At 64.0% G+C, this 57,337-nt stretch carries 48 protein-coding genes, 2 rRNA genes and 4 pseudogenes (2 of these 54 cut by a window edge); 27 read left to right on the top strand and 27 right to left on the bottom strand.

The features are described from left to right. A protein-coding gene (locus CSV86_RS06710) for a substrate-binding domain-containing protein (RefSeq protein WP_009401024.1) crosses the window boundary here: on the top strand, window positions 1–681 show its 3' portion. Its footprint begins 609 nt before the window's first position; the window shows 681 of its 1,290 coding nt (coding positions 610–1,290); its start codon lies beyond the left edge, outside the window; it ends in the stop codon at window positions 679–681. A gap of 151 nt (window positions 682–832) precedes the next feature. Further along, window positions 833–1,828 (top strand): TerC family protein, encoded by a 996-nt coding sequence (locus CSV86_RS06705; protein ID WP_009401025.1) that lies wholly within the window; start codon window positions 833–835, stop codon window positions 1,826–1,828. A 104-nt stretch (window positions 1,829–1,932) separates the two neighbouring features. Here the strand turns inward: CSV86_RS06705 and CSV86_RS06700 are convergent, their stop codons facing one another. Further along, on the bottom strand, window positions 1,933–3,162 hold the full coding sequence (locus CSV86_RS06700) for an acyl-CoA dehydrogenase (RefSeq protein ID WP_009401026.1): 1,230 nt from the start codon (window positions 3,160–3,162) through the stop codon (window positions 1,933–1,935). A gap of 138 nt (window positions 3,163–3,300) precedes the next feature. Between CSV86_RS06700 and CSV86_RS06695 the strand changes: the two genes are divergently transcribed. Continuing rightward, window positions 3,301–4,227 carry a LysR family transcriptional regulator gene (locus CSV86_RS06695; protein WP_009401027.1) on the top strand — a complete coding sequence of 309 codons (927 nt, stop codon included), beginning with the start codon at window positions 3,301–3,303 and terminating at the stop codon, window positions 4,225–4,227. Window positions 4,228–4,418: 191 nt separating this feature from the next. Here the strand turns inward: CSV86_RS06695 and CSV86_RS06690 are convergent, their stop codons facing one another. Together CSV86_RS06690 and CSV86_RS06685 are read right to left on the bottom strand one after the other, a co-directional pair. After that, window positions 4,419–5,075, bottom strand: coding sequence for a CoA transferase subunit B (locus CSV86_RS06690; protein WP_009401028.1), 657 nt, complete (start codon window positions 5,073–5,075; stop codon window positions 4,419–4,421). 32 nt (window positions 5,076–5,107) lie between these two features. Further along, window positions 5,108–5,806, bottom strand: a complete 699-nt coding sequence (locus CSV86_RS06685) for a CoA transferase subunit A (RefSeq protein WP_009401029.1) — start codon at window positions 5,804–5,806, stop codon at window positions 5,108–5,110. Window positions 5,807–5,913: 107 nt separating this feature from the next. Between CSV86_RS06685 and CSV86_RS06680 the strand changes: the two genes are divergently transcribed. Beyond that, entirely contained in the window at window positions 5,914–6,822 is a 909-nt protein-coding gene (locus CSV86_RS06680) for a LysR family transcriptional regulator (RefSeq protein WP_009401030.1), read from the top strand. 93 nt (window positions 6,823–6,915) lie between these two features. Then, a complete protein-coding gene (locus tag CSV86_RS06675; RefSeq protein WP_009401031.1) occupies window positions 6,916–7,737 on the top strand; it encodes an aldo/keto reductase in 822 nt (273 codons plus the stop codon). Window positions 7,738–7,740: 3 nt separating this feature from the next. Here CSV86_RS06675 and CSV86_RS06670 read toward each other — a convergent pair whose 3' ends face one another. The 4 genes from CSV86_RS06670 to lexA are packed head-to-tail and all read right to left on the bottom strand — an operon-like array spanning window position 7,741 to window position 13,477. Then, on the bottom strand, window positions 7,741–10,839 hold the full coding sequence (locus CSV86_RS06670) for an error-prone DNA polymerase (RefSeq protein WP_311985792.1): 3,099 nt from the start codon (window positions 10,837–10,839) through the stop codon (window positions 7,741–7,743). Beyond that, the gene (locus CSV86_RS06665) at window positions 10,815–12,233 is read right to left on the bottom strand and encodes a Y-family DNA polymerase (RefSeq protein ID WP_009401033.1); all 1,419 of its coding nucleotides are present in this window, start codon (window positions 12,231–12,233) and stop codon (window positions 10,815–10,817) included. Before CSV86_RS06665 ends, CSV86_RS06670 begins: the two co-directional genes overlap by 25 nt. Before the next feature lie 6 nt (window positions 12,234–12,239). Next, entirely contained in the window at window positions 12,240–12,860 is a 621-nt protein-coding gene (imuA, locus tag CSV86_RS06660; protein WP_009401035.1) for a translesion DNA synthesis-associated protein ImuA, read from the bottom strand. Further along, window positions 12,860–13,477 (bottom strand): transcriptional repressor LexA, encoded by a 618-nt coding sequence (gene lexA / locus CSV86_RS06655; RefSeq protein ID WP_009401036.1) that lies wholly within the window; start codon window positions 13,475–13,477, stop codon window positions 12,860–12,862. The genes imuA and lexA overlap by 1 nt, the downstream gene beginning before the upstream one ends. An 81-nt stretch (window positions 13,478–13,558) precedes the next feature. Here lexA and CSV86_RS06650 point away from each other — a divergent pair, with 81 nt between their 5' ends. The 3 genes from CSV86_RS06650 (at window position 13,559) to CSV86_RS06640 (ending at window position 15,725) form a co-directional block, all read left to right on the top strand. Beyond that, window positions 13,559–14,218 carry an HAD family hydrolase gene (locus CSV86_RS06650; RefSeq protein ID WP_009401037.1) on the top strand — a complete coding sequence of 220 codons (660 nt, stop codon included), beginning with the start codon at window positions 13,559–13,561 and terminating at the stop codon, window positions 14,216–14,218. Window positions 14,219–14,398: 180 nt separating this feature from the next. Beyond that, a complete protein-coding gene (locus tag CSV86_RS06645; protein WP_009401038.1) occupies window positions 14,399–14,803 on the top strand; it encodes a MerR family transcriptional regulator in 405 nt (134 codons plus the stop codon). Between the two features lie 22 nt (window positions 14,804–14,825). Further along, the gene (locus CSV86_RS06640; protein WP_009401039.1) at window positions 14,826–15,725 is read left to right on the top strand and encodes a hydroxymethylglutaryl-CoA lyase; all 900 of its coding nucleotides are present in this window, start codon (window positions 14,826–14,828) and stop codon (window positions 15,723–15,725) included. A gap of 552 nt (window positions 15,726–16,277) precedes the next feature. On the opposite strand, the gene CSV86_RS06635 is transcribed toward CSV86_RS06640, so the two are convergent. Then, entirely contained in the window at window positions 16,278–16,823 is a 546-nt protein-coding gene (locus CSV86_RS06635) for an MgtC/SapB family protein (protein WP_009401040.1), read from the bottom strand. Between the two features lie 140 nt (window positions 16,824–16,963). Here CSV86_RS06635 and CSV86_RS06630 point away from each other — a divergent pair, with 140 nt between their 5' ends. From CSV86_RS06630 to CSV86_RS06590, 9 genes and pseudogenes are all read left to right on the top strand, one after another. After that, complete coding sequence (locus tag CSV86_RS06630; protein WP_009401041.1) at window positions 16,964–17,203, top strand: DUF3203 family protein; 240 nt, start codon at window positions 16,964–16,966, stop codon at window positions 17,201–17,203. Between the two features lie 121 nt (window positions 17,204–17,324). Further along, window positions 17,325–18,734 carry a cytochrome c oxidase accessory protein CcoG gene (gene ccoG, locus CSV86_RS06625; protein ID WP_009401042.1) on the top strand — a complete coding sequence of 470 codons (1,410 nt, stop codon included), beginning with the start codon at window positions 17,325–17,327 and terminating at the stop codon, window positions 18,732–18,734. Window positions 18,735–18,773: 39 nt separating this feature from the next. Next, on the top strand, window positions 18,774–20,183 hold the full coding sequence (gene mapR / locus CSV86_RS06620; RefSeq protein ID WP_009401043.1) for a GntR family transcriptional regulator MpaR: 1,410 nt from the start codon (window positions 18,774–18,776) through the stop codon (window positions 20,181–20,183). A gap of 56 nt (window positions 20,184–20,239) precedes the next feature. Beyond that, window positions 20,240–22,306 carry a hybrid sensor histidine kinase/response regulator gene (locus tag CSV86_RS06615; protein WP_009401044.1) on the top strand — a complete coding sequence of 689 codons (2,067 nt, stop codon included), beginning with the start codon at window positions 20,240–20,242 and terminating at the stop codon, window positions 22,304–22,306. 235 nt (window positions 22,307–22,541) lie between these two features. After that, the gene (locus CSV86_RS06610; protein ID WP_009401045.1) at window positions 22,542–24,245 is read left to right on the top strand and encodes a copper resistance system multicopper oxidase; all 1,704 of its coding nucleotides are present in this window, start codon (window positions 22,542–22,544) and stop codon (window positions 24,243–24,245) included. Continuing rightward, complete coding sequence (locus tag CSV86_RS06605) at window positions 24,238–25,176, top strand: copper resistance protein B (protein ID WP_009401046.1); 939 nt, start codon at window positions 24,238–24,240, stop codon at window positions 25,174–25,176. The genes CSV86_RS06610 and CSV86_RS06605 overlap by 8 nt, the downstream gene beginning before the upstream one ends. A 138-nt stretch (window positions 25,177–25,314) precedes the next feature. After that, window positions 25,315–25,742 (top strand): annotated as a pseudogene (locus CSV86_RS06600) (DUF411 domain-containing protein). A gap of 143 nt (window positions 25,743–25,885) precedes the next feature. Next, on the top strand, window positions 25,886–27,673 hold the full coding sequence (locus tag CSV86_RS06595) for a monovalent cation:proton antiporter-2 (CPA2) family protein (RefSeq protein WP_009401048.1): 1,788 nt from the start codon (window positions 25,886–25,888) through the stop codon (window positions 27,671–27,673). Between the two features lie 154 nt (window positions 27,674–27,827). Further along, window positions 27,828–28,739: a LysR substrate-binding domain-containing protein gene (locus CSV86_RS06590; RefSeq protein ID WP_009401051.1), complete on the top strand. Its 912-nt coding sequence runs from the start codon at window positions 27,828–27,830 to the stop codon at window positions 28,737–28,739. Window positions 28,740–28,796: 57 nt separating this feature from the next. Here CSV86_RS06590 and CSV86_RS06585 read toward each other — a convergent pair whose 3' ends face one another. Next, entirely contained in the window at window positions 28,797–29,615 is an 819-nt protein-coding gene (locus tag CSV86_RS06585) for an alpha/beta fold hydrolase (protein WP_009401052.1), read from the bottom strand. A 58-nt stretch (window positions 29,616–29,673) separates the two neighbouring features. Then, entirely contained in the window at window positions 29,674–30,240 is a 567-nt protein-coding gene (locus CSV86_RS06580) for an antibiotic biosynthesis monooxygenase (protein WP_009401054.1), read from the bottom strand. 199 nt (window positions 30,241–30,439) lie between these two features. Between CSV86_RS06580 and CSV86_RS06575 the strand changes: the two genes are divergently transcribed. Then, a complete protein-coding gene (locus CSV86_RS06575) occupies window positions 30,440–30,874 on the top strand; it encodes a YqaA family protein (RefSeq protein ID WP_009401055.1) in 435 nt (144 codons plus the stop codon). Here the strand turns inward: CSV86_RS06575 and CSV86_RS06570 are convergent. The 7 genes and pseudogenes from CSV86_RS06570 to CSV86_RS06540 form a co-directional block, all read right to left on the bottom strand. Further along, window positions 30,849–31,453 (bottom strand): annotated as a pseudogene (locus CSV86_RS06570) (DinB family protein). The gene CSV86_RS06575 and the pseudogene CSV86_RS06570 overlap by 26 nt on opposite strands. 11 nt (window positions 31,454–31,464) lie before the next feature. Further along, entirely contained in the window at window positions 31,465–32,586 is a 1,122-nt protein-coding gene (gene zapE, locus CSV86_RS06565) for a cell division protein ZapE (protein ID WP_170394479.1), read from the bottom strand. 154 nt (window positions 32,587–32,740) lie between these two features. Continuing rightward, window positions 32,741–33,889 (bottom strand): PQQ-dependent sugar dehydrogenase, encoded by a 1,149-nt coding sequence (locus CSV86_RS06560; RefSeq protein ID WP_009401058.1) that lies wholly within the window; start codon window positions 33,887–33,889, stop codon window positions 32,741–32,743. Between the two features lie 25 nt (window positions 33,890–33,914). Further along, on the bottom strand, window positions 33,915–34,196 hold the full coding sequence (locus CSV86_RS06555) for a hypothetical protein (protein WP_051032708.1): 282 nt from the start codon (window positions 34,194–34,196) through the stop codon (window positions 33,915–33,917). Window positions 34,197–34,361: 165 nt separating this feature from the next. After that, window positions 34,362–36,755, bottom strand: coding sequence for a TonB-dependent receptor (locus CSV86_RS06550; protein ID WP_376699750.1), 2,394 nt, complete (start codon window positions 36,753–36,755; stop codon window positions 34,362–34,364). A gap of 164 nt (window positions 36,756–36,919) precedes the next feature. After that, on the bottom strand, window positions 36,920–37,798 hold the full coding sequence (locus CSV86_RS06545; RefSeq protein ID WP_009401061.1) for a FecR domain-containing protein: 879 nt from the start codon (window positions 37,796–37,798) through the stop codon (window positions 36,920–36,922). 7 nt (window positions 37,799–37,805) lie between these two features. Continuing rightward, window positions 37,806–38,309, bottom strand: a pseudogene (locus tag CSV86_RS06540) (RNA polymerase sigma factor); the annotation flags it as partial. A 133-nt stretch (window positions 38,310–38,442) separates the two neighbouring features. Here CSV86_RS06540 and CSV86_RS06535 point away from each other — a divergent pair. Next, window positions 38,443–38,901 (top strand): LEA/WHy family protein, encoded by a 459-nt coding sequence (locus tag CSV86_RS06535; protein WP_009401063.1) that lies wholly within the window; start codon window positions 38,443–38,445, stop codon window positions 38,899–38,901. A 3-nt stretch (window positions 38,902–38,904) separates the two neighbouring features. Here the strand turns inward: CSV86_RS06535 and CSV86_RS06530 are convergent, their stop codons facing one another. Beyond that, complete coding sequence (locus CSV86_RS06530) at window positions 38,905–39,171, bottom strand: hypothetical protein (protein ID WP_009401064.1); 267 nt, start codon at window positions 39,169–39,171, stop codon at window positions 38,905–38,907. Between the two features lie 132 nt (window positions 39,172–39,303). Between CSV86_RS06530 and CSV86_RS06525 the strand changes: the two genes are divergently transcribed. After that, a complete protein-coding gene (locus CSV86_RS06525) occupies window positions 39,304–39,624 on the top strand; it encodes an ElaB/YgaM/YqjD family protein (RefSeq protein ID WP_009401066.1) in 321 nt (106 codons plus the stop codon). Window positions 39,625–39,729: 105 nt separating this feature from the next. On the opposite strand, the gene CSV86_RS06520 is transcribed toward CSV86_RS06525, so the two are convergent. Next, window positions 39,730–40,356 carry a response regulator transcription factor gene (locus tag CSV86_RS06520; RefSeq protein ID WP_009401068.1) on the bottom strand — a complete coding sequence of 209 codons (627 nt, stop codon included), beginning with the start codon at window positions 40,354–40,356 and terminating at the stop codon, window positions 39,730–39,732. A gap of 14 nt (window positions 40,357–40,370) precedes the next feature. After that, the gene (locus CSV86_RS06515) at window positions 40,371–42,167 is read right to left on the bottom strand and encodes a PAS domain S-box protein (RefSeq protein WP_009401069.1); all 1,797 of its coding nucleotides are present in this window, start codon (window positions 42,165–42,167) and stop codon (window positions 40,371–40,373) included. 157 nt (window positions 42,168–42,324) lie between these two features. On the opposite strand from CSV86_RS06515, the gene CSV86_RS06510 reads away from it, so the two are divergent. The 3 genes from CSV86_RS06510 (at window position 42,325) to CSV86_RS06500 (ending at window position 46,946) form a co-directional block, all read left to right on the top strand. After that, window positions 42,325–43,947, top strand: a complete 1,623-nt coding sequence (locus tag CSV86_RS06510) for an acyl-CoA synthetase (protein ID WP_009401070.1) — start codon at window positions 42,325–42,327, stop codon at window positions 43,945–43,947. A 30-nt stretch (window positions 43,948–43,977) separates the two neighbouring features. Beyond that, entirely contained in the window at window positions 43,978–45,747 is a 1,770-nt protein-coding gene (locus tag CSV86_RS06505) for an acyl-CoA dehydrogenase C-terminal domain-containing protein (protein ID WP_009401071.1), read from the top strand. A gap of 182 nt (window positions 45,748–45,929) precedes the next feature. Next, window positions 45,930–46,946, top strand: a complete 1,017-nt coding sequence (locus tag CSV86_RS06500; RefSeq protein ID WP_009401072.1) for a FecR family protein — start codon at window positions 45,930–45,932, stop codon at window positions 46,944–46,946. A gap of 81 nt (window positions 46,947–47,027) precedes the next feature. On the opposite strand, the gene CSV86_RS06495 is transcribed toward CSV86_RS06500, so the two are convergent. Continuing rightward, window positions 47,028–48,347, bottom strand: a complete 1,320-nt coding sequence (locus tag CSV86_RS06495) for a Na+/H+ antiporter family protein (protein WP_009401073.1) — start codon at window positions 48,345–48,347, stop codon at window positions 47,028–47,030. Window positions 48,348–48,559: 212 nt separating this feature from the next. Here CSV86_RS06495 and CSV86_RS33285 point away from each other — a divergent pair. Together CSV86_RS33285 and CSV86_RS33280 are read left to right on the top strand one after the other, a co-directional pair. Beyond that, a pseudogene (locus CSV86_RS33285) lies at window positions 48,560–49,906 on the top strand (methyl-accepting chemotaxis protein); the annotation flags it as partial. 102 nt (window positions 49,907–50,008) lie between these two features. After that, window positions 50,009–50,764, top strand: coding sequence for a methyl-accepting chemotaxis protein (locus CSV86_RS33280; RefSeq protein WP_376699749.1), 756 nt, complete (start codon window positions 50,009–50,011; stop codon window positions 50,762–50,764). Between the two features lie 21 nt (window positions 50,765–50,785). On the opposite strand, the gene CSV86_RS06485 is transcribed toward CSV86_RS33280, so the two are convergent. The 4 genes from CSV86_RS06485 to CSV86_RS06470 are packed head-to-tail and all read right to left on the bottom strand — an operon-like array spanning window position 50,786 to window position 53,395. Beyond that, window positions 50,786–52,108, bottom strand: coding sequence for a sensor histidine kinase (locus CSV86_RS06485; RefSeq protein WP_037060684.1), 1,323 nt, complete (start codon window positions 52,106–52,108; stop codon window positions 50,786–50,788). Then, entirely contained in the window at window positions 52,105–52,773 is a 669-nt protein-coding gene (locus tag CSV86_RS06480) for a response regulator transcription factor (protein WP_009401076.1), read from the bottom strand. The genes CSV86_RS06485 and CSV86_RS06480 overlap by 4 nt, the downstream gene beginning before the upstream one ends. After that, window positions 52,773–53,087, bottom strand: a complete 315-nt coding sequence (locus tag CSV86_RS06475) for a PepSY domain-containing protein (RefSeq protein WP_009401078.1) — start codon at window positions 53,085–53,087, stop codon at window positions 52,773–52,775. The genes CSV86_RS06480 and CSV86_RS06475 overlap by 1 nt, the downstream gene beginning before the upstream one ends. Further along, entirely contained in the window at window positions 53,087–53,395 is a 309-nt protein-coding gene (locus CSV86_RS06470) for a PepSY domain-containing protein (RefSeq protein ID WP_009401080.1), read from the bottom strand. Before CSV86_RS06470 ends, CSV86_RS06475 begins: the two co-directional genes overlap by 1 nt. A 141-nt stretch (window positions 53,396–53,536) precedes the next feature. Here CSV86_RS06470 and CSV86_RS06465 point away from each other — a divergent pair, with 141 nt between their 5' ends. Both CSV86_RS06465 and queD read left to right on the top strand, forming a co-directional pair. Continuing rightward, the gene (locus tag CSV86_RS06465) at window positions 53,537–54,616 is read left to right on the top strand and encodes a patatin-like phospholipase domain-containing protein (protein ID WP_009401081.1); all 1,080 of its coding nucleotides are present in this window, start codon (window positions 53,537–53,539) and stop codon (window positions 54,614–54,616) included. 48 nt (window positions 54,617–54,664) lie between these two features. After that, window positions 54,665–55,021, top strand: coding sequence for a 6-carboxytetrahydropterin synthase QueD (gene queD / locus CSV86_RS06460; RefSeq protein WP_009401082.1), 357 nt, complete (start codon window positions 54,665–54,667; stop codon window positions 55,019–55,021). A 128-nt stretch (window positions 55,022–55,149) separates the two neighbouring features. On the opposite strand, the gene rrf is transcribed toward queD, so the two are convergent. Both rrf and CSV86_RS06450 read right to left on the bottom strand, forming a co-directional pair. Then, window positions 55,150–55,265: ribosomal RNA gene (gene rrf / locus CSV86_RS06455) — 5S ribosomal RNA — on the bottom strand. A gap of 136 nt (window positions 55,266–55,401) precedes the next feature. Continuing rightward, window positions 55,402–57,337 (bottom strand): 23S ribosomal RNA (locus CSV86_RS06450); it runs 955 nt beyond the window's last position.

The following is a 57,337-nucleotide window of genomic DNA, read 5'->3' as shown; positions in this document are numbered from 1 at the left end:
GAACTTAGCGAAGCCGTGCGCAACGACCGCCATGCCATCGGTTTCAGCAGCCTTAGCACGGTGCACGGCGCGCGGGTCCTGGCCGTCGCCGACGGTGCCTCGCGGGCGATGCTGCCGAGCCCGGAGCAGATCGCCAGCGAGGATTACCCGCTGACGCGTCGCCTGTACTTCTACCTGCCGCCGGCACAGCACAATCCCCTCGCCCGTGCCCTGCTGGCGTTCAGCCAAAGCCCGCAGGGCCAGGCCATCGTCGCCAGCAACGGTTTTATCGACCAGCGCGTGCGCACTATCGACGAACAGCCCCAGGCGGACATGCCGCCGAGCTACCGCCGCCTGTCCAGCGAAGCCAGGCGGCTGTCGGTCAACTTCCGCTTCCAGGAAGGCAGCGCGACGCTCGACAACAAGGCCCTGCGCGACATCCAGCGGCTGGCCGAGTACCTCAAGCAGAACCGCAAGCTGGACAACAAGGTGGTGCTGGTGGGCTTCGGCGATGCCAAGGATGACGCCCGTCGCGCCGACCTGCTGTCGCGTCTGCGCGCAATGGCGGTGCGCCGCGAACTGGTCAGGGCCGGCGTGACCCTGCGCGATGTCATCGGCCTCGGCGCCGAGCTGCCGGTGGCGGCCAATACCGACACTCAGGGCCGGATACGCAATCGACGTGTCGAAGCCTGGGTTTACTGAAGGAGGTTTCGCTCATCCTTGTAAGACCTTGTAACGCTCTCACCCGGCCCCGCGCTTGTCGCCGACTAGGCTGAAACATGTGACGCCGGGCCCCTCTGACGGTCATTCGACCGCCATGTCGGAGTCACTTCCACGACATAGGGAGGGGCTCATGACAGCTCTGCATGATTTCATCAATGCCGAATTCCTCGGCACCAGCGGCCTGCTTTGGCTGGCCTTCGTCGTTATCGTCGTCGCCCTGCTGGTCCTCGACCTCGGGGTGCTGCACCGCGACCAGCGCGAAATCGAGATGCGCGAGAGCCTGCTGCTCTACGCCGGCTACTTCAGTGTCGGCCTGATGTTCGGCGGCTGGATCTGGTACGAACTCGGCGCCCAGAGCGCACTGGAGTTCTATACCGGGCTGCTGGTGGAACAGTCGCTGTCGATGGACAACGTCTTCGTCATGGCGATGATCTTCGGCTACTTCGGCATTCCGCGACGCTACCAGCACCGCGTGCTGTTCTGGGGGATCCTCGGGGTGGTGGTGCTGCGGGCGATCATGATCGGCGTCGGCAGCGCCCTGGTGAAGGAGTTCGACTGGATCCTCTACGTGTTCGGCGCCTTCCTGCTGATCACCGGGGTGAAGATGCTGTTCAGCCGCGAGGATTCGCATCCGGACCTGGCCAACAACCCGATGATCAGGTTCATCAAGAAACATGTGCGGGTTACCGACCGCCTGCATGACGCGCACTTCTTCGTGCGCCTGAGGCCACCGGGTGGCTCGAAGGCGATTCTCTACGCCACGCCGCTGTTCCTGGCCCTGGTGCTGATCGAGCTGGCCGACCTGGTGTTCGCCGTGGACAGCGTGCCGGCGATCTTCTCCATCACCCAGGACCCGTTCATCGTCTACACCTCGAACATCTTCGCCATTCTGGGCCTGCGGGCACTGTACTTTGCCCTGGCGGCGCTGATGCACAGGTTCGTCTACCTGAAGTACGCGCTGGCGCTGGTGCTGATCTTCATCGGCGGGAAGATCTTCCTGCATGGGTTCATCGGCAAGATCCCGGCGCTGGTGTCGCTGGGGGTGACCTTCGGCTTGCTGGCGGGAGGGGTGGTGTTGTCGCTGTTCAAGACAAGGGCTGAAAAATCACCACAAAAAGAAGGCTGACCGCTAACCTGTGGGAGCTGGCTTGCCAGCGATAGCTATGGTGAATTCACTACAGCAATCGCTGGCAAGCCATTTCCCACAGGGGTTAGCTGCCAACCTTAAGATTAGTGGCTGCTACGCAACATCTCCTTCGGCACATACTTGCCGATCTCGTACTTGCCGATCGCCGCCCGGTGCACTTCATCCGGGCCGTCGGCCAGGCGCAGGGTGCGTTGCATCGCGTACATGTAGGCCAGCGGGAAGTCCCCGGAGACCCCGGCGCCACCATGGATCTGGATCGCCCGGTCGATCACCCTCAGCGCCACGTTCGGCGCCACCACCTTGATCTGCGCGATTTCGCTGCGGGCCACCTTGTTGCCTGCGGTGTCCATCATGTACGCCGCCTTCAGGGTCAGCAGGCGGGCCATGTCGATTTCCATGCGCGAGTCGGCGATCTTGTCGACGTTACCGCCCAACCGCGCCAGCGGACGACCGAAGGCGGTACGCGCCACCGAGCGCTTGCACATCAGTTCAAGGGCCCGTTCAGCCATGCCGATCGAGCGCATGCAGTGGTGGATACGGCCAGGGCCGAGGCGTCCCTGGGCAATCTCGAAACCACGGCCCTCGCCGAGGATCACGTTCTCGTACGGTACCCGCACGTTCTCGAACAACACCTCGGCATGGCCATGGGGCGCGTCGTCATAACCGAATACCGGCAACGGGCGAACGATCTTCACCCCTGGCGCATCGGTGGGCACGAGGATCATCGAATGCTGCTGGTGGCGCGGGTTGTCCGGATTGCTCAGGCCCATGAAGATCATCACCTTGCAGCGCGGATCGCAGGCGCCGGAGGTCCACCATTTGCGCCCGTTGATCACCCACTCGTCGCCCTGACGCTCGGCGCGGGCAGCCATGTTGGTCGCGTCGGACGAGGCTACGTCCGGCTCGGTCATGGCGAAGGCGGAACGGATCTCGCCACGCAGCAGCGGTTCCAGCCATTGGCGCTTCTGCTCCTCGCTGCCATAGCGCACCAGCACTTCCATATTGCCGGTATCCGGTGCCGAGCAGTTGAACGGCTCCGGCCCCAGCAGCGAACGGCCCATGATCTCGGCCAACGGCGCATATTCCAGGTTGGTGAGGCCGGCGCCCAGCTCCGACTCGGGCAGGAACAGGTTCCACAGGCCCTCGGCCTTGGCCTTGTTCTTCAGCTCTTCCATGATCGCCGTCGGCTGCCAGCGATCACCCTCGGCGACCTGGCGCTCGAACACCGCTTCGGCGGGATAGACATAGGCATCCATGAACGCCGTGACGCGCTCGCGCAGGGCCTGGACCTTGGGTGTGTAGGCGAAATCCATCAGCAGTACCTTCTTCGGGAAAGGGATCTGCAACGGATGCTAGAACACCGGTCAAAATCCACCTAGTCTATTTTCGGCGTGTATAAACATTCATAACCGATATATGATCGGCCGATAACACCAACAAGAGCAGTGCCCATGAACCTGAACAAGGTCGACCTGAATCTGTTCATCGTTTTCGATGCGATCTACACCGAAGCCAACCTGACCCGTGCCGGGCAGATCGTCGGCATTACCCAGCCGGCGGTGTCCAACGCCCTGGCCCGGCTACGCGAAACCTTCAACGATCCGCTGTTCGTGCGTACCGCCCAGGGCATGGTGCCGACGCCGATGGCGCAGAACATCATCGGCCCGGTGCGCAACGCCCTGTCGCTGTTGCGCGTATCGGTGCAGGAAAGCCGGATCTTCAACCCGTTGCAGGCCAACAAGACGTTCCGCATCAGCATGACCGACCTCACCGAGGCGGTGGTCCTGCCGCCGCTGTTCCAGCGCCTGCGCCGCCTGGCGCCAGCGGTGGTGATCGAAAGCTTCCTGTGCAAGCGCCGCGAGACCACCAAGGAGCTGGCCGCCGGGCGCCTGGACTTCGCCGTGGATGCGCCGCTCAACACCGACCCGCAGGTACGCCACGTCAAGCTGATGCAGGACCAGTACGTCTGCGCCCTGCGCCAGGGGCATCCGATGGCGAAGGAGCGGATCAGCCTCGACGAGTACATGGGCATGACCCATATCCATATCTCCAGCCGCCGCAACGGTCTGGGTTACGTGGACCTGGCACTGGGCAAGATGGGCCTGCAACGGCGCATCGCCCTGCGCTCGCAGCATTACCTGATGGCCTCCCAGGTGCTGCAGCAGACCGATATGGTGATGACCGTGCCGGAGCGTTTCGCCCGGCGTCATCAACTGAACTATGTGCGCTTGCCGGTGAACGACGTGCCGCCACTGGAAACCCATCTGTACTGGCATGAAAGCACCGACCAGGACCCGGCCAACCGCTGGATGCGCGAGCAGATGATCGAGTTGTGCCAGGCGGTGGTGGCGCAGGATGAGCGGGAGGCGAAGCAGTAGGCGGGAGCCGGTCTGCGGCAGGGAGTGCGTGGTTCCCTGCCCCGGACCGGCTTGTTGCTCAAGGTGTTCTCGAGGGTCCTATCGCTGGCAAGCCAGCTCCCACAGGGACAGCGTAGTAAGCGGGCCCACCGTTTGACTCCAGCCCCTGGGGGGACTGGCTTGCCAGCGATAGGGCCCTCGGGAACAGAAGATCAGAAGGTCATTTCCTTCACATCGTCGGCCACGATCAGCTTGCCCGCGGTCTTCTCGATGATTTCCTCGACACTTACCCCAGGCGCCGTCTCCTTGAGGATGAAGGCGCCATTGTCGATTTCCAGGTAGGCCAGGTCGGTCAGCACCTTGCGGATGCAGCCGGCGCCGGTCAGCGGCAGGCTGCAGCGCGGCAGCAGCTTGGACTCGCCATCCTTGGATGCATGGGTCATGGTGACGATGATGTTCTCGGCACCGGCCACCAGGTCCATCGCCCCGCCCATGCCCTTGACCAGCTTGCCGGGGATCATCCAGGAGGCGATGTTGCCTTCCACGTCCACTTCGAAGGCGCCGAGCACGGTGAGGTCGACATGCCCGCCGCGGATCATGGCGAAGGATTCGGCCGAGTTGAAGATCGACGCGCCACGGCGGGCGGTCACGGTCTGTTTGCCGGCGTTGATCATGTCGGCATCGAGCTGGCCTTCGGTGGGGAATTCGCCCATGCCCAGCAGGCCGTTTTCCGATTGCAGCATCACGTCCATATCGGCGGGGACGTAGTTGGCCACCAGTGTCGGAATGCCGATGCCGAGGTTGACGTAGTAGCCGTCCTTGAGTTCGCGGGCGACGCGCTGGGCCATTTGTTCGCGGGTAAGTGCCATGGTCAGGATCTCTTCGTTGTTCTGGGGACGGGTCAGGCTTTGACGGTGCGCTTTTCGATGCGCTTCTCGAAAGTGCCGACGATGACCCGGTCGACATAGATGCCCGGGGTGTGGATCTCGCTTGGCAGCAGCACGCCCGGTTCGACGATCTCCTCGACCTCGACCACGGTGATCCGGCCGGCGGTGGCGGCCAGCGGGTTGAAGTTCTGTGCGGTGTTGCGGTACACCACGTTGCCGTAGTGGTCGGCCTTCCAGCCCTTGACGATGGCGAAGTCGCCGGTGATGGCTTCTTCGAGGATGTAATGGCGCCCGTTGAACTGGCGCACTTCCTTGCCTTCGGCGACCGGGGTGCCGTAGCCGGTGGCGGTGTAGAAGGCCGGGATCCCGGCGCCGCCGGCGCGCATCTTCTCGGCCAGTGTGCCTTGCGGGGTGAGTTCCACTTCCAGTTCGCCGCTAAGCAACTGGCGTTCGAATTCAGCGTTCTCGCCTACATAGGAGGCGATCATCTTGCGGATCTGGCGGTCTTCGAGGAGCACGCCGAGGCCGAAGCCATCGACACCGCAGTTGTTGGAGACCACGGTCAGGCCGGTGACACCGCGGCGCTTGATCTCGGCAATGAGATTCTCGGGAATGCCGCAGAGGCCGAAACCGCCGGCCAGTACCGTCATGTCGTCGGTCAGGCCTTCGAGGGCCTGTTCATAGGTTGCTACGCGCTTGTCCAGTCCGGCCATGTGATCCGCCTTGTTGTCGTTGTAGGGCTGGACGGATCTTCCTCCCTGAGGACTGATTTGTTAATTTTGTTTTTCTCATTGATTGATTTGGATTTCAAAACAATTCCATGAACCTCAAGCAATTGCGCGCCTTCGTCGCGGTCGCCACCTACCAGAGCTTCGCCCAGGCCGGCGAGCACCTGCATATATCGCAGCCTGCCCTGAGCCTGACCATCAAGGGTCTGGAAGAGCAACTCGGCGGCGCCCTGCTCAGCCGTACCACGCGCAGTGTCAGCCTGACTCCGGAAGGCCAGGTCCTGTTGCCCCTGGCCCGGCAACTGCTGGCGGACTGGGACAACACCGAGGAGTTGCTGCGCCAGCACTTCACCTTGCAATTGGGGCGGGTGTCGATCGCCGCCATGCCGGCCTTCGCCGGCAACCTGCTGCCGCCGGTGCTCAAGCTGTTTCGCCAGCGCTATCCGCGGGTGAACGTCACGGTGCATGACGTGATCAATGAACAGGTACTGGAACTGGTCCGGCATCGGCGCGTGGAGCTGGGCATCGGTTTCGAGCCGGAATCCAGCGAGCCGTTGCTGTTCCGGCCGTTGTACCTGGACCGCTTCGTCGCCGTGGTGCCAAAGGACTCGCCGCTGGCAGGGCAGGCCCAGGTGAGCTGGACGGAGTTGCTGCGCGAGGATTTCATTGCCCTGCAGCGGCCATCGGCGGTGCGCCTGTTGCTGGAACGGCATGTGGCGGCGGATCACGGCAGGCTGGCGGTGGCGTTCGAAAGTCACCAGTTGTCTACCATTGGCCGGATGGTCGCCAACGGGCTGGGGGTCAGTGCCGTGCCGGCGCTGTGCATCGGCCAGATGCGCGAGCTGGGAGCGCAGTGCGTGGCGCTGGTGGAGCCGGTGGTGGAGCGCAGGATCGGCGTGACGATGCTGGCGGATCATAAATTGTCGGCAGCGGCGCAGGCGGTTCTGGATGTGTTGGTGGCTGAGGTCACCGATCCTGGTTGTGATTTGTGGTGTGGCTGATGGCCCTATCGCTGGCAAGCCAGCTCCCACAGGGACCGTGTGGGAGCTGGCTTGCCAGCGATAGGGCCGGAACATTCAGGAGGAGTTTGACAGATGAGAACGACAACACTCGGCAACCACCAGGTCCCGGTCATCGGCCAGGGCACCTGGTACATGGGTGAAGACCCGGGCCAGCGCCGGCGTGAGGTCGCCGCCCTGCAGCAAGGCATCGACCTTGGCCTGACCCTGGTCGATACGGCGGAGATGTACGCTGAAGGCGGCGCCGAGGAAGTGGTCGGCGAAGCCCTGGCCGGGCGCCGGGACCAGGTCTTCCTGGTCAGCAAGGTCTATCCGCACAACGCCAGCCGCCAAGGGGCCATTGCCGCCTGCGAGCGCAGCCTGCAACGCCTGGCCACTGACCATATCGACCTGTACCTGCTGCACTGGCGCGGCCAGTACCCGCTGGAAGAAACCGTGGAGGCCTTCGAGCGCCTGCGCGAAGCGGGCAAGATCGGGCGCTGGGGGGTATCCAACTTCGATAGCGACGATATGCGCGAGCTGGACAACCCGGCCTGCGCTACCGACCAGGTGCTGTACAACCCGGAGCAACGCGGCATCGAGTTCGACCTGCTGCCCTGGTGCCGCGAACACCAGGTACCGGTCATGGCCTACTGCCCGCTGGCCCAGGCCGGGCGCCTGCTGCGCCATCCGGTCCTGGCGCAGGTCGCCGAACGCCACGGCGTCACACCCGCTCAGGTCAGCCTGGCCTGGGTCACCCGCAATGACGGGGTGATCGCGATCCCCAAGGCGGTGGAACCGCGCCATGTGCAGCTCAACGCGGCGGCAGGCCGGCTGGTCCTCGATGCCGAGGACCTGCAAGCCATCGACCAGGCCTTCCCTGCCCCGACCCGCAAGCAACGCCTGGCGGTGGTCTGACCCTCAGTGAAAGTCCCGGCTACGCACATCCAGCCCGCTCAATAGCGGGCTGAGATCTTCCAGGCGCCGGGCGATCAGATGGCGTACGCCATCGGCGAACTCCAGCTTGCCGCGTACCTGCATCAGTTGTGCACCTACCAGCACCCGTCGCTGGCGCTCGGCCAGATCGCGCCAGACCACCACGTTGAGCATGCCGAACTCGTCTTCCAGGGTAACGAAGGTCACGCCGCTGGCGGTCTGCGGGCGCTGCCGGCCGACCACCAGCCCGGCCACGCTGATGCTGTCGCCATGCGCCACATCGTCCAGCGCCCGCGAGCTGCGACAGCCCAGGGCGGTGAGACGACGGCGCAGCAGGCTCAGGGGATGCGGGCCAAGGGTGGTGCCGATGCTGTTGTAGTCGGCGAACAGGTCCTCGCCCACGCTGGGCGCGGGCAACGCCACCGCGATTTCCGGAGTCGGCTCGATGCCGGCGAACAAGGGCAGTTGCGCCTGCACCGCGGCCACTTCCCAGCGCGCTTGGTAACGGTGCCCCGCCAGTGCAGCGAGTGCACCGGCATCGGCCAGCAGGTCGCGGGCGCGGTTGTCGAGCCCGGCGCGCAGGCACAGGTCACCGACATCGCGGAACGCCTGTACTTCCCGCACCCGGGCCAGACGCCGGGCATCCTCTTCGCGAAACCCGCGCACCTGGCGCAGGCCGATACGCAGGGCCAGCGCGCCGCCCTGCCCCGGTTCCAGGCTGCAATCCCAGTGGCTGTGCCGGACATCCACCGGGCGGATCTCGATGGCATGCCTGCGCGCATCCTGGAGGATCTGGTCCGGACTGTAGAAACCCATGGGCCAGCTGTTGATCAGGGCGCAGGCGAAGATCGCCGGCTCATGGCACTTGAGCCAGCAACTGGCGTAGGTCAGCAGGGCGAAACTGGCGGCATGGGACTCGGGGAAACCGTAGCTGCCGAAGCCCTTGATCTGCTCGAAGATACGTTCGGCGAACGCCAGGTCGTAGCCGTTGCGCAGCATGCCCTCGGTGAGGCGAATGCGATGCGGCTCGAGCCCGCCATGACGCTTCCAGGCCGCCATGGAGCGACGCAACTCGTCGGCTTCGCCGGGGGTGAAGTCGGCGGCGACGATGGCCAAGGACATGACCTGCTCCTGGAACAGCGGTACGCCGAGGGTGCGTTCGAAGACCGCCTTGAGCTTTTCCGAGGGATAGACCACCTCTTCCTGATTGTTTCGCCGACGCAGGTAGGGATGCACCATGTCCCCCTGGATCGGCCCCGGCCGCACGATCGCCACCTGGATCACCAGGTCGTAGAACTTCTGCGGCCTGAGCCTCGGCAGCATGGCCATCTGCGCCCGCGACTCGATCTGGAACACACCGATGGTGTCGGCGCGGCTGATCATGTCGTAGGTCGGGCGGTCGTCCGCCGGGATTGCGGCGATGCTCAGGCGCTTGCCGCGATGCACCTCGTAGAGATCGAAACAGCGGCGCAAGGCGCTGAGCATGCCCAGCGCCAGTACATCGACCTTGAGCAGGCCCATCATGTCGAGGTCGTCCTTGTCCCACTGGATCACCGTGCGCTCTTGCATGGCGGCGTTCTCCACCGGCACCAGGGTATCCAGCGGCTGCTCGCTGATAACGAAGCCGCCGGGGTGCTGGGACAGGTGCCGGGGGAAGCCCATCAGCTCGCCGGTCAGGGTCAGGACCCGGTGCAGCAGCGGGCTGTCCGGGTCGAAGCCGGCTTCCACCAGGCGCTCGGGCGACGGTACCCGGTCGCTCCAGCGCCCGCAGCAGTCGGACAAGGCGCCCAGCTGGTCCGGCGGCAGGCCCAGCACCCGGCCGATATCGCGTATCGCGCCGGAGGCATGGTAAGTGCTGACCACCGCCGTCAGGGCGGCGCGATGGCGACCGTAACGCCTGAACACGTATTGCAGGACTTCCTCGCGGCGGTCGTGCTCGAAGTCCACATCGATATCCGGCGGCTCCTTGCGTTCACGGGACAGGAAGCGTTCGAACAGCAGGCTGGTCTGGCTCGGGTCCAGCTCGGTGATGCCGAGGACGAAACACACCACCGAATTGGCCGCCGAGCCACGGCCCTGGCACAGGATGCCCTGCTCGCGGGCGAAGCGGACGATGTCATGGACGGTGAGGAAGTAGGACTCGTATTCAAGGTCGGTGATCAGTTGCAGTTCGTGTTCCAGTGCTTGGCGATTCTTGTCGCTGATGCCCGCCGGCCAGCGCGTGGGGATTCCTCGCTCGCAGAGGTCACGCAGCCAGGCGCCGGCGGTGTAGCCCTGGGGCACGATTTCGTGGGGGTACTGGTAGTTGATGTCGCGCTTGAGTTCGAAGTGACAGCGTGCGGCGATCCGCGTGGTTTCCTCCAGCAAGGCCGGTGGATACAGCGCGGCCAGTTGTTCGATCGCACGCAGATGGCGCTCGCCATTGGCGAACAGGCGGTGCCCGGCCTCGGCAACGGTGGTGTGATGGCGGATGGCGGTCATGCAGTCCTGCAAGGCTCGTCGCCCCCGGCTGTGCATATGCACGTCGCCGCAGGCCAGCGGGCGGATATCCAGCTCGCGGGCCAGGGCCAGCAAGTCCTGCAGGCGCTGGCGGTCGTCATGGCCATGGTGCAGGTGCACGGCCAGCCACAGGCGCTCGCCGAAAATCTCGCGCAGCCAGCGGCCCGGGGCCGGGTCGTCCGTAGTATCCGCAACCCAGAGCGCCAGCAGGCCGTTCATGGGTTGTTCGAAGTCTTCGCGCAGAACCCGGTAGCTGCCCTTTTCCGTACGCCGCCGGGCCTGGGTGATCAAGCCGCACAGACGCTGGTAACCCGTCGGGTTTTCCACCAGCAGCACCAGCTTCGGGCCGTCTTCCACGCGCATCTCGCTGCCGACGATCAGCGGCAGTTCGACCTTTCTCGCCGCATCCCAGGCCCGGACGATCCCGGCCAGGGTGCATTCGTCGGTGATCGCCAGGGCCTTGTAGCCCTGCTGTTTCGCTCGCCCGAACAGCTCCATCGCACTCGATGCCCCGCGCTGGAAACTGAAGTTCGACAGGCAATGCAGCTCGGCATAACCACTCATGCGAACCAGCCTTGCAGCCACAGCGGGCTGTCGCGGCTTTCGCCCAACTGGCGATAAGCCCAACCGCGCTGGCCGGCGGCGGTCTCCACCAGGTAGTAGTCACGGCGCACATCGCCGCCATCCCACCAGCCGGACTCGATGCGCTCCGGCCCGGCCAGCAGGCGCAGGCCGTTCAGCGGCAGGGATCGCGGCGCTTCCAGCAACCAACCGGGACGCGGTGCCGGACCAGGAGCGCAGGTAGCCGGCAGATCAGCACTGCGCCAGGCACATTCCGGACGGTGATCGGCCACCACGCCCACGGTACGCACCGCATCATCGCCGAGACGGGCCCGCAGGCGTTCGCGCAACTGCTCCCAACCCTGTTGCTGCTGGGCCCTGGCCGAGAACAATTCGCCGGCCAGGGGCACGAAGGCCGGTAGTTCCTCGGCACTCAAGCGCAGGTTGCGCACCGCAGCGCGCAGGGTCAGTTGCTCCAGGCGGCCGCGGGCCAGCTCCAGCAGGCGCCCGGCGTCGCGTTCGGCCGCCAGCAGGCCGACCTGCAGCCGCGTGTCGGCGCCCTCGGCATGCTCCAGGAACAGGTCGAAGCGCTGCACCCCGGCATCGCGCCCGGCAAGAAAGGCGGCCAGGTCCTCAATCATCCGCCGTAGCGGAAACAGCAGGGCCTGGCTGGACTCAACATCGAAGTTCAGCTCCAGCCGCGACTCGAAACGGTCCGGCGGCAGGTAGCAGTCCAGGGCCATGGCACGCAGCCCCAGCAAACGATCCAGATGCAGTTGCACCTGGGCCGGGAAACGCCTGCCCAGGGTTTCGCGGGGCAGCGTCAATACCTGGTGCAAGTGGCGCAGGCCCATGCGGCTGAAGGCCGTGGCGGCGTCCGCAGGCAGGCCAAGGCGATCGATGGGCATGGCCGCCAGTGCGGCACGGGTGAGCTCGGCATCGCTGGCGGCCAGCCCGTCATGGGCATTGGCCAGCATCCGCGCCGCCACCGGGTTGCTGGCCAGGACGATACGGTGGCTGAAGCCCAGGGTCTTCAATTCCTTGCGCAAGCAGGCCTCGAACCTGGGCCAGGGTCCGAACAGGCCCAGGCTGGATTCCACTTCGAGCAGCAGGGCACGGGGGTAATGCAGGCTGACCTGGGAACTGAAGCGGTAGGCCCAGGCGGCAAGCAACTGCTGCTGGCACTCGGTAGCAGCAGGATCGTGCTCCACCGTGGTGAAACCGCCGGCCAGGGCCTGGGCCGTGGCCAGGCTTTGCCCGGCGCGCAGGCCAAGGGCCCGGGCAGGCGGATTGACCGCCTGCACTATCCGGCGATTGGCCGGACCGGTAATCAGAACCAGCGGTTGATCGGCGTCTTCACGCCTGCGCAGGACACTGTCGAGCGCCAGTTGCGGTAACAGGATGCAAGCCCAGAGCATGGCGTCTCACCCTGTGCGTCCGCTGGCGGCGATTGGCCGGGCCGGCGCCAGCCCGCCACGGCACTTGAGTACCCGCCATTGCGCCGGCTTGCTATCGACAGCGATGCGCAGGGCCGCAGGCGACGGATTGAGCGCAGCACCCTGGTCGCGACAGGCGAAGGCCAGGGCCTGGCCGGTTTCGGCAGCCACCTGCAAACGCCGTAATGCACGGTCATCGGCACGCTGTGGCCAGCACAGCACGGCGGCGCAACTGCCGGAGCGCAGGCATTGCTCGGCAGCCCACAGGCTTTCCTTGCTGCCCGCCTCGATCACCGACAGCCAGCGCAAATCCACGCCCGCGGCCTGCCAGGCCGGAGGATAGGGAATGAACGGCGGAGCCACCAGCACCACCCGCTCACCAGCCGAGGTCAGCCGTGCCAGGCTGGGCCAGAGCAGTTGCAGCTCACCCGCGCCCTCCTGCGCCAGCAACAGCTCGCTGAGCGCGGCCGCCGGCCAGCCACCGCCAGGCAGCACCGCATCCAGTGCGGCATGCCCTGTGGGCTGCAGGCCATGGTCCTCGACCACCGGCCGGCCTTTCCAGACACGGCGGGTATCGAGCAGCCCGTCGAGGCTGACCACCGCGCCCATCAGTCACGCCTGACCAGGCCGCAGAACACGCCTTCGATGACGAAGTCGCGGTCCGGACCGACAATGATCGGCTCATAGGCCGGGTTGCGCGGCAGCAAGCGGTAGTGGCCGTTGCCACGTTCGAAACGCTTGATGGTCACCTCGCCATCGAGGCGCGCGACCACGATCTGGCCGTCCCGGGGGTCGGGCTGCTGGCGGATGCCCACCAGGTCGCCGTCGAGGATGCCGTCGTCGATCATCGAATCGCCACGGACCTTGAGCAGGTAGTCCGGGCTGCGGCTGAACAGGTGGGCATCGAGCAGCAACTGCTCGTGGATATCCACGTCCGGGCCGATCGGCCGGCCCGCCGCCACCTGGCCAAGCACCGGGATGTCCAGCACCTCGGGCCGACGCAAGGGACCGGCCAGGCGGATGCTACGCGCCTGGTTCGGCGTGATCTCGATGAAACCGGCCTCGCAAAGGGCCTGGACATGCTTGCGCGCCACGCTGCGCGAGGCGAAACCGAAGGCCTGGGCGATGTCGGAAAGGCTCGGCGGCCGCCCTTCTCCGGTGATGCGATCACGGATGAAGGTGAGGATGGCGCTACGTTTGGGAGAGAGTCTGGTCATGGGATACATTTGTACTCTTTTCGTACTCCACTGACCAGCACCATCGATCGGCGGGTATGATGGCCGTTCATCGCTCTACGGATATGCACCATGCTCGACGCCCTGCTTTTCGACCTCGACGGTACCCTGGCCGATACCGACAAGCTTCACCTGCTGGCCATGCAGCAGTTGCTGCACGAGGATGGCCGTACCCTGACCGAGGCGGAATTCGAGGCGCATATCAGCGGACGGGCCAATGCCGACCTGTGCCGCTACCTGTTTCCCGACCGGCCGGTAAACGAACACCGGGCCTTTGCCGACCGCAAGGAGGCGCGCTTTCGCGAACTGTCGCCGAGCTTGCAGCCGACGCCGGGTCTGCTCCGCCTGCTGGAGTACGCCGAGAACCGTGGCATCGGCATGGCGGTGGTGACCAATGCACCGCGGGCCAATGCCGAGCACATGCTCCAGGCGCTGGACCTGGCCGGGCGTTTCGAGCACGTGCTGGTGGCGGAGGAACTGCCGAAAGCCAAGCCGGACCCGCTGCCCTACCTCACCGGGTTGCAACGTTTGAATGCGCAGGCCGGGCAGGCACTGGCCTTCGAGGATTCGGTGCCGGGGGTCAAGGCCGCCAGTGGTGCGGGGATCTTTACCGTGGGGTTGTCGACGAGCCAGACGGTGGAGGCGTTGAGGGCGGCGGGGGCGCAGTTGGTGGTGGCGGATTTCAAGGATGAGCGGTTGTGGGAAGTGATTGGGCGGATGACAGGTAAATAGAGGTTGTCCGGGCCATTTATCGCTGGCAAGCCAGCTCCCACAGGGTCCGAGTCGCTGCAAAACCCTGTGGGAGCTGGCTTGCCAGCGATGAGGCCCTGAAGGACACCGCCAATCACCTTGACGTATACGTCAACCTGGCTTTAGGTTAGGCGCCATATCGCCTTCACGCAGAGCCAGCCCATGAGCAGCCAGACCTACAGTATTTCCGACCTGTCCCGCGAGCTGGACATCACCACCCGGGCCATCCGCTTCTACGAGGAACAAGGTTTGCTGAGCCCCGAGCGGCGCGGCCTGGAACGGGTCTATTCGGCACGCGACAAGGTCAGCCTGAAACTGATCCTGCGTGGCAAGCGCATCGGTTTTTCCCTCGCCGAGTGCCGCGAACTGATCGAGCTGTACGACCCCACCGGCGGCAATACCCGGCAGCTCAACAGCATGCTGGCGAAGATCGCCGAGCGCCGTGCCCAGCTGGAGCAGCAATTGCTCGACATCCAGCAGATGCAACTGGAACTGGATACCGCCGAAGAACGTTGCCAGCAGGCGCTGGCAGCAACCCTGAACACGCAGAACAACAACGGCCATTGAGCCCCACCAGGAAGCCCCCGCCATGCCATTGCCCGCCAAAGTGCGTCTGGTCGAAGTCGGTCCCCGCGACGGCCTGCAGAACGAAGCCCAACCCATCAGCGTCGCCGACAAGGTGCGCCTGGTCGACGACCTGACCGATGCCGGCCTGTCCTACGTCGAAGTGGGCAGTTTCGTCTCGCCGAAATGGGTGCCGCAGATGGCCGGTTCGGCCGAAGTCTTCGCCGGCATCCGCCAGCAGCCGGGCGTCACCTATGCCGCCCTGGCGCCGAACATGCGCGGCTTCGAGGACGCCCTCGCCGCCCGGGTCAAGGAAGTCGCGGTGTTCGCCGCCGCCTCCGAGGCCTTCTCCCAGCGCAATATCAACTGCTCGATCAGCGAGAGCCTGCAACGGTTCGTGCCGATCATGGAGGCTGCGCGCCAGCACGGTGTGCGGGTACGCGGCTATGTGTCCTGCGTGCTCGGCTGCCCGTACGAGGGCGAGGTGGACGCGGCCCAGGTCGCCGCCGTGGCCCGCGAGCTCTATGAAATGGGCTGCTATGAAGTGTCCCTCGGCGACACCATCGGCACCGGCACCCCGGGGGCCACCCGTCATCTGTTCAACGTGGTCGGCGCCCAGGTGCCACGCCCGCACCTGGCCGGGCATTTCCATGACACCTACGGCCAGGCCCTGGCAAACGTTTATGCCAGCCTGCTGGAAGGTATCAACGTGTTCGACAGCTCCGTCGCCGGCCTCGGCGGCTGCCCGTACGCCAAGGGCGCCAGCGGCAATGTGGCCAGCGAGGACATGGTGTACATGCTGCAAGGCCTGGGCATCGATACCGGGATCGACCTGGAGCGGTTGATCGCCGCTGGCCAGCGCATCAGCGCCGTGCTCGGTCGCGCCACCGGCTCGCGGGTAGCACGTGCGCGTAACGCCTGCTGAGGAAGTGGTAACACTGTGCACTCGGTCACAAAGTGTTACCGCCTACCCACTGCCTAGGGAAATTCCGGGTAACACGGAAACAAATCAGCGGTTTTTCCCGGGCAGGCTTTTCCACCAAATTCTTCAAATCATTGATTTTATTAGATTTTTAAAAAGTTGGCACGGGACCTGCTTTATCTCTGGCACAACAAGAATAAAAAATGCGGCAAACCCAATAAAAACAAGACGTACCGGATCTGACATAACAAGAACAATACGGCAGAGACGAAGCTAACTGATTTTTTTGAAGTGGATGGCTTTTCCGGGGCGTGCCCCGCAACCAGACAGAGAACAATAAAACTACCTCAAGGTAGCGCCCGTCACGGTTGGATCAGCAATGATGAAGGTCGATCAGCGCTCAAAAAAATACGTTTGCTCTTGACCCCGGATGGGGGTCGCACAAAACAGCGACAAGAGGCAACGGTTGACAAAAACAACAACAGACCGCCCTCCAATAACAAAAAAAGAGCACGCAACAATCTTTGAGGGGAGCTTCGGCTCCCCTCAGTGCATTCAAGCCTTGCCATTTTCCTCCTTGTCTCCCTCTTCCTTGCGCTTCCTCTTGTGTTCCTCGTCCTCGAACAGGTCCACCACCCACGGCATGATCGAAAACACCACCAGCGCCAATATCGTGCTGAACAGCGCCGTGGCCTCGCGGCCCATTCCGGCGGCCACGCCTATGGCGGCGGTCATCCACAGGCCGGCGGCGGTGGTCAGGCCCTTGACGTGACTGGCATCCAGATCGTGCCCCTTGAGGATGGTACCGGCGCCGAGGAAGCCGATCCCGGCGACGATCCCCTGCACCACCCGGCTCAGCGCCGCATCGTCAGCCCCGGCCATGCGCGGGACCAGGACGAACAGTGCCGCCCCGATGGCCACCAGCATATGGGTGCGCACCCCGGCGGCCTTGCCTTTCATCTCGCGCTCGAAACCGAGCACCGCCCCCAGAAGCGCGGCCATCAGCAGGCGTACCGAGACCTGGGTCAATTGTTTCGCATCGGTAATGTCGGCGAACTCCGCCACAAGCGTCATCCACACTTCATCCCACCAGGCATCCATGGCGTTTTCCTTGTCAGTGCTGTCAGTCGATGGACAACAGCCGCTTCGACAAAGTGCGATGCAACCGCTGATCGGCTCGAGGCCGCAAGCGGGACGGGCCGATGGTCTACCCCATAGGCCCTTTGCACGAGGAACACACCATGCCCATCCAGATCGATGACACCACCCGGCGCTGCACCCTGATCAGCGAAGAACTGAATATCGAAGGCAACGCCAGCGAAGTGCAGGTGTTGACCGACGAGAACCTGCGCATGTCCGTGGCCGAACTGGCCGGCAAGCGCGTGCCGATCACCGAAGCGGAAGCCGACGCGCTGACCGTGGCTGGTGCGGTGGATGGTCGCAGGCACCTGAAAAGCAGCGCTCCAGGCTCGATAATCTAAGGCCTGCAGGCCTTTTGCGGAAAATCTGATACGGTTTTTATCGGGATACCTGAATCTGTTCTGAATACAGATCGCTCGCCATAGTGCCCTGGCCTGATCGAGGCCTGATGAGCGACGAACCATGAGCGAACCTATTCCCGTCAAGATCGTTGAAGTTGCCGAGCCGACCCACAAGAAGAAGGCCGCCAGCAGCGACCAGCAGATCTTCACCCGCAGCTTTACCGGCCTGTACCGCAACCTGCGCCTGGGTGGCGCAGGTTTTCTCTTCCTGTTGTTCTTCGCCACCGCCTGGCTGGAATGGGGTGGCCGCCAGGCCGTGCTCTGGGACTTGGCCGAGAGCAAATTCCATATCTTCGGCGCGACGTTCTGGCCACAGGATTTCATCCTGCTCTCGGCGCTGCTGATCATCTGCGCCTTCGGCCTGTTCGCCATCACCGTGTTCGCCGGGCGGGTCTGGTGCGGCTATACCTGCCCGCAAAGCACCTGGACCTGGCTGTTCATGTGGTGCGAGAAGGTCAGCGAAGGCGACCGCAACCAGCGCATGAAACTGGACAAGGCGCCGTGGGGGCCGAACAAGCTGGCCCGCCGCGCCCTCAAGCACAGTCTCTGGCTGGCCATCAGCCTGCTGACGGGCCTGACCTTCGTCGGCTATTTCACGCCGATCCGCCCTCTGGCTGAAGAACTGTTCACCTTGCAGGCCGGTGGCGTCAGCCTGTTCTGGATCCTGTTCTTCACCGGCGCCACCTATATCAATGCAGGCTGGTTGCGCGAGGCGGTGTGCATGCACATGTGTCCCTACGCCCGTTTCCAGAGTGTGATGTTCGACAAGGACACCCTGGCCGTGGCCTATGACCCGCGTCGCGGCGAGAACCGCGGTGCACGCAAGAAGGACCAGGACTACAAGGCGGCCGGTCTCGGCGACTGCATCGACTGCACGATGTGCGTACAGGTCTGCCCGACTGGCATCGACATTCGCGACGGCCTGCAGATGGAATGCATCGGTTGCGCCGCCTGCATCGACGCCTGCGACAGCATCATGGACAAGATGAACTACCCGCGCGGCCTGATCGGCTACAAGTCCGAGCACAGCCTGCAAGGCGGGCGCACCCACTGGCTGCGCCCGCGCCTGCTGGGCTACGTCACCGTGCTGGTAGTGATGATCGGTGCCCTGGTTATCGCCCTGCATGAACGGCCGATGCTGTCCATGGACGTCATCAAGGACCGCGGCCTGTTCCGGGAGAATGCCCGCGGTCAGATCGAAAACATCTACATGCTCAAGGTGATCAACAAGACCCAGGTAGCGCAGAACTACCAGTTGCGCTTGCTGGATGCCGAGGGCTTCGAACTGCATGGCCAGACCTACTTCAGCGTTCCCGCCGGGGAAATGGCCGAGCTGCCGGTATCGGTGGCGATGCTGGGCGAACGGGCAACCAGCAGTTCGCAGGAACTGGACTTCGAACTGGTGGACAGCGACGAACCGGCGATCCGCGCCGTGGCCCGCAGCCGCTTCGTTGCCCCGCTCAACCGCTGATCCCCTACACTGCGTGCACTTCGAACCAGCAGAGCCATGATGAAACGCTACGAGAAATTCGCCGACGACATTGCCGAACTGATCTACACCGGGGTCCTCGGACCCGGCCAGCGCGTGCCGTCGGTGCGCTACGCCAGCCAGACCCACGGGGTCAGCCCGTCCACGGTGTTCCAGGCCTACTACCTGCTGGAGCGCCGCGGGCTGATCCGCGCGCGGCCGCGCTCGGGGTATTTCGTCAACGCCCATGCGCCGAAACCGTTCAGCGAACCACGGATCGGCGAGCCGGCCATCGAGTCCACCGAGGTCGACGTCAGCGAACTGGTGTTCTCCATCCTCGAATCGATCAAGGACCCGCACACCGTGCCGTTCGGCTCGGCGTTCCCCAGCCCTGCCCTGTTCCCCCTGCAACGCCTGGCCCGCTCGCTGGCCAGCGCGACCCGAGACATGGATCCGCGCATGGTGGTCACCGACCTTTCGCCAGGCAATCCGCAACTGCGCCGGCAGATCGCCCTGCGCTACATGGTCGGCGGGCTGATGCTGCCGATGGAGGAACTGCTCATCACCAACGGTGCACTGGAAGCCCTGAACCTGTGCTTGCAGGCGGTGACCGAACCGGGCGACCTGGTGGCGATCGAGGCACCGGCGTTCTACGCCTGCCTGCAGGTGCTTGAGCGCCTCAAGCTCAAGGCCGTGGAAATTCCCGTGCACCCGCGCGAGGGCATCGACCTGGGGGTATTGGCCCAGACCCTGGAGCGGCACCCGGTCAAGGCCGTGTGGTGCATGACCAACTTCCAGAACCCGGTGGGCGCCAGCGTGCCGGAAGAAAAGAAGCGGGCGCTGGTCGAGTTGTTGCGCCAGCACCAGGTGCCGCTGATCGAGGACGACGTTTACGCAGAGCTGTATTACGCCCAGCAGGCGCCGAAGCCGGCGAAAGCCTTCGACACCGAGGGCCTGGTGATGCATTGCAGTTCCTTCTCCAAAAGCCTCGCCCCCGGCTATCGGATTGGCTGGGTAGCCGCCGGACGTTTCGCCCGCACCATCGAACGGCTCAAGCTGATGACTTCGCTGTGCGCCTCGATGCCTGCCCAGGCGGCCATCGCCGACTACCTCCAGCACGGCGGCTACGACCGCCACCTGCGCCGCCTGCGCTATGCCCTGGAAGAACAGAAGAACGCCATGCTCGCCGCCATCGCCCGGCATTTTCCCGCCTCGGTACGGGTCAGCCATCCTTCGGGCGGTTATTTCCTTTGGCTGGAACTGCCGGAGAGCATGGACTCCCTCAAACTGTTCCAGATGGCCCTGGCCCAGGGCATCAGCATCGCCCCGGGGCCGATCTTCTCGCCGACCCGGCGCTTCCGTCATTGCATCCGCTTGAATTACGGCAGCCCCTGGACCGAGCAATCGGAAAAAGCCATGGAAACACTCGGACGGATCGTACGCTCCTTCTAGCCGCCGCATCAGCGGCGGTCTAAAGTGGCGCCATTGGCCTGCGTCCGGACCTTTCCATGCCCTCCCGCGAACTCGACTCCCTGCGCCTGCAACTCCAGACCCTGCAACAACGCAATGCCGCCCTCGAACGGCAACTGCTGCAACAACAGGCGCAGGATGAGGACTTCTACCGCTTTCTGTTCGACACCATGGACGAGGGCTTCTGTGTCATCGAGTTTTTCGATGGCCCCCATGGCCCGCTGAGTGACTACATTCACGTCGTAGCCAACGCCGCCTACGCTCGCCACGCCGGGATTCCCAACGTGGTCGGGCAGAAACTGCGGGAAATGGTCCCCGACGAGGCCGACGACTGGGTCGCCCGTTACGGTGCGGTATTGCGCACTGGCGAGCCCTTGCATTTCGAACAGGAACTGGTCGCCACCGGCCGCGTGCTGTCGGTCACCACCTTCCGCATCGAACCGGCCGAGCGCAAGCAGGTTGCGGTGCTGTTCCAGGACGTGACCGAACGACGCAACGCCGAACGGGCCGTGCATCGGCTCAACGAGCAACTGGAGCAACGGGTGCGTGACGCGCTGGCCGAACGCCAATTGCTCGCTCAACTGGTGGACAACAGCGTGGCTTGCGTCCAGGTGGTCAGCCCCGACCTGCGCTGGATGGCGATCAACCAGCAGGCCCTCAAGGACTGCTATCACCTCTACGACGAGGCACCGAAGGTCGGCGACCGGGTGGAGCACGTCCTGCGCCGCTTCCCCGCCGATTGCGCGCGGACCCTGTCCTTGTGGCGCCGGGCCCTGGCCGGTGAGGTGTTTATCGAAACCGTCGAGTTCGGCAGCGGTGACCGCCGCCGTCATTACGAACTGCGCTTCAATGCGCTGCACGACGACCAGGGCGAACTGCTTGGCGCCTATCTTTTCGCCTATGACATCAGTGCCCGGGTCGAGGAGCAGCAACGCCTGCTGCGCGCCGAGGAGGCCCTGCGCCAGGCGCAGAAAATGGAAGCGGTGGGCCAGCTCACCGGCGGCATCGCCCATGATTTCAACAACCTGCTCGGCGGCATCCTCGGTGCCCACGAACTGATGCGCCAGCGTCTGGACCAGCAGCGCCACGCCGAACTGCATCCACTGCTGGAAGCCGCCAGCACCTCGGCCCAACGCGCGGCGTCGCTGGTTCACCGCCTGCTGGCCTTTTCTCGACAACAGACCCTGCAACCCCAGGCCACCGATGTCGGTGCCCTGCTGCGCGACATGGAGGAGCTGATCCAGCGCAGCGTCGGCCCGGCCATCGCGGTTCGCAGCCAGTTCAGGGATGACCTGTGGCCGACCTTCATCGACCCGCCGCAACTGGAAAGCGCCCTGCTCAACCTGTGCATCAATGCCCGGGATGCCCTGCCCAATGGCGGGCTGATCGAAATCGCCATCGACAATATCGAGCTGGACGAAGAACGCGGACGCCCGCTGGACCTGGCCGCAGGGCCGTACCTGTGCCTGAGCGTCGCCGACAACGGCACGGGGATGTCCGCCGATGTCGCGGCGCGGGCCATCGATCCGTTTTTCACCACCAAGCCGCTGGGTCAGGGCACCGGGCTTGGGCTGTCGATGGCCTACGGTTTCGTCCGTCAGTCAGGCGGGCAACTGCGTATCGTCAGCGCCCCTGGCCAGGGCACGCGGATCGAGCTGTACCTGCCGCGCCATCACCAGAGCGCGGCGGCAAGCCCGGCCCGCGCCAGCGCGCGCAATGTCCCGGGCCTGGGCAGCGGAGCGCGCATCGTGCTGGTGGAAGACCAGGACACCCTGCGCGGGGTGATTACCGAGAGCCTGGAAGAGTCCGGTCACCGGGTCGAGTTCTACGCAAGCGCTGTGCTGGCCTTGCCAAGGTTGAAGGACGGGACGCCGCCGGATTTGCTGATCAGCGATATAGGCCTGCCGGGCGGGCTCAGCGGTCGGCAAATGGCGGCAGCGGTGCGCCAGGTGCACCCGCAGTTGCCGGTGCTGTTCATCACCGGCTACGACGAAAGCGCCGCGCTGAGCGATGGGCGACTGGCGCCGGGGATCAGCGTGATGACCAAGCCGTTTACGTTGGAGGGGTTGATGGCGCGGGTGGAGGAGATTCTCGGGGAGCGGTGAATGGGGCTGGGGCTGGGGCTGGGGCTGGGGCTGGTTATTGTGTGTTGATCCGTTTGCTCGGGTGACTCAGCGTCGCCCTGACAAATGGATATGCACGCAATCTCCAACACCCCCAAAGACAGTTCCCGCAGGTTCGCTGCCCAACGCTCCCTGACAAATCTGTAATTCAAACCTCAGTTTGCTGTCAGCCACAGCAGATTAAGGTCGGGCATCCCTGTTGATGGACTGACACCCCATGCCCCACCTTCCTACCCGCCGCACCTTCGTCAAGGGCCTGGCCGCAGCCAGCGCCCTGGGCGGTCTCGGCCTTTGGCGCAGCAACGCATGGGCCCGCGGGCCGCATGATTCCGTAGAGCTGGACGGCCAGCATTTCGAGCTGTTCATCGGCCAGACCGCCGTGAATATCACCGGCAAGCCGCGGACCGCGCTGACCATCAACAACAGCCTGCCCGGCCCGGTGCTGCGCTGGCGCGAAGGCGATACTGTGACCCTGCGGGTGCGCAATCGCCTGGACGAAAGCACCTCGCTGCACTGGCACGGGATCATCCTCCCGGCCAACATGGACGGCGTGCCCGGCCTGAGCTTCGCCGGCATCGAGCCCGGCGGCGATTACCTGTACCGCTTCACCCTGGAGCAACACGGCACCTACTGGTACCACAGCCATTCCGGCCTGCAAGAGCAGGCCGGGGTCTACGGCGCCATCGTCATCGAGCCGAAGACCCCCGAGCCCCACGTCTACCAGCGCGATTGCGTGCTGCTGCTCAGCGACTGGAGCGACGAGAAGCCCGCCGCCCTGCTGACCCGCTTGAAGAAACAGTCCGACTACTACAACCAGCGCCAGCGCACCGTCGGCGACTTCATCGATGACGTGGCCCGCGACGGCTGGTCGGCGACCCTGGCCAACCGCAAGGAATGGGCGCTGATGCACATGACGCCCACCGATATCGCCGATATCAGCGCCGCCACCTATACCTACCTGCTCAACGGACTGGCTCCCGAGGGCAACTTCACCTGCCTGTTCCAGCCCGGCGAAACCCTGCGCCTGCGCCTGATAAACGGCTCGGCGATGACCTACTTCGACTTCCGCATTCCCGGCCTCAAGCTCACCGTGATCGCCGCCGACGGCCAGCCGGTGCAGCCGGTCACGGTGGACGAACTGCGCCTGGCGGTGGCGGAAACCTACGATGTGCTGGTCACGGTCGGCGACCTGCCGGCCTACACCCTGTTCGCCCAAAGCATGGACCGCAGTGGCTATGCCCGCGGTACCCTGGCCCGGGCCCATGGCCTGAGTGCAGCGATTCCGGCGCTGGAGCCCAAGCCGGTGCTGAGCATGGCGGACATGGGCCATGGCGACATGGGCGCGATGGACCACGGCAGCATGGCCGGCATGCATCACGCCATGCCGGGCATGGACATGCAGCAGCACCCGGCTTCGGAAAACGGCAACCCGCTGGTGGACATGCAGACCATGATGCCCAAGGCCAACCTGGCCGATCCCGGCATCGGCCTGCGCGATAACGGCCGCCGGGTACTGACCTACGCCGACCTGAAAAGTACCTTCGCCGACCCGGATGGCCGCGAGCCGGGGCGCGAGATCGAACTGCACCTGACCGGGCACATGGAGCGCTTCGCCTGGTCGTTCGACGGCATCCGCTTTTCCGATGCCGAACCGCTGCGCCTGAAATACGGCGAGCGCCTGCGCATCACCCTGGTCAACGACACCATGATGGCCCACCCCATCCACCTGCACGGCCTGTGGAGCGACCTGGAGGATGAACACGGGCGATTCCAGGTGCGCAAGCACACCGTCGACATGCCACCGGGCAGCCGCCGCAGTTACCGGGTCAGTGCCGACGCCCTGGGCCGCTGGGCCTACCACTGCCACCTGCTCTACCACATGGAAACCGGCATGTTCCGCGAGGTACGCGTCGATGAATGAACGATCGAACAGGCCGTTGATCGGCGGCATTGCCCTGCTTTTGCTGCTGGGCAGCGAGGAGATTCGCGCGGCAACGATGGATCACTCCGGCATGAATCACTCCGGTATGGATCATTCGGCCATGGGCCATGGCGCGATGAACCATGGAGCAATGGATCATGAAGCAGTGAATCACGGAGCAATGACGCATGGCTCGATGAACCACGATGCACCGCAACCACCACGTACACCGCTCAAACCGATTACCGACGCCGATCGCCAGGCAGCCTTCCCGCCCCTGCCCGGGCACCAGGTGCATGACCGGCAGATCAACTGGGCGGTGACCGTCGAACAACTGGAGTACCAGAATTTCGAAAACAGCAGCGCGCTGAACTGGAATGCCAACGCCTGGATCGGCGGTGATATCGACCGCCTGTGGCTGCGCAGCGAAGGCGAACGGGAACAGGGACGCACCCACAAGGCAGAATTGCAGGCACTCTGGGGGCACGCCTTCAGCCCCTGGTGGGAAGTGGTCGCGGGCGTGCGCCAGGACTTCAAGCCGGGCAGCGGCCAGACCTGGGCAGCCTTCGGCGTCCAGGGCACACCGCTCTATGGCATGGAACTGGAAGCCACGCTGTATGCGGGCGAGCGGCAACAGACCGCGCTGCGGCTGGAAGCGTCCTACGCTATCCTGCTGACCCAGCGCTGGCGGCTGGAGCCAATGGTCGAAGCCAATTTCCATGGACGCAACGACGCCGGCCGCGGACAAGGCTCAGGGCTGTCGGACAGCGAGACCGGGGTGCGCCTGCGCTACGAGATCACCCCGGGGTTTGCGCCCTATGTAGGGGTGACCTTCAACCGGATGTATGGCGAAACGGCGGCGATGGCCCGGGATGAAGGCGAGGATATCGGGCAGACGCGCTGGGTGGCGGGTATCAGGTTAAGGTTCTAGACCGTGTCGCCCCGATCGCTGCGGTGCGGCGGTCCGACAAGCCAGCTCCCACAGGGGCGGTGCATCCAGTCCCTGTGGGAGCTGGCTTGCCAGCGATTGAGCCCAGTCAGACAACACAGAATCCAAAGGAGAAAGACCATGCTGAAGAAAAACCTGGCAGCCCTCGGCCTGCTGGCCCTGACCACCCTGGCCCAGGCCGGGCAGACCATCGATGTCTACCGCGATCCCAACTGTGGCTGCTGCAAGGAATGGATCAGCCATCTGCGCGACAACGGCTATACCGTCAACGACCACGTCGAGCCGAACATGAGCGCGGTCAAGCAGAAACTCGGCGTGGCGCCGCGCCTGGCTTCCTGTCATACCGGCGTGATCAACGGCCAGTTCATCGAAGGCCATGTCCCGGCCGAGCAGATTGCAGTGCTCGGCAAACGCCCCGATCTGAAAGGCATTGCCGTACCGGGTATGCCAATGGGCTCCCGGGAATGGAAATGGGCGATCACAAGGACGCCTACCAGGTCATCGGCTTGACCGGTGCCGGCACCGACGAAGTGATTGCCGAGTACTGATTCACAGGCCTGACCCGCTTATTGTCACCAATAGGGAGACAATCCATCCACACCCAGCCGGATTGTCGGAAAGACCAATCCCCAGGAAAATGCCCGGACTTTCATAGCAAACGCTGCCTCAAGCAGTTCATGGAGACCGAGCAATGCCACACGAAGGCAGCCTTCTGCAAACCGCGGTGATCTTCCTCCTCGCCGCGGTCGTTACCGTTCCCCTGGCCAAGCGCCTGCAACTGGGCGCCGTGCTCGGCTACCTGCTGGCTGGCGTGGTGATCGGCCCGCAGGCCCTGGGGCTGATCCGCGACACCCAGAGCGTTGCGCATATCTCCGAGCTGGGCGTGGTCCTGCTGCTGTTCATCATCGGCCTGGAACTGTCGCCACGGCGCCTGTGGCTGATGCGCAAGTCGGTGTTCGGCGTGGGCCTGGCACAGGTCCTGCTGACTGGTGCGGTGATCGGCGCCATCGCGCTGTTCGGCTTTGCCCGCTCGCTGCCGGCGGCGATTGTCCTGGGCCTTGGCCTGGCCCTGTCGTCCACCGCCTTCGGTTTGCAGAGCCTGGCCGAAAGCAAGCAGCTCAATGCGCCCCATGGTCGCCTGGCCTTCGCCATCCTGCTGTTCCAGGACATCGCCGCGATTCCGTTGATCGCCCTGGTGCCGCTGCTGGCCGCCGCCGGGCCGGATACCAGCCATGGCGACAGTCTGGGCCACGGCCTCAAGGTATTCGGCAGCATTGCCATCGTTATCGTCGGCGGCCGCTACCTGCTGCGTCCGTTGTTCCGCATCGTGGCCCGCACCGGCCTGCCGGAAGTGTCTACCGCCACCGCCCTGCTGGTGGTGATCGGTACGGCCTGGCTCATGGAAGAAGCAGGCATTTCCATGGCCCTGGGCGCTTTCCTTGCTGGCTTGCTGCTGGCGGACTCCGAATACCGGCATGAACTTGAGGCGCAGATCGAGCCGTTCAAAGGGCTACTGCTGGGGCTGTTTTTCATCAGCGTGGGCATGGGGGCCAACCTGCGCCTGCTGCTGGACATGCCGCTGCTGCTGATCGGCCTGACGCTGCTGCTGGTAGCGGTGAAGCTGCCGCTGCTGATGCTGGTCGGCTACTTCGCCGGTGGCCTGAACAAGGTCAACGCCCTGCGCCTGGGCGTGGTGCTGGCCGCCGGTGGCGAATTCGCCTTCGTGGTGTTCAAGCTGGGACGCGACCAGGGCCTGTTCGACCTGCAAACCTACGACATGCTGCTGATGACCATCACCCTGTCCATGGCCATCACCCCGCTCCTGCTGCTCGGCTGCGCTCGCCTGGGCAAGCGCCCGCAGGTGGTGCGCGAAGTGCCGGAGCAATACAAGGACATCGATACCGATGCGCCGCGGGTGGTGATCGTCGGCATGGGCCGGATGGGCCAGATCGTGGCGCGGATCCTGCGCGCGCAGAAGATACCTTTCCTCGCTCTGGAAACCTCGGTGGATACCATCGAGATGACCCGCATGTTCGAGCAGGTGCCAGTGTTCTACGGTGACCCGCAACGTCCCGAGGTGCTGCATGCGGCGAAGGTCGGCGAGGCCGAATACTTCGTCATCGCCACCGACGACGCCGAGGCCACGACGCGCACGGCGCAGCGGGTCAAGCAGATGTACCCGCATCTCAAGGTCCTGGCCCGGGCACGCAATCGCCAGCATGTGCATGAACTGGTGGAGGTGGGCGCCGAGCCGATTCGCGAGACCTTCCATTCGAGCCTGGAAATGAGCCGGATGACCCTGGTCGGGCTGGGCTTGAGCGAGGACCAGGCGGCGGACCGGATCCAGCGCTTCACCCGGCACGACGAGGAAGTGCTGGCCGCCCAGGGCCGGGTGCGGGATGACAAGGCCAAGGTGATGCAGACGGCCAAGGAAGCGCGGCTGGATCTGGAGCGGTTGTTCGAAGCCGATGCTGATTGATTGATCTTTTGGGCCTCATCGCTGGCAAGCCAGCTCCCACAGGTTCGGCAGCGCCGCGGACACTGTGGGAGCTGGCTTGCCAGCGATGAGGCCCTGAAGATCAACAGAGACACTTGCAGTAGACTCCGGGCTTGTCACAACGGAGCCGCCCTTCTTGGAAGACCTCAACTCCCTCTACTACTTCACCCAGGTCGTCGAACACGGCGGCTTCGCCCCCGCCGGCCGCGCGCTGGACATGCCCAAGTCCAAGCTCAGCCGGCGTATTTGCGAGCTGGAGGAGCGCCTCGGCGTGCGCCTTCTGCATCGCACCAGCCGTCACTGCTCGCTGACCGAGATCGGCCAGGAATACTATCGACGCTGCCTGGCCATGCGGGTCGAGGCCGAAGGCGCGGCCGAGGTGATCGAGCGCAATCGCAGCGAACCCCGCGGCCTGGTGCGCCTGAGCTGCCCGACCACCCTGCTCAACTCCTGGGTCGGGCCGATGCTGACCCGCTACATGCTCAAGTACCCGTTGGTAGAGCTGTTCATCGAAAGCACCAACCGCCGCGTCGATCTGCTGCACGAAGGTTTCGACCTGGCCTTGCGGGTGCGCTTCCCGCCCTTGGAAAACACCGACATGGTGATGAAGGTGCTGAGCAACAGCACCCAATGCCTGGTCGGCCAGCCGTCGTTTCTCCAGGCGCTGCCGGAGGGCTTCGACCCGCAGCGGCTCGGCGAGCTGCCCAGCCTGCACTGGGGCAGCGCCCAGCGCGAGTACCAATGGGAGTTGTTCCAGGGCGAGGACATGAGCCGCAGCCTGGTGATCCCGCATACCCCACGCATGGTCACCGACGACCTGTTCGCCTTGCGCCATTTCGTCGTCGCCGGGGTGGGAATCGCTCACCTGCCACGGGTGGCGGTGCGCGAGGACCTGGCGGCGGGGCGGCTGGTGGAGTTGCTGCCGGGATGGCATCCGCGCTGCGGCATCGTGCATGCGATCTTCCCGTCACGGCGCGGCTTGCTGCCGTCGGTGCGGGCATTGATCGATCATCTGGCGGAGGAGTTTGCGGGGAGTGACATGGCCTAGAAAGCAGAAGGCCTCATCGCGGTGGTCCGACGATGAGGCCCGAAAGCACAACAGGGATCAGCGCGACAGGAACGCCAGCAGGTCTTCGTTCAACTGCTGCGCATGAGTCACGGCAAACCCGTGGGGCGCCCCGCTGTAGAGGGTCAGCTCGGCCCCGCGGATCATCTGCGCGGCTTTCTTGCCCGTGGTCTCGAAAGGCACGATCTGGTCGTCATCGCCATGGATCACCAGGGTTGGCACGTCGATCTTCGCCATGTCCGGACGGAAGTCGGTTTCGGAAAACGCCGTCACGCAGTCCAGGGTGGCCTTGAGCGAGGCCATCAGGGCGATGTTCAGGGTCTGGGCCTGCACGCCCTGGGATACCTTCTGCCCATGATTGATGCCGTAGAACGGCGCTGCGAAGTCGGCGATGAATTGCGCACGGTCGGCGCGGATGCCGTCGCGAATGCCATCGAATACCGACTTGTCGACACCCTCCGGATTGTCCGTAGTCTTGATGAACAGCGGCGTGACCGCGCCCAGAAGGACCAGCCCGGCCACCCGCTCGCTGCCATGCCGGGCGAGATAGCGGGTGACATCGCCGCCGCCCATGGAGAAGCCCACCAGGGTCACCTCGTTGAGGTCGAGGTGCTCGATCAACTGGGCGATATCGTCGGCGAAGGTGTCGTAGTCATAGCCCGTCCACGGCTGGCTGGAACGCCCGAAACCGCGACGGTCGAAGGCGATGGCGCGGTAGCCGCGGCTGGCCAGGAACTCCATCTGCACATCCCACATATCGGCGTCCAGCGGCCAGCCATGGCTGAACAGCACGGGCTTGCCGCTGCCCCAGTCCTTGTAATAGATCGCGGTGCCGTCACGGGTAACGAGAGTGCTCATAGCGGTATCTCCTGAAAAATGCGTAGGTAGTTTCTTGAGTGTGTATGGGGCGATTCGTTCAGGTCCGCAGCCAGCCGGCAGCGAGGCGGGTCACCAGCGGCATGATGAAAAACACCACGGGCAGGATGACGAAGAGGTTGCCGATCAGGTTGCCCGCCAGCGGCCCGCCCAGCGCGGGAACCGCAGCGAACAATGGCGCCAGCAAGGCCGGGACCAGCAGGGTCATCGGGCAGATCACCAGGTAGGTCAGCACCGCCTGCTTCCAGCGCGGGGGTTGCTGGGCACCACTGCCGACAGGGGTGAACCAGAACTCGGGGTCGGCGTGGACTTCGGTATGGTCGCCGCCATCAAGCAAAGGCATGACCTCGTCGATCATCCGCTGGCGCTCGCTGGAGTTGACCCAATCCTGCAGACGGGCCGACTCACAGAAGCGCACCACTGTGGTGAAGTGCCTGCCGCCCTGCTCCGGACGGATGACGTTGACGCCCAGGTGACCGGGCTGGCGACGCGCGGCCTGCACGGCGCGCTTGAGCCATTCTTCATAGGTGTCCAGCGCGTCGCTGCGGACCTTGTGCTGGATGACCAGCGTGACCACGTTGGAGCTGTCCTGGTTGGCGGTGTTCATAAGCAGTTTCCCTGGCGATAAGTGGTGTGTCGCGTTGATGGGAAAAGCTTAATTTCGACACCCTTTCAGCACCAGATGGCCAAATCGGCCTTTAGCGTTCCATTAACGGAACGATAAACAATTGAACACTTCCGTGCTGGCGGCCATGGGTTCCGGGAAATATCCTACGCATCCTTCGGAAAAAGGAAGCGCGCCCACCGTGCTGAGCTATTGGGGTCTGTTTCTCGCGGCATTCGGCGCCGCCACGCTATTGCCGCTTCAGTCCGAAGCGCTGCTGGTGGGCCTGCTCCTGCACGATCCGCAGGCGGTGACGAGCCTGTTGCTGGTGGCGACCCTGGGCAACGTACTGGGCTCTATCGTCAACTGGCTGCTGGGGCGAGCCCTGGAACGCTGGCGCGACAAGCGCTGGTTCCCCTTTTCCGCCACGCAACTGGACAAGGCGCAGCAGCGCTACCAGCGCTACGGAAAATGGTCGCTGCTGCTGAGCTGGATGCCGGTGATCGGCGACCCACTCACCCTGATCGCCGGGATCATGCGCGAGCCGTTCTGGCGCTTCGTGCTGCTGGTAACCGTGGCCAAGGGCGCACGGTACCTGGTGCTGGCACTGATTACCCTGGGTTGGTTCGGCCGCTGACGCCCCAGATCATCTCCTCGGTCCAACCCAGTTCGGCGAAGTCCTGCGCACGCAGAGGGGCCTCCTCCTCGCAGAAAAATTCATCCAGTTGCGGCGGGCGCACACCGGTATCCGCGAGCATGGCGTGAACCTGCCCGCGGTGGTGGATCTGGTGCTCGAAGAGATGGGACAGCAGGCGCAAGCGCTGGTCGCGCTGAACCCGCTCGGGACGGACGATGCTGACGTAGCGCTGCAACTGGTCGTCGCGCTGTTGCTGGCAATAGGCGATCAGGCGCCGGTCGTTCTGCGCCTGTTCCCGGTGCAACTGCCCGACATCGTCGAAGGGTTGTTCCGGCTCGAAGAAGCGCGCCGACAGTTCGTCCGGCGGCCCCCGCGCAGCTCGCGCTCCAGGGCCTGGAGGTAGAACCAGTCGACGGTCAGCAAGTGATTGAGGGTGGCCTTGATCGAGGGGAAGAAACTGCACCGCGGCGCGACCAGTTCGTCGCGGCTCAGTTGCCGGCACGCCTTGTACAGGCGGTGGTTGGCCCAGGCATTGTTGTAGGCCATGGTCAGCAGGTGGTGCGACAGTGGCTCGGCCATCTTGCACGTCCTCAGTGGAAGCGTTGCAGCTGCATCTCCCGCAGACGGCTGAGTGTCCGTCGGAACGGGAACTCCAGGTAGCCTTGAGTGTAGAGCGCTTCCAGGGGAACGTCGGCCTCCAGGTAAAGGGCTACGCGCTGGTCATAGCATTCATCGACGAGGGCGATGAAACGCCGTGCGCCGTTGTCCTGCGGCGACAGTTGCGGCAGCTCCCGATCGCCGGCCACCACCCGCTCGGCGCCATCCTCGGTGCCCCGGGCGATCCTGCCCGGGCGCCGCGCCGCGCCGAGGGCCGGCACGCCACTGAGCAGAATGGCGTCGAACGTTTCGCACAGAGCCATGAACTCCATGGCGGCCAGGGGCTGCTCGCACAGATGCGGGTAATCGCACCAGAGCACCCTGGCACTGCGGCGGATCACCTGGACGGTGCGGTAGCCGACGGGCAGGTCCGCATCAGTGGCCGGGGCGCCGCCGCTCAGGTCGTTGAACACCTGCTCCAGCGCGCAGGGCTGGCCGGCCTGGCGCACCCAGTAGCACTGTTGGCCGTCACCGGGGTGCAGGCGATGATCCTGCTCGCCCTGGACTGCCACCACCTGCATCGACGCCTCGATCGCGGCGATGGCCGGGAGGAAGCGCTCGCGGTTGAAGCCGTCGACGTAGAGCTCGCGTGGCGGCAGGTTGGAGGTGGCGACCACCACTACCCCGGATTCGAACAGCACCTGGAACAGACGACCGAGAATGATCGCATCACCGATATCGTTGACGAACAGCTCGTCGAAACACAGCACGCGGATCTCTTCGGCGAGGGCTTGGGCCAGGGCCTTGAGCGGGTCGGCGGTGCCATTGAGCTGGAACAGGCGCTGGTGAGTCCAGCGCATGAAGTGATGGAAATGCTGGCGGCGCGCGGGAATCGTCAGGCAACCATGGAACTGGTCCATCAGCCAGGTCTTGCCGCGGCCGACCGGGCCCCAGAGGTACACGCCCCGGGCCGGTTCGCCGCGCTGCACGGCATCAAAGCAATTTTGCAGGGCTTGCACGGCGGCCTGCTGGGCAGGGTCGGGAATGAAGCCCTGCTGCTCGATGGCCTGGCGGTACAGGGCCAGGGGGTGTGGGACATGCTGACCCTCGGACAAAAGGGCACAGGGTATATCAGTAAGCAATTATTTGTATGTGGATTTTGAAGTCGGCGCGGTCCCTGTGGGAGCGGGTTCACCCGCGATTGCTGTTGTGGATTCACTGAAGTAATCGCGGGTGAACCCGCTCCCACAGGGGCCGCGTAATGGCGGCTTATTCGGCCAGCCCCACCTTCAGCAGTTCCCCATCCTCCTCATCCGTCAGCAGGTAGAGGAACCCGTCCGGCCCTACCCGGACATCCCGCACCCGGGCGTCCAACTGCCCGAGCATGCGCTCTTCATGGACGATCCTGTCGCCATCGAGCTGCAACCTGATCACTTCCTGGGTTGCCAGGGCACCGATGAACAGGTTGTGGTCCCAGGGTTTGAAGCGACCGCCATCATAGAACGCCATGCCACTGATGCCCGGGGATTTCTCCCAGACGTGGTGAGGCGCTACCGTGCCCTTCACGTCCTTGCCCTTGGCCTCGGGAATGGGCATCAGCGAATAATTGATGCCATGGGTCGCCAGCGGCCAGCCGTAGTTCTTGCCGGGCTTGGGGATATTGATCTCGTCACCACCACGGGGACCATGCTCGTGGGTCCACAGTTGCCCGGTCCAGGGATTGAGCGCCGCGCCCTGCTGGTTGCGGTGGCCGTAGGACCAGATCGCCGGTTGCACGTTTTTCTGCCCGACGAAAGGGTTGTCCTTGGGAATTTCGCCATCGGGCAGGATGCGCACCACCTTGCCCTGCAGCTTGTCGAGGTCCTGGGCGGTCGGTCGCTCGTTGTTTTCGCCCAGGGCGATGAACAGATGACCCTCGCGGTCGAACACCAGCCGCGAGCCGAAGTGATTGCCGCTGGACAGCTTCGGCTCCTGGCGGAAGATCACGTTGAAATCCTCCAGGCTCGACAGGTCTCCGGAAAGCCGCCCACGCCCGACCGCCGTGCCGGCCTTGCCGCCCTCGCCACCGCCCTCGGCAAACGACAGATAGACCAGGCGGTCCTTGTTGAACGTCGGCGACAGCACCACGTCGAGCAGGCCGCCCTGGCCCTTGGCCCAGACCTCGGGCACGCCATTCAACGGCGCACCCACCCGGCCCTCTGGGCCGATCACCCGCAGGTTGCCCTGGCGCTCGGTGACCAGGATCCCCTGGTTGTCCGGAAGAAACGCCAGGGCCCAAGGGTGTTTCAGGCCCTCGGCCAGGGTCGCCACCTTGAGCGCGCCCTCCTCGCTGGGGAAGGTTCGTTCAGGCGCGGCCTGGGCCAGAAGTGGCAAGAGTGCGGCAGTGCCGAAGGCGAGCAGCCAGGATCGTGAGGTCATGCGGGCTTCCTTTCTGGGGGCGCGATCACGGTGCGCGTTGTGAATCGCGGGGTGGGCGGATGGGCTCCAGGCGTGGCGCCTGTTGCTCGCGACGCAGGTTGTCGCCGTTGCCGATGCCCCGGTTCTCCAGGGTTGGCGGGCGGGATGGCGGCTGGGTGGACGGGCCGCGCAGCGGCGGCGTGGCGGGCACGCTGCCCTGCTGGCTATTGGGGTTGATGTCGCGGATGGGACTGTTGTGCGGGTTGTTTTCGCTCGCTGCCAATACCGCCCCCGCGGCGCAAGCGGCAAGGACGGCAGCGAACAGCATCGGCAAACGTCGGCGTGACATGGGCACCTCCCGCAATTGGGCATCTCCGAAGGTTGGATAGCCTAAGGTGCGAGAGGTTCGCCCGGAAAGCGCCGGGGCCGGCGCAGGTGATTCATTTTGTTACGAGGGAAGCATTGCCCTGGCGGCCCCGCAGCAGCACCGGCCTCAGTAGGCCAGCGACCAGGTCAGGGTGTAGGTGCGGCCGCGTCCCTGGTAGTCATACAGATAGGCGGGGCCATAGGTCGGCGAGTAGAACAGCGTCGCGCGCTGGCCCCAGACGGTGCTGTATTGCTTGTCCAGCAGGTTCTGGATGCCGGCGCTGAAGGTGCCGAAACCGGTCTCCTGGCTACCCAGCAGGTCGAAGGTGGTGTAGCCGGAAATCTTGTGGTCGGCATCGTCCTCGAGGGTGAAGGCGTGGTTGGCCTGCAGCCGCGCATTGCGCCCGTCGCCCTTCCAGCCGACGAAGGCGGTGGACTTGGACAGCGAGGCATAGCGGGCATCGCGCTTGATCCAGTCGCCGTCAGTGTCTTCCTCCTCGGAACGCACCAGGTGCAGGGTGCCGCCGGCTTCCCAGCCGCTGTCGAAGCGTCGGGTCAGCGCGCCTTCGAAACCGAAGTCACGGCTTTTCTTGTCTTCGACGTTGATGGTCAGGGTCGCCGAGTCGGTGCTGATGACCTTGTCCGACCAGATGTAATAGACCGCCGCCTGGGCATCCCAGTCCACATCGGCATAGCGCCAGCCCATCTCGACCTGGCGGCTCTTGATCCCGGCCAGCGGGTTGTCATCGACGCTCAGGCCAGCCTTGCCGTAGTACTTGGCCGGGTCCGGCAGGTCGAAACCTTCGCCGTAGTTGGTCCAGACTTGATGCCCGTTCTTGAAGTCGTAGATCGCCCCCAGGTTGTACAGATTGACCTGATAGTCGTTGCTGCCACCGGGAATGCCCTTGAAGTCACCGACATCCACGTCCATCTGCTGGCGTCGTGCGCCGCCGGACAGGGTCAGGTTGTCGGTCAGGTGCCAGTCCAGTTGCGCGTAGGCAGACAGGCCGTCGACCCGGTAGCTCGGGTAGCGCGGCGCCTTGCTCGCGGTTTCCAGTTCGAGGCCGCCGCTGCTGGACGAGGTGCGCGCATCGAAGGTGCTCTGCTCGGCATTGAAGCGCTCGCGATCGAGGTCGACGCCGTAGGTGAGCTTGAGGGTATCCCACTGCTTGGCAAACAGCGCCTTCAGGCTGGAAACCTCGAAGTTCTGCTGCGAGGCGGCGAAGTACACGCCGCGCGAGCCCCGGGGCGTACCGCTGTTGTAGTAGGGAAACGGGTAGAAATTGTCGTCTTCCTTGCGGTACGAGGCCTGCAGGTAGAAGTCCTGGCCGAACACATCGGCATGGTGGTAGTTGGCGTTGAGCAGCAGGCGCCGGGTTTGCGGCTCCAGGTCGCTGGACAGGCCGCTGCGCAGTTCGGCGTCTTCCAGGTCCGACGGCGCGTTGTAGTTCAGGTGCGGAAAGTAGATCCCGGTGCTGCCGTGGTTGCCGGAGTCGTAGTACTGCGCCAGCAGGTCGAGGCTCTGTTCATCGTTGAACTGCATGCCCAGGCTGCCCAGCACGTCGATGGTGCGGTTGTATTGCAGGTCGGTCTGGGTGTTATCGATGAAGATCTGCTCGCCGGCGCCGTCGTAGAAGGCTTCGTTCTGCTCGGCGGACACCCCCAGGCGGGCATTGATGCGCTCGTTGCCACCACTGACCGATTGGGCAATGCGCGTCGACAGGTCGTCACTGTTGTTGAAGCCGCTGCTGGCCCCGACCTGGGTTTCGAAACGCGCCGGGCCCTCTTCGCCCTTCTTGGTAACGATGTTGATGATCCCGCCGGTGGCACCGCCGCCGTAGATAGCGCTGGCGCCGGACAGCACTTCGACGCGCTGGACGTTGAACGGCGAGATGCTGTCGAACTGGCGCGACAGGCCACGGGAGCTGTTCTGGCTGACCCCGTCGATCATCACCAGGACATTGCGCCCGCGCATGTTCTGGCCGTAGTTGGTCCGCCCTTCCGGCGCCAGGTCCAGGCCCGGGACCAGCTTGCCAATGGCTTCCTTGAGACTGACACCGCTGCTGATCTGCTCCTTGAGCTGCTCCTGGTCGACTACCCAGACGGTGCCGGGAATCTCGCTGATCGAGGTGCTGGTACGCGAGGCCACGCTGACCTCGATCGCCTTGAGGGCGATGCTGGCCTGGGGCTCGGCCTTGCGCAGGATCACCGTGTTCGTATCGCTGAACTGCCAGCTCATGCCGCTGCCGGCAAGCAGTTGTTGCAGCGCCTGTTCGATGCTGTAGCTGCCGCGCAGGCCCGGGCTGTCCAGGCCGGCGACGTCGCTGGTGGTGAACAGCAGGTGCAGCCCGGCCTGGTCGGCGAATTGGGTCAGGGTCTGGTCGAGGCTCTGCGCCGGCAGGTCGAGGCTGACCTGGCGTGCCTGGGCGGCGCTGGTCTGTGCAGGGTTCACGGCTTCGGCGGCATGGGCGGCGAACGGGCCGCAGAGGCCGGTGGCCACGGCCGAAGCCAGCAGGGCCAGTTTGAAGGAACGGGTGGAACGTGCTGAGGACGGGGACAGACCTTTCACTGTTTTCTTCCAGACGAATGCGTAAATGAGAATGAGTTGCTGATCAGTCTCACTACGACGATTCGGCCTTGCAGAACTTGCAGTGACTTTCGAAAAAAATTTTGTCGGTGGAAGAATCAGTACAGCACGGCCAGCCACGGCAGATAGGTGACCTTCAGCTCATAGCGTTGTTCGAGGGTGCGCAGCAGGCCGTGAGGATCATCGAGATCGAACACGCCGCTGACCGGCAAGGCACCGAGCTGGTTGTCGGAAATCAGGATGCGCCCGTGCTGGTAGCGCTCCAGCTCGGCGATCACTTCCCGTAGCGGGCGGCCGTTGAAGATCAGCTTGCCGCGTTGCCAGGCAGTTTGCGCCTGGGCATCGGGGCTCGCCGCGAGCAGGCGCTCGCCGACCCGCGCCTCGCCACGGGCCACCACCACACTGGCGGCCTGGCCCTGGCGACGCACGCTGAACACCGCACCACTGCCCTGCACCCGTTCGTCGCCGCTATCGACCACGAACGGCCGCGGATCCTGCGCCGGCTCGAACAGCGCCTCGCCTTCGCGCAACGACACCAGGCGCCGGTCGTCGCTGTACTTCACCGAAAACGCGCTGGCGCTGTTGAGGGTGACCCGCGAGCCGTCTTCCAGAGTTACGGTGCGGCGCTCACCAGTGCTGGTGTGGTAGTCGGCCAGCAGTGCCGGTGCCTGTTGCCAGCCACCGTAGCCCACCAGCGCTAGCACCAGCGAAGCGGCGATGGCCGAGCCCCAGCGACGGCTGCGGCGCGGCACGACGGACAACCTGGCGGCAGCTTCGGTGTGGCCGATATCGCCCCACAGTGCCTCGGCCTCCTCGGCGGCGGCCAGATGTTCGGCGCTGAGTTCGCGCCAGCGCTGGTAGCGGGACCGGTCGGCGGCACTGGCAGTGCCCGAATGCAACAGCACCTGCCAATCGATGGCAGCATCTGAAAGATCGAGGATGGGCTGGGGTTCGGAAGGCATGCGCGCGTCAGTCATGGTTGTGCTTGAGCCAGTCGCGACAATGGCGCAGGGCCTGGCCGATGTATTTTGCCACCATGCTTTCGGATACGCCCAGCCGTTTTGCGATCTGCGCCTGGGTCAGGCCCTCGACGCGGTTCAGCAGCAACGCCTGGCGGGCATTGTCGGAGAGTTGCAGCAGGGCTTCGTCGAGGATGGCCAGGCGCTCCCGGGCCAGCAGCGTGGCCTCCGGCGCCGGCCCCGGGCAGACCATCTGCCCTGCCACATCGCTGTCGCCGAGGTTGCTTTCCTGGCGCTGCTCGCGGCGCAAGGTGTCGATGGCCAGGTTGCCGGCGACCCGGAAAATGAAGCTGCGGGCGTGCACTACCGGCACGTCCTGCTCATCGATCTTCACCAGCTTGAGCCATGTCTCCTGGGCAACGTCGGCCGCGCGCTGGCGGTCGTTCATACGCCGGGTCAGGAACAGCAGGAGATCATCGTAATGCTCCTGGAAACTGGCCAGCAGCCCTGAAGCGGGGGACGTCAGCATGAGTGGGAAAGATCGCCGTGGAAAGTAGGACATGAACTTTAATGAGAAGGATTATCTTTCAAGTCATGTACGACTTTCAACGCCGCCGTGCATTTGCCACACTCCGGGGCACCCTGTTCCCGGAGCAATCGCCATGACCCGCCTGTTGCGCCATCTCACCGGCCTGAGCCTGATCCTCGCCCTGTCAGCCTGTGCGCTGTTCCAGGGGCGAGATCCGGTGAACATCAGCGTGATCGGCATCGACCCCCTGCCCGGCCAGGACCTGGAGTTGCGCATGGCGGTGAAATTGCGGGTGCAGAACCCCAACGAGACGGTCATCGACTTCAATGGCGTGGCCCTGAACCTGAAGGTCAATGGCCAGCCGCTGGCCGCCGGCGTCAGCGACCAGCACGGCAGCATTGGCCGCTTCAGCGAACAGGTGCTGGTAGTGCCGGTAAGCATCACCGCGTTTTCGGTATTGCGCCAGGCCGTGGGCCTGAGCCAGATGAGCAGCCTCGACGGCATGCCCTACGAGGTCAATGGCAAGCTCGCCGGGGGTGCCTTCGGCACCATGCGCTTCAAGGACCGCGGCACCTTCGAGCTGCCGCGTTGAAGCTCAGGCCTTACTGGCGCTGGCCGCCGCCATCAGCTTGTTGACCTCGCCGCGCACCATGTTGGCGTATTCCGGCGGCGACATGGCGTCCAGTTCGGCCCGCACCCACTCCGCCCATTTGCCCTTGCGCCGCGGCTTCTCGCCGATCAGGCGGACGGCTTCGCCCTTGGCCTTGGCCAGGTTGGTCTGCCATAGCTCGAACAGCCGGGCTTTTTCGTCTTCGATCTCGGCCCGTTCGGCGAAACTCTTGTTGGCCAGATTGAAACTCATGGGTAATTCCTGCCGCTTGAAAATGGGCGCTATCTTACACTGTAGCCGCCGATGCCCTGCAAACCGGTGCAACTTTTCCGTACCGGCGGGCGTCCATCACACATCGACGTATGACTTGACCGAGGAAGCGCAATGGCCAGGAAAACCACCCAGCACACCGAAAGCGAGCAGATCAAGGACCAGGCGTTCAGCGAACTGCAGGCACTGATCCAGGAGTCGGAGAAGCTGCTCAACGACAGCGCCTCGCTGGTCGGCGAAGAAGCCGAGACCCTGCGTGCCCAGTTGCAGCTCAAGTTGAAACAGGCCGGCCAGGCGGTGGGTAACGTGCGTGACAGGGCCAAGCCGGTGGTGGACGCCACCGAGCAGTACATTGGCGGGCATCCGTGGCAGACGGTGGCGATTTCGGCGGGGTTTGGATTGGTAGTGGGGTTGTTGCTGGGGCGTCGTTCCTGATCCGGGATCTTTAGTGACTTTCAGGGCCTCATCGCTGGCAAGCCAGCTCCCACAGGGTTTAGCGGCGCTGCGGCCCCTGTGGGAGCTGGCTTGCCAGCGATGGGGTCAGCGGAGATTCAACGGCTCGACGACACCACAAGCAATCGCCATCCCCACCAGTTCCGGCAGGTGCTCGGCCTGCATACGCTTCATGACCCGCGAGCGGTACAGGTCGACGGTCTTGACGCTGACCTCCAGTTGCTCGGCAATCTCCCGGTTGGTGTAACCCTTGACCAGCGGCACGAACACATCGCGCTCGCGCGGCGTGAGGCTGCCGATCCGTGCCTGCACCGCGTCGCGCTGGCGGCTGCCGACCTGGATCTGCGACGAACGCCCCAAGGCATCCTGGACGCTGTCCAAGAGCATCTGGTCGTTGTACGGCTTTTCGATGAAGTCGCAGGCACCGGCCTTGAAAGCCCTGACCACGATCGGCACATCGGCGTGACCACTGACGAAGATCACCGGCAGGTCGATCCCCTTCGCCCGCAACGCTTCCTGCACGCTCAGGCCGCCCATGCCGGGCATGCGCACATCGAGCAGCACGCATGCCGGCAAGTCGCCGTCGCAGGCGTCGAGAAAGGCCTGGCCACTGGTGAATGGCAGGGCCACCAGGCCCACCGACTCCAGCAGCCACACCGTTGAATCGAGCATGCCCTGGTCGTCGTCGACCACATAGACCTTCGGATCCTGCATCAGAGTCCCCTTGTTCAAACGCTTGCCGCCGGCGCCAGCCGACAGCTCAGAATCAGTCCCCCGCCCTCCCCCGGACTGGCCGAGAGCGTGCCGCCGAAGCCTTCGACGATACTGCGGCTCATGCTCAGGCCAAGGCCCAGTCCTTCCGGCTTGCTCGTGGTGAAGGGGGTGAAGATGCCGTCCAGTTGCTCCAGCGCCACGCCCGGCCCCTGGTCGATCACCTGGACCAGCAGGCGCGCGCCCTCCTGCTCGCCACGCAGCACGATCCGCGACGGCTGCCCCGGCTGATGCTCGCGGTTGGCGTCGATGGCGTTGCGCAGCAGATTGAGCAGGACCTGCTCCAGCAGCACCCGGTCGGCGTACACCGGCGGCAGATTGTCCGCCATTCGCTGCTCGATCGTCACCTGCGCCTGCGTCGCCTCCCAGGCACACAGGCGCACCGCCTCGCGCGCCACCCCGGCCACCGACAGCGCCTGCAGGCGCCGCGGTTCCTTGCGCAGGAAGGCACGCAGGCGCTTGATCACTTCGGCGGCGTGGGTCGCCTGTTCGCTGATCCGCTGCAAACCCTGGGCAACCCGGCCGGCAGCCTGCGGATCACGCTCCAGGGCATGCAGGTAACGTTGGCTGGCAGCGGCGTAGTTGAGCACGGCGGCCAGCGGCTGGTTGATTTCGTGGGCAATGCCCGAGGCCAGTTCACCGAGGGTCACCAGGCGCGCGGTGTGGGCCAGTTCATCCTGGTGGCGGCGCTGCTGGGTCTCGCGCAGTTCGCGCTCGGTCATGTCGCGGGCCACCAGCGAGTAGTAGCGCTCGCCGCCGGCCGCCGTATGCGCAAGCAACACCAGCGACACCGGAAACGCCGCAGCGCCGTCGTAGGGCGCCAGCCGCGCTTCGCATTGCCACACGCCTTCGCGTTCGGCACGCAGCCAGCCCTCGTGATCGAGGCGCTGGCAAGCCTCGGCGTCGAGCAGTGCGCCCAGGCGGGGTGCATCCTCTACGGCGGTCAGGCCCAGGGCCCGGCGGGCCGAGCGGTTGAGGTAGGTCAGGCGCCCGTCAGGATCGGTGAACAGCACCAGGTCGGTATTGGCCTCCACCACTTCGGCCAAGCGCCGGCGGTTTTCCTGGGCCTCGATACGCACGGTGATATCCCGCGAGACACTGACGATCTCCACCACCGCACCGGTATAGGTCTCGCGAATGGCGCGGCTGGCGATCTCGAACCAAAGATCGCGACCGTCGCGATGGCGCACGCGGCACGTCATGGTCTGGTAGCCATCGCGCTCGAGTGCAGTCGAGGCCTGGATAAGGTGCTGGCGGCGATCCTGGGGATGCAGCAGGGCCTGCACCTTGACCCCGCGCAGTTCCTCCGGCCAGTAGCCGAGCAGGCGGTACGAGGCCGGCGAGGCATCGAGGAAACTGCCGTCGGGGGTGTGCCGGGAAATAAGGTCGGTGGTGTTCTCGGTAATCAGCCGGTACAGGCGCCGGGCCTGGGCCGCCTCGCGCTCGGCGCGACGCTCGCCGGTGGCGTCACGGCACCGCGCAACCACCTGATCGGGGCCGGCAGGGATGAAGGTCCATAGCAGAATGCGCTCGCCGGCCAGGCTCTCGACCTCGGCAATCGCCCGCTGTTGACCCAGGCAGGCGCGGACCAGCGCGGCATGGTTGGCCGGCAGCAACACCGACAGGCTTTGCGGCGGCCAGCCATTGAGTTCGTCGCGCATGGCCGGGTTGGCGGCGCGCAGCACGGCGTTGGCGTCGAGCAGCAGCGAGGGTTGCGGATCGTTATCGAGCAAGGCCGAAGGAATGAGCGTCACAAGGAGGACTCCGCTTTTTATAGTATTTGTACCATATTGCTATAGTCTATCTTCCAAGTAACATGGCGAACAGCGTAAAAATCAACGCAACGGAACGGCCACCCCGCTCCAGAACCCTGATCAGAGCTAACAATCAGCCAACAGGACATCGCTTTCTATGTCGATCTTCTCCGAGGGCCTGCAGCCCGCGCCTGTCAACCATGTCGCCCTTACTCCCCTGAGCTTCATCGAACGCACCGCCGCCGTGTACGGCGACTACCCGGCGGTGATCCACGGTTCTATCCGGCGCAACTGGCAGGAAACCTACCAGCGCTGCCGACGCCTGGCCAGCGCCCTGGCCGGCCGCGGCATCGGCCAGGGCGATACGGTGGCGGTGATGCTGCCGAATATCCCGGCGATGCTCGAAGCGCATTTCGGCGTGCCGATGATCGGCGCCGTGCTCAATGCCCTCAACGTGCGCCTCGACGCCGAAGCCATTGCCTTCATGCTGGAACATGGTGAAGCCAAGGTGCTGATCACCGACCGCGAATTCCACAAGGTCATCGGCGCCGCCCTGCAGTTGATGGAACATCCGCCGCTGGTGGTGGATGTGGACGATCCCGAGTACGGCGAAGGCTGCGCGGTCAGCGAGCTGGACTACGAGGCTTTCCTTGCCGAAGGCGACCCGCAGTTCGCCTGGCAGTGGCCCGAGGACGAGTGGCAAGCGATCTCGCTGAACTACACCTCCGGCACCACCGGCAACCCCAAGGGCGTGGTCTATCACCACCGCGGCGCCTACCTGAACTCCCTGGGCAACCAGATGACCTGGGCCATGGGCAATCATCCGGTGTACCTGTGGACCCTGCCGATGTTCCACTGCAACGGCTGGTGCTATCCCTGGACCGTCACCGCCCTGGCCGGAACCCATGTGTTCCTGCGCCGGGTCGATCCGCAGAAGATCCTCACCCTGATCCGCGAACACCAGGTCAGCCACCTGTGCGGTGCCCCCATCGTACTCAATGCGCTGATCAACATGCCCGACTCGGCCAAGGCGGCCATCGACCATCCGGTCAATGCCATGGTCGCCGGCGCGGCGCCACCGGCCAAGGTCATTGGCGCGGTGGAGGAAATGGGCATCAAGGTCACCCACGTGTATGGATTGACCGAGGTCTACGGGCCCGTGACGGTCTGCGCCTGGCACGCCGAGTGGGATGAAAAGCCGTTGCAGGAACGGGCACGGATCAAATCGCGTCAAGGCGTGCGCTACGCCACCCTCGAAGGCCTGATGGTCGCCGACCCGCAGACCCTCGAACCCGTGGCACGGGACGGCAACACCCTGGGCGAGATCTTCATGCGCGGCAACACGGTGATGAAGGGCTACCTGAAGAACCCCGAAGCCACTGCCGAAGCCTTCCGTGGCGGCTGGTTCCATACCGGCGACCTGGCGGTCTGCCATCCGGACGGCTATGTCGAGATCAAGGACCGGCTCAAGGACATCATCATTTCCGGCGGCGAGAACATTTCCACCATCGAAGTGGAGGACACGCTATACCGCCATCCCGCCGTGCTCGAAGCCGCCGTGGTCGCCCGGCCGGACGAGAAATGGGGCGAGACGCCCTGCGCCTGGATCAGCCTCAAGCCCGGCTTCGAAGACACCCGCGAGGCCGAGATCATCGCCTTCTGCCGCGAACACCTGGCCGGCTTCAAGCTGCCGAAGACGGTGATCTTCCGCGACCTGCCGAAGACCTCCACCGGCAAGATCCAGAAGTACCTGCTGCGCGACTGGGCCAAGGCGCTCTGATCCGTCCCTCCTTTTATTACGAGAACCAAGATGCCTGAATTCAATGCCCCGCTGCGCGATATGCGCTTCGTCCTTCATGAAGTGTTCCAGGGCCCGGCCCAATGGGCGCGACTGCCGGCCCTGGCGGCGACGGTCGACGGCGAGACCGCCGATGCCATCCTCGAAGAGGCGGCGAAGATTACCGGCCAATTGATCGCCCCGCTCAACCGTAGCGGCGACGAACAGGGCGTCGGCTTCGAGGCGGGCCAGGTCACCACCCCGGAAGGTTTCAAGGACGCCTGGCGTACGTACCGCGAGGGTGGATGGGTCGGCCTGGCCGGCAACCCGGAGCATGGCGGCATGGGCATGCCGAAGATGCTCGCAGTGCAGTTCGAGGAAATGCTTTACGCCGCCAACTGCTCCTTCAGCCTGTACTCGGCGCTGAGCGCCGGCTGCTGCCTGGCCATCGACGCCCATGCCAGCGATAGCCTGCGCGCGCTATACCTGCCACGCCTGTACAGCGGCGAATGGGCCGGTACCATGTGCCTGACCGAACCCCATGCGGGCACCGACTTGGGCATCATCCGCAGCAAGGCCGAACCGCTGGTCGACGGCAGCTACGCCATCAGCGGGACCAAGATCTTCATCACCGGTGGCGACCAGGACCTCACCGAGAACATCATTCACCTGGTCCTGGCCAGGCTGCCGGACGCGCCCGCCGGGCCCAAGGGCATCTCGCTGTTCCTGGTGCCCAAGCGCGTGGTCAACGATGACGGCAGCCTGGGCGTGGACAACGCGGTGAGCTGCGGTTCGGTCGAGCACAAGATGGGCATCAAGGCCTCGGCCACCTGCGTCATGAACTTCGATGGCGCGGTGGGTTACCTGGTCGGCGAACCCAATCGTGGACTGGCGGCGATGTTCACCATGATGAATTACGAACGGCTGTCCATCGGCATCCAGGGCATCGGTTGCGCCGAGGCGTCGTACCAGAGCGCGGCCGCCTACGCCCGGGATCGCCTGCAAAGCCGCGCAGCCACGGGTGCGCAAGCCAAGGACAGGATCGCCGATCCGATCATCGTGCATGCCGATGTGCGCCGCATGCTGCTGACCATGCGCGCCCTGACCGAAGGCGGGCGGGCATTCGCCACCTACGTCGGGCAACAGCTGGATATCGCCAAGTATGCCGAGGACGCCGGCGAGCGCGAAGCCGCGCAACGCCTGGTAGCCCTGCTGACGCCGGTGGCCAAGGCGTTCTTCACCGACACTGGCCTGGAAAGCTGCGTGCTGGGACAGCAGGTATTCGGCGGCCACGGCTATATTCGCGAATGGGGCCAGGAGCAACTGGTGCGCGATGTGCGGATCGCGCAGATCTACGAAGGCACCAACGGTATCCAGGCCCTGGACCTGCTCGGGCGCAAGGTGGTGGCCGATGGCGGACAGTCGCTGGCCCTGCTGGCCAGTGAAATCCGCACATTCTGCGAGAGCGAGCCGCCTTACGCCGCGCGCTTGCTGGAAGCGCTGGAACGACTGGAGAGCACCACCCAATGGCTGCGCGAGCAGGCTGGCGTCGATGCCAATGCGGTGGGTGCGGCGTCGGTGGAGTACCTGCACCTGTTCGGCTATGTCGCCTACGCCTACATGTGGTCGCGCATGGCGGCGGTAGCGAAGGCCCGGCATGCCGACGAGCCGGAATTCTACGAAGCCAAGCTGGCCACGGCGGCCTTCTATTTCGCCCGCCTGCTGCCGCGGACCCTGTCCCTGCAGGCCGGCATCCAGGCCGGGAGCGCCAGCCTGTATCAGCTCGACGCCGAGCATTTCTGAACGGCGGATATCCCGGCACGCCCGAGCGTGCCGGTTTTCCGACCGCCGGTTGGTTTGTGCGGAAAAGCCGGCTTTGCAGCGGATTTACTGCAAATAAATCTCACAACTGATAGTGATTCGCCATGATCTCGGTTCCGGAGCCCCGCCACGCAGGGGTAGAATGGCCAAAACCGGGAGTATCAATGAATCAGGCCAGCCCCAGCGACGACGAACTCAACGCCATTACCGATGCCGCTGCGCATTGGTGCATGCGCTTGCACGCTGACGACTGCACTGAACAGGAACAGGCCGAGTTCGCCGAGTGGCTGACGGCCAGCCCGCTGCACCGTCGTGAGTTCGAGGCGATGCAGGATATCTGGATAACTGCCGACCAGCTTCCCCGCTCGCCTGCCCCTGCGCAAATCCTGCAATTGCCGCTCAAGCCCCGGCAGCAGCCACAACGTGCCCGGCACTATGCGTCGGCGGCAGTCATCGCCTTGCTGGCCCTGCCCCTGGCCGGCTGGGTCGGCTGGGACCAAGGCTGGCTGCCCAACGATTACCAGTCGGTGCAAAGCACTGATAGCCGTCGCACCGTCACCCTTGGTGATGGCAGCGAGGTGGAATTGAACCTCGGCACCTCCCTGCGCTACATGAATTTCAAGGACCAGCGCCGGGTCACCCTGAGCAAGGGCGAGGCGTTCTTCACGGTCCATCACGATTCACGGCACCCGTTCGTGGTCCGCGCCGGCAACGGCCAGACCGAAGTCACCGGCACCCGTTTCAACGTCTGGAAGTACCGCGACCAGGTCAAGGTGACCCTGGTGGAAGGTTCGGTGCTGGTCAGCAGCGAGAGCTTCAAGCTCGGCAGCGGCTACCGTCTCGGCCCGGGCATGCAGGCCGCCTACCAAACCGGCGATCTCGAACCGAGCCTGAACCAGACTTATGCCAATGACCCCAGCCTGGCATGGCGCAATGGCAAGCTGGTGATCGACAACCTCACCCTCGACCAGGCCCTGCCGCTGATCAACCGCTACCTCGACAGCCCTCTGCGCCTGGCCGATGCCAGCACCGGCAGCGTGCGCATCAGCGGGATCTACAACACCAGCGATGTGAAAAAGCTGGTGCGCACCTTGCCCAAGGTGCTGCCGGTGTACCTGACCCAGGACAAGAACGGCGACACGGTGTTGAACCGGATTTCGCCGCCGCCGAAGAAGGGCTGATACTCCTCCGTCGCCAGGACCGGCCTCATCGCTGGCAAGCCAGCTCCCACAGGTCCGCGCTCGACACCATCGATCCTGAGCTTACAGCACCATCGCCGCCACCCACCCCGCCGCCAGCAGCGGCAGGTTGTAGTGGATGAAGGTGGGCACCACGGTGTCCCAGATGTGGTGATGCTGGCCATCGACGTTCAGCCCGGAAGTCGGCCCGAGGGTCGAGTCCGAGGCCGGCGACCCGGCATCACCCAGCGCCCCCGCCGTACCGACGATGCAGACCGTGGCGATCGGGTCGAAGCCCAGTTGCACGCACAACGGCACGAAGATCGCCGCAAGGATCGGCACGGTCGAGAACGAAGAACCGATGCCCATGGTCACCAGCAGGCCCACCAGCAGCATCAGCAACGCGCCGATGCCCTTGCTGTGGTCGATCCACACCGCCGACGCCTCGACCAGGGTCTTCACCTCCCCGGTGGCTTTCATCACTTCGGCAAAGCCGGAGGCAGCGATCATGATGAAGCCGATCATCGCCATCATCTTCATGCCTTCGGTGAACAGGTCGTCGGTGTCCTTCCAGCGGACGATGCCGGAAACCGAGAAGATCAGGAAACCCGCCAGCGCGCCGATGATCATCGAGTCCAGCCACAACTGGACGATGAACGCCGCCGCGATCGCACAGCCGGCAATCAGGAGCGTCAGCGGGTTGTAGCTGACCGCCACCTGCTCGACCTGCTCGATCTTTTCCAGATCGTATACGCGCTTCTTGCGATAACTGAAGAACACCGCAATCAGCAGCCCGGCGAGCATGCCCGCCGCCGGGATGGCCATGGCATGGGTGACGTTGACGCCACTGATATCGACGCCGCTACGGGCCACGTTGGCCAGCAGGATTTCGTTGAGGAAGATATTGCCGAAGCCCACTGGCAGGAACATGTACGGGGTGATCAGGCCGAAGGTGATGACGCAGGCCACCAGGCGCCGGTCGATCTGCAGCCGCGTCAGTACATAGAGCAGCGGCGGCACCAGCAGCGGAATGAAGGCGATATGGATTGGCAGCAGGTTCTGCGACGCGATCGCCACGACCAGCATCAGCCCGATCAATAGCCATTTGATTTTTCCGCCCTGGCCGTCGCGCTGCCCATGGAACATCGCCAGGGCCCGGTCGGCCAGGGCATGGGCCAGTCCGGATTTGGCGATGGCCACGGCGAAGGCGCCGAGCAAGGCGTAGGACAACGCCACCGTGGCCCCTCCACCCAGGCCGCCATTGAAGGCCTTGAGCGTACCCTCGATCCCCAGGCCCCCGACCAGCCCGCCCACAAGCGCACCAATGATCAGGGCGATGACCACATGCACGCGGGACAGGCTCAGCACCAGCATGATGCCGACCGCGGCAATGACTGCATTCATTCTTTCCAGCCTCTTGAAACGATGAAAAAGCACTAGCGTCGGCGACAGATATGCCCTGGGGCCCTGGCCGAATGACGGTATGTAATGTGGAAGGCGCACACTCTGAAGGAGGCCTCCCCCATTGTCAAAGCGCAGCGGCCCACAGCGGAGCAGGGGTCGCGTCGATGAACGAAAAGGACGCAATTAAATTGAACGTTTGAATAAAGAAACCGATGCAAAGGCCGATACAGTCGGCGTGTCTATCTCTAATGGTTCAAAGGATTTCGCCAATGTCGTTCAGACAGCTTTCCATCCAATGGAAGATCACTCTGCTGGCCGGACTTTGCCTTGCCGGCATCGTCACCCTGCTGGTCGGTCTTTCGCTGTATCGCATGGAGCACACGACGGAGCTGGTCAAGGCCAGCAGCATGCAGATGCTCACCGAAGCGGCCGAGAGCCGCATCGAGTCCCAGGGCGAAGTCCAGGCGCTGACCATCCGTCGGCAGTTCATGGATGCCTATCAGTACGGCGCCGGGTTTGCGCGCCAGGTGCTGTTCCTGCGTGAACAGGCAGAAAAGCGCTTCCTCGATGCCTTCGACCTGCGCGAGGACATGACCCGCCAGGTGCGCTCGGCACTGCAGGCCAACCCGGACCTGCTTGGCCTGTCGCTGGTGTTCGAACCCAACGCCCTCGACGGCAAGGACACGCTTTTCGCCAACCAGGATGCCCTGGGCAGCAACGAGACCGGACGCTTCGCCCTGTACTGGTCGCAACCGACCGCGGGCCAGTTGACCTCCATGGCCCTGCCGGAAAAGGACATGGCCGACACCAGCATCGGACCGAGCGGCGAGCCGGCCAACACCTGGTCGGTATGCCCGCGTACCACGCGCAAGTCTTGCATCACCGAGCCGTACTTCTACGAGATCGCCGGCCAGCAGGTACTGATGACCAGCATCGTGTTCCCGTTGATCGTCAACGACAAGGTCATCGCCACCCTGTCCATCGATATCAACCTGAACAGCCTGCAGGCCTTGAGCAAGGACGCCAGCGCCAGGCTCTATGGCGGACAGACGCGGATCGGCATCATCAGCCCGGCCGGCCTGCTTGCCGGCTACAGCCCGGACGCCAGCAAGCTGGCCAAGCGCTATGCGGACATCGACACGGCCAGCGGCGCCGAGCTGATGCGCCTGCTGGGTGATGGCACCGCGCTGCACAGCATCCAGCACGAAGGCCGCCTGAAGGTGCTTGCCTCGTTCGCTCCGACGCCCGGTGCCAAGCCTTGGGGCGTCCTGCTGGATGTACCGGAAAGCGCCCTGACCGGCCCGGCCGAAGCGCTCAAGCAGGAGCTGGACCAGCGCAATACCAGCGGCGCCATGATCGAACTGGCCCTGGGCCTGCTGGCGGCGGTGGTCGGCCTGCTGCTGATCTGGCTGCTGGCCCGCGGCGTGACCCGGCCGATCCTCCACGTTGCCCACCGCCTGCGCGAGATCGCCAGCGGCGATGGCGACCTGACCAGCCGCCTGGCCTACGCCAAGCAGGACGAATTGGGCGAACTGGCCGGCTGGTTCAATCGCTTCCTCGACAAACTGCAGCCGACCATCGCCGAAGTGAAAAGCTCGGTGCACGCAGCGCGAGATACTGCCGACAAGTCGTCGGCCATCGCCAGCCAGACCAGTGCCGGCATGGAGCAGCAATACCGTCAGGTCGACCAGGTCGCCACTGCGTCCCACGAGATGAGCGCTACCGCCCACGATGTCGCCCGCAGCGCGGCACAAGCGGCCCAGGCGGCGCGGGACGTGGACCAGGCGACCCGCCAGGGCCTGGCGGTGATCGACCAGACCACCAACAGCATCGGCACCCTGGCCGCCAACATGAGCACTGCCATGGGCCAGGTCGAAGGCCTGGCGGATAACAGCGAGAAAATCGGCTCGGTACTGGAAGTGATCCGCTCCATCGCCGAGCAGACCAACCTGCTGGCGCTCAACGCAGCCATCGAAGCGGCCCGTGCCGGTGAGGCCGGACGCGGCTTCGCGGTGGTTGCCGACGAGGTGCGCAACCTGGCCCAGCGCACCCAGGAATCGGTGGAAGAAACCCGTCATGTGATCGAGCAACTGCAGGCTGGCACCCGCGAGGTGGTGGGTGCCATGGACAGCAGCCATCGCCAGGCCCAGGGCAGCGTCGAACAGGTCGGCCAGGCGGTGACCGCGCTGCGCCAGATCGGCGAGGCGGTAGCGGTGATCACCGATATGAACCTGCAGATCGCCAGCGCCGCCGAGGAACAAAGTGCGGTCGCCGAAGAGATCAGCGGCAACGTAGCGACAATCCGCGATGTCACCGAATCCTTGTCGCACCAGGCGGAGGAATCGGCGCGGGTCAGCCAGGCGCTGAACAGCCTGGCCAACCAGCAGCAGGGCTTGATGGATCACTTCAAGGTGTAATCCGGCCCATCGGGCAGGGCCTCAGCGCCCTGCCCGCCTCGGCAGTTCGATATGCACCCGCAAGCCGCCCAGCGGACTTGCCTGCAGGTCCATCCGGCCACGCCAGGCCTCGACGATATCGCGCACGATGCCCAGCCCGAGCCCATGCCCGGCGACCTGTTCATCCAGGCGCGCGCCGCGCTCCAGCACACCCAGGCGCGCATCCTCGGGAATCCCCGGACCGTCGTCGTCGACCCACAGCAGGTAGCTCTCCAGCGTCTGGCGAATGCCCAGGCATACTTCGCCGTCGGCCCATTTGCAGGCGTTGTCCAGCAGATTGCCGAGCAGTTCCAGAAGGTCCTCGCGGTCCCAGGGCAGCGACAGGCCATCCGGCACATCGTGACGGATCAGCAGGCCATCACCATGGATCATGCCCAGGGTCGAGAGCAGGCCCGGGAGTTCCACATCGCAATCGAAGTGCGCCCCGGGCAAGGCATCGCCAGCCAGGCGGGCACGGTTGAGTTCACGGCTGAGGCGCTGCTGGATCTGCTCCAGTTGCTCGCGCAACTGCGCGGCCAGCTCCGGGGCGTCCTTCAGACGCTCGCTGGATGCCAGGCTAAGCAGCACCGCCAGGGGCGTCTTGAGCGCATGGCCGAGATTGCCCAGCGCATTGCGCGAGCGGCGCAGGCTGTCCTCCGTGTGGGCCAGCAGGTGGTTGATCTGGGCAACCAGGGGTTCCAGCTCGCCAGGCACTTCGCTGTCCAACTGGGTGCGCTTGCCCTGTTGCAATTGGGCAATCTGCTCGCGGGAACGCTCCAGCGGACGCAACGATCGGGTGACGATCAGGCGTTGCAGCACCAGCACCAGCACCAACGCCAGCAGGCCGAGGCCCAGGCCGATCTGCTGCATGCGGCGAAAGCCATCGCGCATGGGCGTATAGTCCTGGGCGACGCTGATGGAAATGGCCTGGCCCTGGCGCCGGTAATCGGCGCGCAGCACCAGCAACTGCTGGCCTGCCGGGCCGAGTTCAAGACCGTCGTGCAGGCCGGCGGTGGCCGGCTTGGGCAACTCGGTGTCCCACAATGAGCGAGACCGCCAGGTCTGGCTGTCGAAGTCGATACGGAAGTAATAGCCGGAAAACTGCCGGTTGTAGGCCGCGGAGATGCGCCGCTGATCCAGCTCCATGCCGTTGGGCCCCTGGACCAGGGCCATCAGCAGGTTTTCGCTTTCCTTGCGCAGGCCGCTTTCCAGATAGCGGTGCAGCCCCACCTCGAACAGCCACAGGCTGACCTGGGCCAGGGCCAGCCCGACCACCACCAATGTTCCAACCAGGCCGAGGCTGAGGCGCGACTGGATCGACCTCACTGCAACGCCCCGCCAAAGCGGTAACCCTGGCCGCGATGGGTTTCGATCACGCTGCGGCCAAGCTTGCGACGCAGGTGGTTGACATGGACTTCCAGCACATTGGAATCGCGTTCGGTTTCACCGTTGTAGAGGTGCTCGGCGAGATGGCTCTTCGACAGGATCTGCTGCGGGTGCAGCATGAAATAGCGCAGCAGGCGGAATTCCGCGGCGGTGAGTTGCACATCCTCGCCGCTGCGGCTGACGCACTGACGGCCTTCATCCAGATGCAGGCCGGCGGCCTCCAGGGTCGGCTGGTTGGCCAGGCCGCGAGCGCGGCGCAGCAGGGACTGGATGCGCAGTTGCAGTTCTTCGGGATGGAAAGGCTTGCTCAGGTAGTCGTCGGCGCCGGCCTTGAGTCCTTCGATCCGGTCGGCCCAGGAGCCGCGCGCGGTCAGGATCAGCACCGGCGTGACCAAACCGCCGGCACGCCACTGGCGCAGCACTTCGAGCCCCGGGATACCGGGCAGGCCAAGGTCCAGCACGATCAGGTCGTAAGGTTCGCTGGCGCCCTGGTACACGGCGTCGCGGCCATCGGCCAGCCAGTCCACCGCATAGCCCAGGCGTTGCAGGCTGGCCGTCAGTTCATCGGCGAGCGAGACGTTGTCCTCGACCAATAGCAGGCGCATCAATCATCTTCCTCATCTTTGAGCAGGGTGCCGCTGGCGGCATCGAGCTTGATTTCGCGTACGACACCTTCACCGGTCAGCAACTCGACTTCGTAGACATAGACATCGTCATCCTCTTCCAGCTCCGCTTCCAGCAGGCGCGCCCCGGGATAGCGTCCCAGGGCGGCTTGCAGCAGTTGTTCAAGCGGCAGGATGACCCCGTCGCGACGCAGGGCCAGGGCTTCGTCCTGGTCGAGGTCGCGGGCCAGGGCCAGGGAGCATACCGCCAACAGTGCCAGCAGCGGCCAGCGGATGCCCAGGGCAAGACGTGTCATCAGCTATCTCGTTCGTTCTTCAGCACTTCACCGGTCTTGGCGTCCAGGTCCACATCCCACTCGACGTTCTGCGCGTCCCGCAGTTCGACCTTATAGATGTAGCGGCCGTACTCTTCTTCCAGTTCGCTGTCGGTGACGGTCGAACCAGAGTGCTGCTCAAGGGCCTTCTGTTTCAGGACATCGAGCGACTGGATCTGCTGGCTCTGCACCAGCTTCACTACTTGGTCGGGTTGCACGTCCTTGGCCAGGGCGACATTGGCACCCAGGGCAAGGGTAGCGGCGGCGAACAGGGCAGTGAAAGTTTTCATCATGTTTCTCCATCGTTATCAATCGGGTACGGTGGAAAGTCTAACCAGCCGAACTTAATTGAAGCTGAAAATAGCTGGCGACATGATAGCGCGGTACGCTGCGGCTTATACTCGCCAGTCAACCCGTAGCGAGCCGATCCAATGACCGCCATCCATACACCCTTTCCTGCGCTGACCCTCAAGGCTGGCAAACGCGCATTGGCGCGCATACGCGAAAACGGGCTGAGCGCGGCAGATGTCGGAGTGCTACCGGGTGCTGCAGGTGGCCCCAAGGCGCTGGGTATCCAGGGGCTGGACCTGGCCTTGTTCGGTGAATGGCTGCCCCGGGCGCCACGGGAGCGGGCGCTGATAGGCGCCTCGATTGGTTCCTGGCGCTTCGCCAGTGCCTGCCTGCCGGATCCGACCAAAGCGATCCGCCGCCTGGGTGAGCTGTACACGGCGCAAGACTTCGCCAAAGGCGTGACCCAAGCCGAAGTCAGCCGCAGTTGCCAGCGCATGCTTGATGATCTGCTTGAAGGCCGCGATGCCAGAGTCCTGGATAACCCGCTGTATCGCTTGAACATCATGGTAGTGAAGAGCCATGGCCTGCTTGCCGAGGATCACCGCGCGCGCCTGGGGCTGGGGCTGTCCTCGGTGATTGCCGATAACCTCATCGGTCGGCCACGCCTGGCCAGGCACTTCGAACGCATCATTCTGCACGACGCCCGCAGCGCGCCGCCGCTTGGAACCCTGACGGACTTCCCGTCGCGCTGCCTGCCATTGGCGACCGACAACCTGCGCCATGCCTTGCTGGCGTCCGGCTCGATCCCGATGGTCATGGAAGGCGTGCGCGACATCCCGGGAGCAGGCTCCGGCACCTATCGCGATGGCGGTCTGCTCGACTATCACCTCGACCTGCCCTATAGCGGTGGCGACATCGTGCTCTACCCGCATTTCACCGACAAGGTGATTCCCGGCTGGTTCGACAAGGCCCTGCCCTGGCGGCGCGGCGATACAGAAAGGCTGAAGAACGTGGTACTGCTGGCACCGTCGCCCCAGTATCTGGCCCGGCTGCCCTATGGCAAGTTGCCCGATCGAAGCGACTTCAAGCGCTTCATGGGCGATGCTGCCAGCCGCCAACGTTACTGGCGTACCGCAATGACCGAAAGCCAGCGCCTGGGCGACAGTTTCCTGGAGCTGGTCGAGCGAGGGCTGGGCGACCATCTGCAACCCTTGTCGTGACCTTGCTGGTAAACTGCGCGACAGCATTGGCTTTCAGAGTTGGATATTTTGGAAATCTTCAAAGAATTTACCTTCGAATCGGCGCACCGGCTGCCGAACGTTCCCGCCGGCCACAAGTGCGGTCGCCTGCATGGCCACTCGTTCAAGGTCGCCCTGCACCTGACCGGCCCACTCGATCCTCATACCGGCTGGATCCGCGACTTCTCCGAGATCAAGGCGATCTTCAAGCCACTCTACGAACAACTCGACCACAACTATCTCAACGATATTCCCGGTCTGGAAAACCCGACCAGCGAAGTGATCGCCAAATGGATCTGGGACCAGGTCAAGCCGCTGCTGCCGGAGTTGAGCAAAGTGCGGATTCATGAGACATGCACCAGCGGATGCGAATACACCGGCGACTGATGGTTTAGCGCTTCACCAGAAAGGGCTTGCTCTGGTTACCAGGCAAGCCCTTTTTCGTAGCTGTATTCTCGTGATCCATAAAGACAAAACCCCTACCTGCATACGCAGATAGGGGTTTCGGAATTTAATCTTGACGATGACCTACTCTCACATGGAGAAGCTCCACACTACCATCGGCGATGCATCGTTTCACTGCTGAGTTCGGGATGGGATCAGGTGGTTCCAATGCTCTATGGTCGTCAAGAAATTCTGTGTGCCAACTCGTCTTTCGACGCCTCGGCAAATCGGGTATGTGACATTTGTGGTTTGCACGAACTTTCGGTTCATTGCGTCTTCACCACCACAATCCGGCTTCTCAGCTCAGATTGCTTGGGTGTTATATGGTCAAGCCTCACGGGCAATTAGTATTGGTTAGCTCAACGCCTCACAGCGCTTACACACCCAACCTATCAACGTCGTAGTCTTCGACGGCCCTTCAGGGAGCTCAAGGCTCCAGTGAGATCTCATCTTGAGGCAAGTTTCCCGCTTAGATGCTTTCAGCGGTTATCTCTTCCGAACATAGCTACCCGGCAATGCCACTGGCGTGACAACCGGAACACCAGAGGTTCGTCCACTCCGGTCCTCTCGTACTAGGAGCAGCCCCTCTCAAATCTCAAACGTCCACGGCAGATAGGGACCGAACTGTCTCACGACGTTCTAAACCCAGCTCGCGTACCACTTTAAATGGCGAACAGCCATACCCTTGGGACCGGCTTCAGCCCCAGGATGTGATGAGCCGACATCGAGGTGCCAAACACCGCCGTCGATATGAACTCTTGGGCGGTATCAGCCTGTTATCCCCGGAGTACCTTTTATCCGTTGAGCGATGGCCCTTCCATACAGAACCACCGGATCACTAAGACCTACTTTCGTACCTGCTCGACGTGTCTGTCTCGCAGTCAAGCGCGCTTTTGCCTTTATACTCTGCGACCGATTTCCGACCGGTCTGAGCGCACCTTCGTACTCCTCCGTTACTCTTTAGGAGGAGACCGCCCCAGTCAAACTACCCACCATACACTGTCCTCGATCCGGATGACGGACCTGAGTTAGAACCTCAAAGTTGCCAGGGTGGTATTTCAAGGATGGCTCCACGCGAACTGGCGTCCACGCTTCAAAGCCTCCCACCTATCCTACACAAGCAAATTCAAAGTCCAGTGCAAAGCTATAGTAAAGGTTCACGGGGTCTTTCCGTCTAGCCGCGGATACACTGCATCTTCACAGCGATTTCAATTTCACTGAGTCTCGGGTGGAGACAGCGCCGCCATCGTTACGCCATTCGTGCAGGTCGGAACTTACCCGACAAGGAATTTCGCTACCTTAGGACCGTTATAGTTACGGCCGCCGTTTACCGGGGCTTCGATCAAGAGCTTCGCGTTAGCTAACCCCATCAATTAACCTTCCGGCACCGGGCAGGCGTCACACCCTATACGTCCACTTTCGTGTTTGCAGAGTGCTGTGTTTTTAATAAACAGTCGCAGCGGCCTGGTATCTTCGACCGACATGGGCTTACGGAGCAAGTCCTTCACCCTCGCCGGCGCACCTTCTCCCGAAGTTACGGTGCCATTTTGCCTAGTTCCTTCACCCGAGTTCTCTCAAGCGCCTTGGTATTCTCTACCCAACCACCTGTGTCGGTTTGGGGTACGGTTCCCGGTTATCTGAAGCTTAGAAGCTTTTCTTGGAAGCATGGCATCAACCACTTCGTCGCCTAAAGGCAACTCGTCATCAGCTCTCGGCCTTGAAATCCCGGATTTACCTAAGATTCCAGCCTACCACCTTAAACTTGGACAACCAACGCCAAGCTGGCCTAGCCTTCTCCGTCCCTCCATCGCAATAACCGGAAGTACAGGAATATTAACCTGTTTTCCATCGACTACGCTTTTCAGCCTCGCCTTAGGGACCGACTAACCCTGCGTCGATTAACGTTGCGCAGGAAACCTTGGTCTTTCGGCGTGGGAGTTTTTCACTCCCATTGTCGTTACTCATGTCAGCATTCGCACTTCTGATACCTCCAGCAAGCTTCTCAACTCACCTTCACAGGCTTACAGAACGCTCCTCTACCGCATCACCTGAGTGATACCCGTAGCTTCGGTGCATGGTTTGAGCCCCGTTACATCTTCCGCGCAGGCCGACTCGACTAGTGAGCTATTACGCTTTCTTTAAAGGGTGGCTGCTTCTAAGCCAACCTCCTAGCTGTCTAAGCCTTCCCACATCGTTTCCCACTTAACCATGACTTTGGGACCTTAGCTGACGGTCTGGGTTGTTTCCCTTTTCACGACG

This window comes from Pseudomonas bharatica CSV86, from assembly GCF_000319305.2.
In the GTDB taxonomy this organism is placed as follows: domain Bacteria; phylum Pseudomonadota; class Gammaproteobacteria; order Pseudomonadales; family Pseudomonadaceae; genus Aquipseudomonas; species Aquipseudomonas bharatica.
Note: the sequence above shows the minus strand (reverse complement) of the source record. Positions and strands in the feature narration are given on the sequence as shown.

Excerpts from the sequence above, each read along its gene's own strand:
- CSV86_RS06705 (WP_009401025.1), top strand. The coding sequence starts at position 833 with ATGACAGCTCTGCATGATTTCATCAATGCCGAATTCCTCGGCACCAGC.
- CSV86_RS06700 (WP_009401026.1), bottom strand. The coding sequence starts at position 3,162 with ATGGATTTCGCCTACACACCCAAGGTCCAGGCCCTGCGCGAGCGCGTC.
- CSV86_RS06695 (WP_009401027.1), top strand. The coding sequence starts at position 3,301 with ATGAACCTGAACAAGGTCGACCTGAATCTGTTCATCGTTTTCGATGCG.
- CSV86_RS06690 (WP_009401028.1), bottom strand. The coding sequence starts at position 5,075 with ATGGCACTTACCCGCGAACAAATGGCCCAGCGCGTCGCCCGCGAACTC.
- CSV86_RS06685 (WP_009401029.1), bottom strand. The coding sequence starts at position 5,806 with ATGGCCGGACTGGACAAGCGCGTAGCAACCTATGAACAGGCCCTCGAA.
- CSV86_RS06680 (WP_009401030.1), top strand. The coding sequence starts at position 5,914 with ATGAACCTCAAGCAATTGCGCGCCTTCGTCGCGGTCGCCACCTACCAG.
- CSV86_RS06675 (WP_009401031.1), top strand. The coding sequence starts at position 6,916 with ATGAGAACGACAACACTCGGCAACCACCAGGTCCCGGTCATCGGCCAG.
- CSV86_RS06665 (WP_009401033.1), bottom strand. The coding sequence starts at position 12,233 with ATGCTCTGGGCTTGCATCCTGTTACCGCAACTGGCGCTCGACAGTGTC.
- imuA (WP_009401035.1), bottom strand. The coding sequence starts at position 12,860 with ATGGGCGCGGTGGTCAGCCTCGACGGGCTGCTCGATACCCGCCGTGTC.
- lexA (WP_009401036.1), bottom strand. The coding sequence starts at position 13,477 with ATGTATCCCATGACCAGACTCTCTCCCAAACGTAGCGCCATCCTCACC.
- CSV86_RS06650 (WP_009401037.1), top strand. The coding sequence starts at position 13,559 with ATGCTCGACGCCCTGCTTTTCGACCTCGACGGTACCCTGGCCGATACC.
- CSV86_RS06645 (WP_009401038.1), top strand. The coding sequence starts at position 14,399 with ATGAGCAGCCAGACCTACAGTATTTCCGACCTGTCCCGCGAGCTGGAC.
- CSV86_RS06640 (WP_009401039.1), top strand. The coding sequence starts at position 14,826 with ATGCCATTGCCCGCCAAAGTGCGTCTGGTCGAAGTCGGTCCCCGCGAC.
- CSV86_RS06635 (WP_009401040.1), bottom strand. The coding sequence starts at position 16,823 with ATGGATGCCTGGTGGGATGAAGTGTGGATGACGCTTGTGGCGGAGTTC.
- CSV86_RS06630 (WP_009401041.1), top strand. The coding sequence starts at position 16,964 with ATGCCCATCCAGATCGATGACACCACCCGGCGCTGCACCCTGATCAGC.
- ccoG (WP_009401042.1), top strand. The coding sequence starts at position 17,325 with ATGAGCGAACCTATTCCCGTCAAGATCGTTGAAGTTGCCGAGCCGACC.
- mapR (WP_009401043.1), top strand. The coding sequence starts at position 18,774 with ATGAAACGCTACGAGAAATTCGCCGACGACATTGCCGAACTGATCTAC.
- CSV86_RS06615 (WP_009401044.1), top strand. The coding sequence starts at position 20,240 with ATGCCCTCCCGCGAACTCGACTCCCTGCGCCTGCAACTCCAGACCCTG.
- CSV86_RS06610 (WP_009401045.1), top strand. The coding sequence starts at position 22,542 with ATGCCCCACCTTCCTACCCGCCGCACCTTCGTCAAGGGCCTGGCCGCA.
- CSV86_RS06605 (WP_009401046.1), top strand. The coding sequence starts at position 24,238 with ATGAATGAACGATCGAACAGGCCGTTGATCGGCGGCATTGCCCTGCTT.
- CSV86_RS06595 (WP_009401048.1), top strand. The coding sequence starts at position 25,886 with ATGCCACACGAAGGCAGCCTTCTGCAAACCGCGGTGATCTTCCTCCTC.
- CSV86_RS06585 (WP_009401052.1), bottom strand. The coding sequence starts at position 29,615 with ATGAGCACTCTCGTTACCCGTGACGGCACCGCGATCTATTACAAGGAC.
- CSV86_RS06580 (WP_009401054.1), bottom strand. The coding sequence starts at position 30,240 with ATGAACACCGCCAACCAGGACAGCTCCAACGTGGTCACGCTGGTCATC.
- CSV86_RS06560 (WP_009401058.1), bottom strand. The coding sequence starts at position 33,889 with ATGACCTCACGATCCTGGCTGCTCGCCTTCGGCACTGCCGCACTCTTG.
- CSV86_RS06555 (WP_051032708.1), bottom strand. The coding sequence starts at position 34,196 with ATGCTGTTCGCTGCCGTCCTTGCCGCTTGCGCCGCGGGGGCGGTATTG.
- CSV86_RS06545 (WP_009401061.1), bottom strand. The coding sequence starts at position 37,798 with ATGACTGACGCGCGCATGCCTTCCGAACCCCAGCCCATCCTCGATCTT.
- CSV86_RS06535 (WP_009401063.1), top strand. The coding sequence starts at position 38,443 with ATGACCCGCCTGTTGCGCCATCTCACCGGCCTGAGCCTGATCCTCGCC.
- CSV86_RS06530 (WP_009401064.1), bottom strand. The coding sequence starts at position 39,171 with ATGAGTTTCAATCTGGCCAACAAGAGTTTCGCCGAACGGGCCGAGATC.
- CSV86_RS06525 (WP_009401066.1), top strand. The coding sequence starts at position 39,304 with ATGGCCAGGAAAACCACCCAGCACACCGAAAGCGAGCAGATCAAGGAC.
- CSV86_RS06520 (WP_009401068.1), bottom strand. The coding sequence starts at position 40,356 with ATGCAGGATCCGAAGGTCTATGTGGTCGACGACGACCAGGGCATGCTC.
- CSV86_RS06510 (WP_009401070.1), top strand. The coding sequence starts at position 42,325 with ATGTCGATCTTCTCCGAGGGCCTGCAGCCCGCGCCTGTCAACCATGTC.
- CSV86_RS06505 (WP_009401071.1), top strand. The coding sequence starts at position 43,978 with ATGCCTGAATTCAATGCCCCGCTGCGCGATATGCGCTTCGTCCTTCAT.
- CSV86_RS06500 (WP_009401072.1), top strand. The coding sequence starts at position 45,930 with ATGAATCAGGCCAGCCCCAGCGACGACGAACTCAACGCCATTACCGAT.
- CSV86_RS06495 (WP_009401073.1), bottom strand. The coding sequence starts at position 48,347 with ATGAATGCAGTCATTGCCGCGGTCGGCATCATGCTGGTGCTGAGCCTG.
- CSV86_RS33280 (WP_376699749.1), top strand. The coding sequence starts at position 50,009 with ATGGAGCAGCAATACCGTCAGGTCGACCAGGTCGCCACTGCGTCCCAC.
- CSV86_RS06480 (WP_009401076.1), bottom strand. The coding sequence starts at position 52,773 with ATGCGCCTGCTATTGGTCGAGGACAACGTCTCGCTCGCCGATGAACTG.
- CSV86_RS06475 (WP_009401078.1), bottom strand. The coding sequence starts at position 53,087 with ATGACACGTCTTGCCCTGGGCATCCGCTGGCCGCTGCTGGCACTGTTG.
- CSV86_RS06470 (WP_009401080.1), bottom strand. The coding sequence starts at position 53,395 with ATGAAAACTTTCACTGCCCTGTTCGCCGCCGCTACCCTTGCCCTGGGT.
- CSV86_RS06465 (WP_009401081.1), top strand. The coding sequence starts at position 53,537 with ATGACCGCCATCCATACACCCTTTCCTGCGCTGACCCTCAAGGCTGGC.